At 29.7% G+C, this 57,671-nt stretch carries 53 protein-coding genes (2 of these 53 cut by a window edge); 28 read left to right on the forward strand and 25 right to left on the reverse strand.

From position 1 onward, the window contains the following. From Q0762_RS11310 to dnaG, 6 genes are all read left to right on the forward strand, one after another. Positions 1 to 986: the 3' portion of a lysophospholipid acyltransferase family protein gene (locus Q0762_RS11310; protein WP_298767002.1), read on the forward strand. 823 nt of this gene lie to the left of the window's left edge; 986 of the gene's 1,809 nt are visible here — the last part of the coding sequence; its start codon lies beyond the left edge, outside the window; its stop codon occupies positions 984 to 986. 127 nt (positions 987 to 1,113) lie between these two features. Next, positions 1,114 to 1,461 (forward strand): phage holin family protein, encoded by a 348-nt coding sequence (locus tag Q0762_RS11315; RefSeq protein ID WP_298767004.1) that lies wholly within the window; start codon positions 1,114 to 1,116, stop codon positions 1,459 to 1,461. Between the two features lie 153 nt (positions 1,462 to 1,614). Continuing rightward, positions 1,615 to 2,937 (forward strand): trigger factor, encoded by a 1,323-nt coding sequence (tig, locus tag Q0762_RS11320; RefSeq protein WP_298767007.1) that lies wholly within the window; start codon positions 1,615 to 1,617, stop codon positions 2,935 to 2,937. Between the two features lie 200 nt (positions 2,938 to 3,137). Next, positions 3,138 to 3,797, forward strand: coding sequence for an ATP-dependent Clp endopeptidase proteolytic subunit ClpP (gene clpP, locus Q0762_RS11325; protein WP_298767009.1), 660 nt, complete (start codon positions 3,138 to 3,140; stop codon positions 3,795 to 3,797). Between the two features lie 78 nt (positions 3,798 to 3,875). Further along, complete coding sequence (clpX, locus tag Q0762_RS11330; protein ID WP_298767011.1) at positions 3,876 to 5,111, forward strand: ATP-dependent Clp protease ATP-binding subunit ClpX; 1,236 nt, start codon at positions 3,876 to 3,878, stop codon at positions 5,109 to 5,111. Between the two features lie 252 nt (positions 5,112 to 5,363). Next, the gene (dnaG, locus tag Q0762_RS11335; RefSeq protein ID WP_298767012.1) at positions 5,364 to 7,379 is read left to right on the forward strand and encodes a DNA primase; all 2,016 of its coding nucleotides are present in this window, start codon (positions 5,364 to 5,366) and stop codon (positions 7,377 to 7,379) included. Positions 7,380 to 7,901: 522 nt separating this feature from the next. Here the strand turns inward: dnaG and nadE are convergent. Next, positions 7,902 to 8,690, reverse strand: a complete 789-nt coding sequence (gene nadE / locus Q0762_RS11340; protein ID WP_298767013.1) for an NAD(+) synthase — start codon at positions 8,688 to 8,690, stop codon at positions 7,902 to 7,904. Between the two features lie 58 nt (positions 8,691 to 8,748). Here nadE and gldB point away from each other — a divergent pair, with 58 nt between their 5' ends. Continuing rightward, entirely contained in the window at positions 8,749 to 9,708 is a 960-nt protein-coding gene (gene gldB, locus Q0762_RS11345; protein ID WP_298767014.1) for a gliding motility lipoprotein GldB, read from the forward strand. Between the two features lie 5 nt (positions 9,709 to 9,713). Continuing rightward, positions 9,714 to 10,049, forward strand: coding sequence for a gliding motility protein GldC (gene gldC, locus Q0762_RS11350; protein WP_298767015.1), 336 nt, complete (start codon positions 9,714 to 9,716; stop codon positions 10,047 to 10,049). A gap of 112 nt (positions 10,050 to 10,161) precedes the next feature. Here gldC and Q0762_RS11355 read toward each other — a convergent pair whose 3' ends face one another. The 5 genes from Q0762_RS11355 to rpsO form a co-directional block, all read right to left on the reverse strand. Further along, positions 10,162 to 11,640 carry an OmpA family protein gene (locus Q0762_RS11355; RefSeq protein WP_298767016.1) on the reverse strand — a complete coding sequence of 493 codons (1,479 nt, stop codon included), beginning with the start codon at positions 11,638 to 11,640 and terminating at the stop codon, positions 10,162 to 10,164. A 79-nt stretch (positions 11,641 to 11,719) separates the two neighbouring features. Continuing rightward, positions 11,720 to 12,844 (reverse strand): 2-amino-4-hydroxy-6-hydroxymethyldihydropteridine diphosphokinase, encoded by a 1,125-nt coding sequence (gene folK, locus Q0762_RS11360; protein ID WP_298767017.1) that lies wholly within the window; start codon positions 12,842 to 12,844, stop codon positions 11,720 to 11,722. Between the two features lie 91 nt (positions 12,845 to 12,935). Next, the gene (locus Q0762_RS11365) at positions 12,936 to 13,841 is read right to left on the reverse strand and encodes an IS982 family transposase (RefSeq protein ID WP_298767018.1); all 906 of its coding nucleotides are present in this window, start codon (positions 13,839 to 13,841) and stop codon (positions 12,936 to 12,938) included. 650 nt (positions 13,842 to 14,491) lie between these two features. Then, on the reverse strand, positions 14,492 to 16,735 hold the full coding sequence (locus tag Q0762_RS11370; protein WP_298767019.1) for a polyribonucleotide nucleotidyltransferase: 2,244 nt from the start codon (positions 16,733 to 16,735) through the stop codon (positions 14,492 to 14,494). 253 nt (positions 16,736 to 16,988) lie between these two features. Continuing rightward, a complete protein-coding gene (rpsO, locus tag Q0762_RS11375; RefSeq protein WP_298767020.1) occupies positions 16,989 to 17,258 on the reverse strand; it encodes a 30S ribosomal protein S15 in 270 nt (89 codons plus the stop codon). Positions 17,259 to 17,957: 699 nt separating this feature from the next. Here rpsO and Q0762_RS11380 point away from each other — a divergent pair. From Q0762_RS11380 to Q0762_RS11430, 11 genes are all read left to right on the forward strand, one after another. Further along, positions 17,958 to 18,782 carry a prephenate dehydratase gene (locus Q0762_RS11380; RefSeq protein ID WP_298767021.1) on the forward strand — a complete coding sequence of 275 codons (825 nt, stop codon included), beginning with the start codon at positions 17,958 to 17,960 and terminating at the stop codon, positions 18,780 to 18,782. Beyond that, the gene (locus Q0762_RS11385; protein WP_298767022.1) at positions 18,779 to 19,924 is read left to right on the forward strand and encodes an aminotransferase class I/II-fold pyridoxal phosphate-dependent enzyme; all 1,146 of its coding nucleotides are present in this window, start codon (positions 18,779 to 18,781) and stop codon (positions 19,922 to 19,924) included. The genes Q0762_RS11380 and Q0762_RS11385 overlap by 4 nt, the downstream gene beginning before the upstream one ends. Positions 19,925 to 19,964: 40 nt before the next feature. Continuing rightward, positions 19,965 to 20,816, forward strand: a complete 852-nt coding sequence (locus Q0762_RS11390) for a prephenate dehydrogenase (RefSeq protein ID WP_298767023.1) — start codon at positions 19,965 to 19,967, stop codon at positions 20,814 to 20,816. A gap of 22 nt (positions 20,817 to 20,838) precedes the next feature. Further along, positions 20,839 to 21,921, forward strand: coding sequence for a bifunctional 3-deoxy-7-phosphoheptulonate synthase/chorismate mutase type II (locus Q0762_RS11395; RefSeq protein ID WP_298767024.1), 1,083 nt, complete (start codon positions 20,839 to 20,841; stop codon positions 21,919 to 21,921). Positions 21,922 to 22,374: 453 nt separating this feature from the next. After that, on the forward strand, positions 22,375 to 23,337 hold the full coding sequence (gene rsgA, locus Q0762_RS11400; protein ID WP_298767025.1) for a ribosome small subunit-dependent GTPase A: 963 nt from the start codon (positions 22,375 to 22,377) through the stop codon (positions 23,335 to 23,337). 114 nt (positions 23,338 to 23,451) lie between these two features. Continuing rightward, positions 23,452 to 23,904 (forward strand): D-aminoacyl-tRNA deacylase, encoded by a 453-nt coding sequence (dtd, locus tag Q0762_RS11405; protein ID WP_298767026.1) that lies wholly within the window; start codon positions 23,452 to 23,454, stop codon positions 23,902 to 23,904. 4 nt (positions 23,905 to 23,908) lie between these two features. After that, the gene (locus tag Q0762_RS11410; RefSeq protein ID WP_298767027.1) at positions 23,909 to 24,553 is read left to right on the forward strand and encodes a TatD family hydrolase; all 645 of its coding nucleotides are present in this window, start codon (positions 23,909 to 23,911) and stop codon (positions 24,551 to 24,553) included. After that, positions 24,550 to 25,269: a tRNA threonylcarbamoyladenosine dehydratase gene (locus Q0762_RS11415; RefSeq protein WP_298767028.1), complete on the forward strand. Its 720-nt coding sequence runs from the start codon at positions 24,550 to 24,552 to the stop codon at positions 25,267 to 25,269. The genes Q0762_RS11410 and Q0762_RS11415 overlap by 4 nt, the downstream gene beginning before the upstream one ends. Before the next feature lie 63 nt (positions 25,270 to 25,332). Next, entirely contained in the window at positions 25,333 to 25,971 is a 639-nt protein-coding gene (locus Q0762_RS11420) for a YceI family protein (protein ID WP_298767029.1), read from the forward strand. A gap of 255 nt (positions 25,972 to 26,226) precedes the next feature. Further along, positions 26,227 to 28,161, forward strand: coding sequence for a DUF3857 domain-containing protein (locus Q0762_RS11425; RefSeq protein WP_298767030.1), 1,935 nt, complete (start codon positions 26,227 to 26,229; stop codon positions 28,159 to 28,161). Beyond that, positions 28,161 to 30,131 carry a DUF3857 domain-containing protein gene (locus tag Q0762_RS11430; RefSeq protein WP_298767031.1) on the forward strand — a complete coding sequence of 657 codons (1,971 nt, stop codon included), beginning with the start codon at positions 28,161 to 28,163 and terminating at the stop codon, positions 30,129 to 30,131. Before Q0762_RS11425 ends, Q0762_RS11430 begins: the two co-directional genes overlap by 1 nt. A gap of 96 nt (positions 30,132 to 30,227) precedes the next feature. Here the strand turns inward: Q0762_RS11430 and Q0762_RS11435 are convergent, their stop codons facing one another. Then, positions 30,228 to 31,250, reverse strand: a complete 1,023-nt coding sequence (locus Q0762_RS11435; RefSeq protein WP_298767032.1) for a metal-dependent hydrolase — start codon at positions 31,248 to 31,250, stop codon at positions 30,228 to 30,230. Positions 31,251 to 31,329: 79 nt separating this feature from the next. Between Q0762_RS11435 and nhaC the strand changes: the two genes are divergently transcribed. Continuing rightward, entirely contained in the window at positions 31,330 to 32,799 is a 1,470-nt protein-coding gene (gene nhaC / locus Q0762_RS11440) for a Na+/H+ antiporter NhaC (protein ID WP_298767033.1), read from the forward strand. A 108-nt stretch (positions 32,800 to 32,907) separates the two neighbouring features. Here the strand turns inward: nhaC and Q0762_RS11445 are convergent, their stop codons facing one another. Further along, the gene (locus Q0762_RS11445; protein ID WP_298767034.1) at positions 32,908 to 33,144 is read right to left on the reverse strand and encodes a hypothetical protein; all 237 of its coding nucleotides are present in this window, start codon (positions 33,142 to 33,144) and stop codon (positions 32,908 to 32,910) included. Positions 33,145 to 33,485: 341 nt separating this feature from the next. Beyond that, the gene (locus Q0762_RS11450) at positions 33,486 to 35,459 is read right to left on the reverse strand and encodes a putative porin (RefSeq protein WP_298767035.1); all 1,974 of its coding nucleotides are present in this window, start codon (positions 35,457 to 35,459) and stop codon (positions 33,486 to 33,488) included. Positions 35,460 to 35,594: 135 nt separating this feature from the next. On the opposite strand from Q0762_RS11450, the gene Q0762_RS11455 reads away from it, so the two are divergent. Beyond that, positions 35,595 to 36,194 carry a ribonuclease HII gene (locus tag Q0762_RS11455; RefSeq protein ID WP_298767036.1) on the forward strand — a complete coding sequence of 200 codons (600 nt, stop codon included), beginning with the start codon at positions 35,595 to 35,597 and terminating at the stop codon, positions 36,192 to 36,194. 250 nt (positions 36,195 to 36,444) lie between these two features. Continuing rightward, complete coding sequence (locus Q0762_RS11460; RefSeq protein WP_298767037.1) at positions 36,445 to 37,497, forward strand: nucleoid-associated protein; 1,053 nt, start codon at positions 36,445 to 36,447, stop codon at positions 37,495 to 37,497. A gap of 76 nt (positions 37,498 to 37,573) precedes the next feature. On the opposite strand, the gene lipB is transcribed toward Q0762_RS11460, so the two are convergent. Next, complete coding sequence (gene lipB / locus Q0762_RS11465) at positions 37,574 to 38,278, reverse strand: lipoyl(octanoyl) transferase LipB (protein WP_298767038.1); 705 nt, start codon at positions 38,276 to 38,278, stop codon at positions 37,574 to 37,576. 65 nt (positions 38,279 to 38,343) lie between these two features. On the opposite strand from lipB, the gene Q0762_RS11470 reads away from it, so the two are divergent. Continuing rightward, complete coding sequence (locus tag Q0762_RS11470) at positions 38,344 to 42,057, forward strand: reprolysin-like metallopeptidase (protein WP_298767039.1); 3,714 nt, start codon at positions 38,344 to 38,346, stop codon at positions 42,055 to 42,057. Then, positions 42,054 to 42,734 (forward strand): hypothetical protein, encoded by a 681-nt coding sequence (locus Q0762_RS11475; protein WP_298767040.1) that lies wholly within the window; start codon positions 42,054 to 42,056, stop codon positions 42,732 to 42,734. The genes Q0762_RS11470 and Q0762_RS11475 overlap by 4 nt, the downstream gene beginning before the upstream one ends. Before the next feature lie 3 nt (positions 42,735 to 42,737). Here the strand turns inward: Q0762_RS11475 and Q0762_RS11480 are convergent, their stop codons facing one another. After that, positions 42,738 to 42,977 (reverse strand): DUF1456 family protein, encoded by a 240-nt coding sequence (locus Q0762_RS11480; RefSeq protein ID WP_298767041.1) that lies wholly within the window; start codon positions 42,975 to 42,977, stop codon positions 42,738 to 42,740. A gap of 22 nt (positions 42,978 to 42,999) precedes the next feature. Beyond that, entirely contained in the window at positions 43,000 to 43,635 is a 636-nt protein-coding gene (locus Q0762_RS11485) for a VTT domain-containing protein (RefSeq protein WP_298767042.1), read from the reverse strand. A gap of 123 nt (positions 43,636 to 43,758) precedes the next feature. On the opposite strand from Q0762_RS11485, the gene aat reads away from it, so the two are divergent. Together aat and Q0762_RS11495 are read left to right on the forward strand one after the other, a co-directional pair. After that, positions 43,759 to 44,391 (forward strand): leucyl/phenylalanyl-tRNA--protein transferase, encoded by a 633-nt coding sequence (gene aat, locus Q0762_RS11490; protein ID WP_298767043.1) that lies wholly within the window; start codon positions 43,759 to 43,761, stop codon positions 44,389 to 44,391. 159 nt (positions 44,392 to 44,550) lie between these two features. Then, entirely contained in the window at positions 44,551 to 44,862 is a 312-nt protein-coding gene (locus Q0762_RS11495; RefSeq protein ID WP_366941005.1) for a DUF3050 domain-containing protein, read from the forward strand. Between the two features lie 78 nt (positions 44,863 to 44,940). Here Q0762_RS11495 and Q0762_RS11500 read toward each other — a convergent pair whose 3' ends face one another. From Q0762_RS11500 to Q0762_RS11515, 4 genes are all read right to left on the reverse strand, one after another. Next, complete coding sequence (locus tag Q0762_RS11500; RefSeq protein WP_298767044.1) at positions 44,941 to 45,666, reverse strand: head GIN domain-containing protein; 726 nt, start codon at positions 45,664 to 45,666, stop codon at positions 44,941 to 44,943. A 95-nt stretch (positions 45,667 to 45,761) separates the two neighbouring features. Continuing rightward, a complete protein-coding gene (locus Q0762_RS11505) occupies positions 45,762 to 47,447 on the reverse strand; it encodes a PspC domain-containing protein (RefSeq protein WP_298767045.1) in 1,686 nt (561 codons plus the stop codon). After that, positions 47,440 to 47,784: a PadR family transcriptional regulator gene (locus tag Q0762_RS11510; RefSeq protein WP_298767046.1), complete on the reverse strand. Its 345-nt coding sequence runs from the start codon at positions 47,782 to 47,784 to the stop codon at positions 47,440 to 47,442. The genes Q0762_RS11505 and Q0762_RS11510 overlap by 8 nt, the downstream gene beginning before the upstream one ends. Positions 47,785 to 47,887: 103 nt before the next feature. Then, positions 47,888 to 48,319, reverse strand: coding sequence for a DUF4870 domain-containing protein (locus Q0762_RS11515; protein WP_298767047.1), 432 nt, complete (start codon positions 48,317 to 48,319; stop codon positions 47,888 to 47,890). 153 nt (positions 48,320 to 48,472) lie between these two features. Here Q0762_RS11515 and Q0762_RS11520 point away from each other — a divergent pair, with 153 nt between their 5' ends. Then, on the forward strand, positions 48,473 to 48,928 hold the full coding sequence (locus Q0762_RS11520) for a DUF4442 domain-containing protein (protein WP_298767048.1): 456 nt from the start codon (positions 48,473 to 48,475) through the stop codon (positions 48,926 to 48,928). 40 nt (positions 48,929 to 48,968) lie between these two features. Then, entirely contained in the window at positions 48,969 to 49,379 is a 411-nt protein-coding gene (locus tag Q0762_RS11525; RefSeq protein WP_298767049.1) for a hypothetical protein, read from the forward strand. Here the strand turns inward: Q0762_RS11525 and Q0762_RS11530 are convergent. From Q0762_RS11530 to Q0762_RS11570, 9 genes are all read right to left on the reverse strand, one after another. After that, complete coding sequence (locus Q0762_RS11530) at positions 49,376 to 49,528, reverse strand: hypothetical protein (RefSeq protein ID WP_298767050.1); 153 nt, start codon at positions 49,526 to 49,528, stop codon at positions 49,376 to 49,378. The genes Q0762_RS11525 and Q0762_RS11530 overlap by 4 nt on opposite strands. An 84-nt stretch (positions 49,529 to 49,612) precedes the next feature. After that, a complete protein-coding gene (locus tag Q0762_RS11535) occupies positions 49,613 to 50,311 on the reverse strand; it encodes a DUF4369 domain-containing protein (RefSeq protein WP_298767051.1) in 699 nt (232 codons plus the stop codon). A 42-nt stretch (positions 50,312 to 50,353) separates the two neighbouring features. Beyond that, positions 50,354 to 51,658 carry a DUF819 family protein gene (locus Q0762_RS11540; RefSeq protein WP_298767052.1) on the reverse strand — a complete coding sequence of 435 codons (1,305 nt, stop codon included), beginning with the start codon at positions 51,656 to 51,658 and terminating at the stop codon, positions 50,354 to 50,356. 9 nt (positions 51,659 to 51,667) lie between these two features. Further along, a complete protein-coding gene (locus tag Q0762_RS11545; protein WP_298767053.1) occupies positions 51,668 to 52,336 on the reverse strand; it encodes a DUF2490 domain-containing protein in 669 nt (222 codons plus the stop codon). A 65-nt stretch (positions 52,337 to 52,401) separates the two neighbouring features. After that, positions 52,402 to 55,563, reverse strand: coding sequence for a hypothetical protein (locus Q0762_RS11550; RefSeq protein ID WP_298767054.1), 3,162 nt, complete (start codon positions 55,561 to 55,563; stop codon positions 52,402 to 52,404). A gap of 125 nt (positions 55,564 to 55,688) precedes the next feature. Beyond that, the gene (locus Q0762_RS11555) at positions 55,689 to 55,853 is read right to left on the reverse strand and encodes an Arc family DNA binding domain-containing protein (RefSeq protein WP_298767055.1); all 165 of its coding nucleotides are present in this window, start codon (positions 55,851 to 55,853) and stop codon (positions 55,689 to 55,691) included. Position 55,854: 1 nt separating this feature from the next. Continuing rightward, complete coding sequence (locus Q0762_RS11560; RefSeq protein WP_298767056.1) at positions 55,855 to 56,772, reverse strand: alpha/beta hydrolase; 918 nt, start codon at positions 56,770 to 56,772, stop codon at positions 55,855 to 55,857. After that, the gene (locus Q0762_RS11565) at positions 56,772 to 57,218 is read right to left on the reverse strand and encodes a DUF1648 domain-containing protein (RefSeq protein ID WP_298767057.1); all 447 of its coding nucleotides are present in this window, start codon (positions 57,216 to 57,218) and stop codon (positions 56,772 to 56,774) included. Before Q0762_RS11565 ends, Q0762_RS11560 begins: the two co-directional genes overlap by 1 nt. A gap of 2 nt (positions 57,219 to 57,220) precedes the next feature. Then, positions 57,221 to 57,671: the 3' portion of a hypothetical protein gene (locus Q0762_RS11570; RefSeq protein ID WP_298767058.1), read on the reverse strand. It continues 32 nt past the right edge of the window; 451 of the gene's 483 nt are visible here — the last part of the coding sequence; its start codon lies beyond the right edge, outside the window; it ends in the stop codon at positions 57,221 to 57,223.

The following is a 57,671-nucleotide window of genomic DNA, read 5'->3' on the forward strand; positions in this document are numbered from 1 at the left end:
CTCATAAATTAATTTCCACAGAAAAAATCAAAATTAAAAAGCCAATTAGAAAAATTGCACTTCAAAGAGATGCACATTTATTTGTAGAAGAGGTAAACAAATTAAGAGAAATAAAAGGAAAGTTATTAGAAAGTAAAAATTACGAAGTATTTTTTGCAAATGCAGATGATATACCAAATATTTTACATGAAATTGGGCGGCTTAGAGAAATTACATTTAGAGAAGTTGGAGAAGGTACAAATAAAGCAATAGATTTAGATGTTTATGATAACTATTACAGCCATTTATTCTTGTGGGATAAAGTAGCTAATTGCTTGGTAGGTGCTTATAGAATGGGACTTGGTAAAGAGATTTATAACAAATACGGAATTCATGGTTTCTACGTACAAACTTTGTTTAAAATAGAACCAGAGCTGCATCAAATGATGAGTAATACCATAGAAATGGGACGTGCTTTTGTGGTGGGTGAATATCAACAAAAACCAATGCCATTATTTTTACTATGGAAAGGTATTGTGCATGTAACGTTGCGTTATCCAGAATATAAATATTTAATGGGCGGTGTTTCTATAAGCAATCAATTTTCTGATTTTTCTAAGTCTTTAATGATAGAATTTATGAAATCTCATTATTACGATCCATACGTTGCACAATATATTTATCCGAAGAAAGAATATAAGGTAAAGTTAAAAGATGCAGATAAAGATTTTGTGTTTGATGCTACAAAAGCAGATTTACAAAAGTTTGATAAAATTATAGACGAAATAGAGCCAGGAGCATTAAGAATACCTGTTTTATTAAAGAAATATGTAAAACAAAATGCACGTTTAGTAGCGTTTAATGTAGATCCTAAATTTAACAATGCCGTAGATGGTTTAATGTATATTAAGGTTGCAGATATTCCAGAAAGTACGGTAAAACCGGTTATGGAAGAGTTTCAGGCAGAATTAGAACGTAAAGCTTCAGAATTACAAAACAAGAAATAAAATCGTAAAAGATAATTTTCAGCATATGATTTTTCGTTTTTAATTTAATTGTTTTTTATAATGATTATTATAAAACTGCCAAAAAAGCAGTTTTTAAAATTGGTATAGTTTTCGCTTTTAAATTGTTATGAAAACATTTTTAAAAATACTTTTAACCGCTTTAGCAGTAATTGTTTTAGCAAATTTATTACCAGGAGTAACCGTTTCTGGTTATGTATCAGCAATAATTGTAGCTATAGTTATAGCCGTATTAAATATGATAGTTAGGCCTTTACTAATCTTTTTTACACTGCCTGCAACTTTGGTAACTTTTGGCTTATTTATTTTTGTAATAAATGCTGTAATTATATTGTTGGCAGATAAATTGGTAGACGGTTTTGCAGTTTCAGGATTTTGGGCTGCATTATTTTTTAGCATTTTACTTTCTATCTTTAGGTCTGCATTATTTTCTTTATTAAAAGATAAAAAAAACTAAAACCAAGCCTTAAAATTAAATCAATCAAAATCAGGTGCCTAAGTTTGTTAGCTATTTAATAATTATACTGAAATAGAACCCTTTAAATACTTGCTAACTAAATTATTTTAACTAATTTTGCACTCGATTTTTTAAAGAATAATAGAACAAGAAATGAATATTACAAGAGAAAACATAGATGCGTTAAACGCAGTTGTAAAAGTAGATATTGTTGCAGAAGATTATCAACCAAAAGTTGATAAACTATTAACAGATTACCGTAAAAAAGCAGATGTTCCTGGTTTTAGAAAAGGGCATGTACCTATGGGAATGATTAAAAAGCAATATGGCCAATCTATTATGGTAGATGAGGTAAACAAGCTTTTACAAGATTCTTTAAATAAATACATTACAGAAGAAAAATTAGACATTTTAGGAAATCCTTTACCAAGAGTACAAGACGATTTTAATTGGGATGCAGCAGCGTTTTCTTTTGAGTTTGAATTAGGTTTAGCACCACAGTTTGATGTGGATTTATCTCCAAAGAAGAAAGTAACACAATATAATATTGTAGCTACAGAAGATTTGTTAGATGAAGAAGTAAAAAACATTCAAACACGTTATGGTAAAATGTCTTCTTTAGAAGAAGCTACAGAGCACTCTAATGTAACTGGTACTTTTGTAAACGAAGAAAAAGAAATTAATAAAAAAGCTACGTTTTTAGTAAACGACTTAAAAGGCAAAAAGAACGAGAAAAAAGTTATTGGCGCTAAAGTTGGCGATGTTATAGCATTAGAAACAAAAAAGTTATTTGAAGATAATAACAAATTGGTTCATATTTTAGGTATTTCTGAAGAAGTTGCTAAAGATTTAGACGTTACAGTAACTTTTACTGTAGAAGAAATTACAAAAACAGAACCAGCAGATTTAGATCAAGAATTGTTCGATAAATTATTTCCTGATGGAAGCGTAAAAACAGCATCAGAATTAAGAGCAAAGATTAAAGAAGATGCAGAAAAGCAATTTGAACAACAAGGAGACCAACAATTATTAAACGCAGTTACAGAAAACTTAGTAGAAAATACAAAGTTTGATTTACCAGCAGATTTCCTTAAAAAATGGTTAGCAACAGCAGGCGAAAAGCCTTTAACTGCAGAAGAAGCTGCTGCTGAATTTGAAAAGTCAGAAAAAGGCTTACGTTACCAATTAATTGAAGGAAAAATTATGAAGGATAACGATATTAAATTAGAGTATGCAGAGTTGGTAGACTACGCAAAAGGTTTTATTAGAACTCAAATGGCTCAATTTGGTAACATGAATCCAGAAGAAAAAGAGTTAGATGATATTGCTGGTAGAATTTTACAAAACCAAGAAGAAGCTCAAAAATTACAATCTCAACTAATTAGTCAAAAATTATTAGCTTTTTACAAAGAGAACATGAAATTTAAAACCAAAGAAGTTTCTTACCAAGAATTTGTAAAAGAAGTTTATAAATAATTGAGTAAAACTTAGTTGTTTATAAATGCTGAGATTCATTCAGTACCTATAAAGGGCAAGTTTAACATCTTCCAAAAGAGGAAATAACAGAAAACAAAAACCTGAATTGTAAAAATTCAGGTTTTTTTAGCAATATCACTTAAAACAGTCAAAAAAAATGTTCTTATATTTACAGAACAAATTTTAAAAGAAACACAGAAATGGATTACGGAAAAGAGTTTGAAAAATACGCAACAAAACATCACGGAATAAGCAGCACTAGTTATACAAAAATTACCAGTAGCTTAACGCCATATATTATGGAAGAGCGTCAAATGAACATCACACAAATGGATGTTTTTTCACGTTTAATGATGGATAGAATTATATTTTTAGGAACAGGTATAAATGACCAAGTTGCCAACATCATTCAAGCACAATTATTATTTTTAGAAAGTGTAGATGCTAATAAAGACATTTCAATTTACATTAATTCTCCAGGAGGTGGCGTTTATGCAGGTTTAGGTATTTATGATACAATGCAGTTTATAAAACCAGACGTAGCAACAATTTGTACAGGTATGGCAGCCTCAATGGGTGCAGTATTAATGTGTGCAGGTCAAAAAGGAAAACGTTCTGCTTTACCACATTCTAGAATTATGATTCACCAACCTTTAGGCGGCGCACAAGGGCAAGCATCAGATATAGAAATTACGGCAAGAGAAATCTTAAAGTTAAAAGACGAATTGTATGCAATTATTGCAAGTCACTCAGGACAAACAATAGAAAAAGTACACCAAGACTCTGATAGAGATTACTGGATGAAAGCCAATGAAGCAAAAGAATACGGCATGATTGACGAAATTTTAGCTAGAAAATAAATTAGTATTTAGTTTTTGGTTGATGGTTTTTGGTGCTTAACCAAGAACTACCAACTAATAACCAAAAACCAAATAAAAATGTCAAAAGAAGAAAATTTAGAGTGTTCGTTTTGCGGACGAAAAAAAGCAGAAACAGACCTGTTAATAGCAGGTATGGATGCTCATATTTGCGACAAGTGTATAGAGCAAGCTCATGGTATTGTAGAAGAAGAAATTACAGAAGCAAAAACCAGCAGCTTATCTAAAGACTTAACGCTTAAAAAGCCAAAAGAAATTAAAAATTTCTTAGACCAATATATTATTGGGCAAGATGAAACCAAGCGCTCTATGGCAGTTGCAGTATACAATCACTATAAAAGATTGTTGCAAACAAAAGATGATGATGAGGTTGAAATAGAAAAATCTAATATTGTTTTGGTTGGTGAAACAGGTACAGGAAAAACATTAGTTGCAAAAACAATTGCACGTATGTTAAACGTACCATTTTCTATTGTAGATGCTACAGTTTTAACCCAAGCAGGTTATGTAGGAGAAGATGTAGAAAGTATTTTAAGCAGGTTATTGCAAACTGCAGATTATGATGTAGAAAAAGCACAAAGAGGTATTGTTTTTATAGACGAAATAGATAAAATTGCCAGAAAAGGAGACAATCCATCCATTACCAGAGACGTTTCTGGAGAAGGAGTACAACAAGCCTTATTAAAATTATTAGAAGGCACAGTTGTAAATGTTGCACCAAAAGGAGGTAGAAAACACCCAGAACAAAAATTTGTAGAAGTAGATACTAAAGAAATTTTGTTTATTGCAGGTGGCGCATTTTCAGGAATCGAAAGAATTATTAGCAAGCGTTTAAATATGCAAGCAGTAGGTTTTGGCGCTTCTTTAGATGAAGATAAGGTAGACGAGGAAAACATGTTACAATATATCATTCCTTCAGACTTAAAATCTTTTGGTTTAATACCAGAAATTATAGGTCGTTTGCCAGTTTTAAGTTACATGAATCCCTTAGATGCAAAAACATTAAGAGCCATTTTAACAGAACCTAAAAATTCTATAATTAAGCAATATACCAAGCTTTTTAATATGGACGATGTCAATTTCATCATAGAAGAAGAAGCTTTAAATTATATTGTATCCAAAGCAGTAGAATACAAGTTAGGTGCCAGAGGTTTACGTTCTTTATGTGAAGCTATTTTTACAGATGCTATGTTCGATTTACCAAGTTCAGACGATAAAGAATTTACAGTAACCAAAGAATATGCAGAATCAAAATTAACAAAAAGTGCACTTAAAAAGTTAAGAGCAGCATCTTAAAATGTTTTGGGCGTTCCCTTTCAGGTCAGGCTTTCACACTCGCTTTTTTTGTGAAAAACAAAAAAGAGCTCAAACAATTGCTCAATCCTTAACGCGTATTGCAAACTAAAAAAGGAAGTTCGTAAAAAAATGGAATGTATTCAAACCTCACAGATTTTTAAAACTTGTGAGGTTTTTCATCATAAAAAACAAATAAAAAAATAAGCTTGTAATTATTATATTTGTTTCACTTTCAAACTAAAATCATTAAAAATGATATCTAGAAGTACCATAGACCGTGTTTTTGAAACTGCAAGAGTAGAAGAGGTTATTGGTGAATTTGTACAACTTAAAAAAGCAGGAAGTAACTTTAAAGGTTTAAGTCCGTTTGTAGACGAAAAATCACCATCTTTTATGGTATCTCCAGTAAAACAAATCTGGAAAGATTTTTCTACAGGAAAAGGTGGTAATGCCATTTCTTTTTTAATGGAACATGAACATTATTCGTATCCAGAAGCCATAAAATGGTTGGCAAAAAAGTACAATATAGAAATTGAAGAAACAGAACAATCATCTGAAGAAAAACAACAGATGAATGAAAGAGAAAGTATGTTTTTGGTATCTAAATTTGCCAAAGACTACTTTCATGAAACCATGCTAAATACCAATAAAGGTAAAGCAATAGGACTTTCTTATTTTAAAGAGCGTGGTTTTAGAGATGATACTATTAAAACCTTTGAGCTTGGTTATTGTTTAGATGAGTGGGATGGTTTTACTAAAGCAGCACTCTTAAAAGGCTACGATTTAAAATACATGGCTGCCACAGGTTTAACTATTGTAAAAGAAAACAGACAATTTGATAGATTTAAAGGGCGTGTAATGTTTCCTATACATTCTATGTCTGGTAGAATTTTAGGTTTTGGAGGTAGAATTTTAACAGCAGATAAAAAAGTAGCAAAATATTTAAATTCACCAGAAAGCGATATATATCATAAAAGTAAAATCTTATATGGTTTGTATCAAGCTAAAAAAGAAATAGCAAAACAAGACAATTGTTATTTGGTAGAAGGTTATACAGATGTTATTTCATTTCATCAATCTGGTGTAGAAAATGTTGTGGCCTCTTCTGGTACAGCATTAACTTCAGACCAAATAAGGTTGGTAAACAGACTTACCAAAAACATTACAGTTCTTTTTGATGGAGATGCAGCAGGAATTAGAGCTTCCATTCGTGGAATCGATTTAATTTTAGAGCAAGGCATGAATGTTAGAGTAGTGCAATTTCCTGATGGAGAAGATCCAGATAGTTTTGCAAAGGCACATTCTACAGAAGAATTAAAAAGTCATTTAAAAGACAATGCGCAAGATTTTATCAATTTTAAAGTTTCACTGTTATTAAAAGAGTCTAATAATGATCCTATAAAAAAGGCAGGAGTAATTAGAGATATTGTTACTAGCATTGCTAAAATTCCAGACGGTATAAAACGTGAGGTTTATATACAAGAGTGTTCTCGTATTTTAGAAATATCTGAGCGTGTTTTGTTTAGTGAGTTGGCTCAAATAATATCAAAAGGAGCGTTAGAAAAAAATAAAGCTAAGAAAAAACAAAATTTTTCTGCTCAACAAGACCCCAATGAGCCACCACCAGAATATTTTATGGCTCAAGAACAAGCGCAAATGGGTTTGGTAAAAGGTGGGCCAGTATCAACAGAAAAAATAGATCAACTTTCTATTCTAGAGAAAGAAATTATAAGGTTATTACTGCTTTTTGGTAATGAAGATGTAGAGTTTATAGAAGAAATAGAAAATATAGACGAAAATGATAGGATAATAGTAACCAACAGAAAATACAACAATAAAGTATCTGCAGAAATTTACGTGCATTTACAAGATGATGAAATTGAATTTACCAATCCTGTTTTTCAAGAAATTTATGTACAGATTATTCATCATTTAAACCAATATGAAACTATAAAAATAGACGATTTAATAAATTCTGAAAATAAAGAAATTGCTACACTTGTAACTTCTATTATCATGGAAAAAGAAAATCCTAAAATGCAGCTGAGTAAATGGGATAGTAAAAATATAGAAGTAAAAACAGATATAGAGGTTTTACAAAAAGCGGTAACAGATGTTGTTTTTAATTTACGAAGAGTGCTAATTGATAAATTAGTTACACAAGCTTTAGTACAAGGAAAGGAGTATACCACAGAAGAAAAGGAGGATATTATGAAATACAATTCTTTGAGAATTAAACTCTCAGAGAAATTAAAAAGAGTGGTATAATTTATAAATTCTTAATATTAAGTCTATAAAATTATGAATGTTAATTTTTATTACTTCTATTTATTATATTCATAAAAATTGGCTAATCTATACATATTCAGTGTGGTTAACTTTTTTTTTTATACATTTACATTAACAAAAGAAGTGTTTTAAAGTATTAAAAGTTAAATTTTGTTGATGTTTTTAAGTATGTAGTAGCGTTTAAATAACCCGTTTTTTGCCTTTAGTTAATAATAAAAGTAAAAACAGGTATTTTCCCCTGTATAGTTTTTAAGCCCAAAAATTGATTTTTTGTATATTGCACATGTTAAAAAGAAAAATAAAATCACTATGAAAAAATTACTACAAATTCTAAAAATTGTTCAGTTGTTTATTTTTTTACCTTTTGAGATCTCTAACGGATCAAAAAGAAGAGCTTATATGAGGATAAAAAAAATGATGCTTGCTGCCAATTTATTGTAAATCGAAAGAAATTTTTTAATCAAACAAAAATCCCATAAATTATTATTTATGGGATTTTTTTTATTTTAGATTTTCTGGTATTTCGCAAACAGGTATGGGTACCATTTTATGTTGATTAATTCGGTTTAATCTTTCATAAATTATAAAAACTTCTTTTTCTCTGCCTTTAAAATTCGTTTCGTTTTTACCAGCATCTTGCATTTTCATAGCCCATTCCAATTCGTCATAAGATGCACCAATTTGGTCTTCATCTGTTCTGCTATCACCAAAAAGTCCATCTGTAGGCGCTGCTGTTTGTATTGCTTTTGGCACCTTTAAAAAAGCTGCTAGTTCATAAACTTCAGATTTCATTAAATCTGCAATAGGGCTTAAATCTACACCACCATCACCATATTTGGTATAAAAACCAACACCAAAATCTTCTACTTTATTCCCTGTTCCTGCAACTAGAGCACTATTAATTCCAGCCAAATAGTATAAGGTGGTCATTCTAATTCTTGCTCTAGTATTTGCTAAAGATAAATCTACTTTTGCTTTATCTTCTATTTTAGGTATAGCCAATTTCAATTGTTCAAAAGTAGCTGTTAAATCTACGCGTGTTTCAGTAACATTAGTAAAGCGTGCTTTTAATTGTTTAATATGTTCTTCTGCTCTAGAAACTTGACTTTCTGCTTGGTGAATAGGCATTTCTACACATAGTGTTGGTAACCCTGTTTTAGCACACAAGGTAGAGGTTAGTGCAGAATCAATTCCGCCAGAAACACCTACAACAAAACCTGTTACTTTTGCGTTTTCTGCATATGTTTTTAGCCAATTTATAATATGTTTTGCAACTGCTTCAGTTTTCATGAAATAAACTATTTTAGTATTTTTAACGTTTTAATTCTATTACTAAGATACAAATTTTATGAGATTTTTTATAATGTTTTTAATGGTTTTCTTTTGTTTTTATTCTTGTAAAAAAGAAAAGAGTTTCACCGTAGATATTTCTGGTATTGATGGTTCTTTTAATTTAAGTAGGTTTGATGTTGATTTTTATAGAGCTAAACAAAAGGATTTGTTAAAATTAAAAGCAAAATATCCCTATTTTTTTCCTGAAAGTATGTTAGATAGTATTTCTATCGCTAAAATGAAAGATAAAGATGAACAAGAATTGTTTTTGGAAACTCAGAAGATTTACAAAGATTTTACGGATCAGAAAATTAAACTAAGTTCTTTGTTTAAACATATAAGATATTATAATCCAAAGTTTAAACCTCCAAGAGTAGTTACCATTTTAAGTAATGTAGATTATGAGAGTCGTGTTATTCATGCAGATAGCCTTTTGCTAATTTCTTTAGATGTTTTTTTAGGAAAAGAACATACTTTTTATAACGATTACCCTAAATATATTAAGCAAAACAACACAAAAGAACATTTAATTGTTGATGTTGCAAAAGTGTTTATTGAAGAGCAATTACAGCCAAAGGTTAACCGATCTTTTATCAGTAAAATGATTTACGAAGGAAAAAAAATGTACCTATTAGACCTTTATTTACCAGAAGTTAAAGATGTTATTAAATTTGGAACAACCGATGATAAATTTAATTGGGCATTATCTAATGAAGAGCAAATTTGGAGCTATTTTATTCAAAAAGAATTGTTGTTTAGTACAGATACTAAATTAAATAGTAGGTTTTTAGAAACAGCGCCTTTTTCTAAGTTTTATATGAAACAAGATGACTTGTCTCCTGGTAAAATTGGGGTTTGGGTTGGTTGGCAAATTGTGCGTTCTTTTATGAAACATAATGATGTATCTTTGCAAGAATTAATTAAAATAAACGAAACAGATTTGTTTTCTAAATCTAAGTATAAACCAAGAAAGTAAAGAAAATGGCAGTTAAGCACCAATCAGAAATAAAAATAAATATCGGGTTAGACGAAAATAAAATACCAGAAGAAATTTCTTGGGAGGCTAAAGATGGTGGTATCAATAATGAAGCTTCTAAAGCAGTAATGTTATCTGTTTGGGATCATAAAAAGAAAGATACCTTACGTATGGATTTATGGACTAAAGATATGCCAGTAGATGAAATGAAACAATTTTATCATCAAACATTAGTTTCTATGGCAGATAGTTTTCAACGTGCAACAGATGATCAAAAAATGAGTGCAACTATGCGCGATTTTTGTGATTATTTTGCAGAGAAGTTAGAGCTGAAGAAATAAAAAAGGAGTTGGTCTATTATATATTTCAAGTTTAAACTTTAAGTTTAACTTAAAAAAAAAGAACGTATGTAATAAAACATACGTTCTTTTTTATTTATTAAAATTCTTTATTTTATTCTAAAGAATTAGTTGGTTTAATTTCAACCCTTCTGTTTAATTGTCTACCACCAGCATTTTCATTTGAGAATTTTGGTCTAGATTCTCCAAAACCTTTCGCTTCTAATCTGCTTTGATCAATACCTTCTTTTATCATGTATTTTCTAACAGCATTAGCTCTTCTTTGAGATAAGTAAAGGTTATATCTATCACTGTTTCTATCATCTGTATGACCTTCTATCCTAAATCTAACCTCTGGTACTTTTTTCATTAAGGCAATAATTTTATCAATATTTGCAAAAGAAATATTTTGAATTTTATCACTGTTTGTTTCAAAATAGATACTTGCAGCTAACAATGAGATTTCATTACTTACAGTTTTACCTGTTGGAGCAGCTATTTTCTGTTCAGGACAACCTCTGTTTTCCAATATTCCTGGAGTTGCTGGACATAAATCTTGGTCATCCATAATTCCATCACCATCAGAATCAATATTAAGAGGACAACCTTCATTAGATTCTGGTCCAAAAACTAAAGGACATTTATCTAAATAATCTGGAATTCCATCTTTATCTGAGTCTACAGCTTTACCATTTCCATATACCATAACACCTGGAGGTGTATTAGGTTCTACATCTAGCTCATCCATAACACCGTCTTTATCGGTATCAACAATTTTAAATTTCCCCTGAGCATTTTCGCCTTCATTACCCCAAATGGTAAATACTTTCTTTTTACCTAATTTTACCACAACACCAATACTGGTTACAAAAAATGTTTCCCAATCTTGTTTGTTAGAAATTGCTGCATCTAAATGGTCTTCATAGTTAAAGTACATACCAGATCTTAATTCTAAATCTACTTTTTTACTAAGTCTTCTTTTAATACCTAATTGCGCAGACAAGTAGATAGAGCTCGCCTGGTTTTGACTATCTCTTGCTGGATTAAATCCAAAATCTACCAATTCTCTATCTGGACCGCCATTTAAATTTTTCTCAAAAAGTTGAGAATCGTATTGGTGATAACCAACACCAAAGTAACCAGCAGCGTGCCATTTGTAAGCGCTTGTTTGATATAGGTTTGTAAAACTAAATATAAGGTTTAATTCAGCACCATAAGCAGTACCTTCAAAAAATGTGTTGTCTCTAATTACTGTATTTGGTACATATAAAACTTCGTAAACGTCAGAAAAATATTGTGCACCACCAGAAATTTGTGAATATGTGGCTTTGAATTCTAAACCTAATAAAGGATTAAACATTTTGTCTACAAAAGCGAATGCTCCAAAATTGTAGAAATTTCCTAAATTCCCTGTTCCTATAGAGCGTAAATCTCCATGCATTATAAAGTTACTAACTCCTGCACCTACGGCCCAACTGTTACTGTTTTCAAGGTCTATTCTGTTACCGTAAGTAATCTCATCTGTAGTAAACTGGCTAAAGATTGACGTTGTAAACAAACAACATAAAATGGTTTTTAAAAAAAATCTTCTCATCGAATAGGTATATAGTTATTGTTTTTTTAATAAACTTATGGGGGAGAAAATTAATGTTAGCAAAAGTATAATTTTTTTTTTAATTATCTTTAATTTTTTCTAGTATAAACTGATAATCATTGTTATTAGCTACAAAATCAATTTCAGATACATTAATAATTAATACATTTAAACCTTTTTGAACATTTAAAAAATTTAGATATCCTTTTTGTATTTTATCTAAATATTTAGCCTTTATATTTTGTTCATATGGTCTTGCTCTTTTTTTAATATTTTCAAGTAATCTTTCTGTATCTTGGTAAAGGTAAATATATAAGTCTGGTTTAATAATTTCTTTATAAACCAAGTTAAACATTTTTCTATATAATATAAATTCTTCTTTAGATAATGTTACTTGTGCAAATATTAACGATTTAAAAATATAATAATCTGAGATTATGAAGTTCTTAAATAAGTTGAATTGTGCAAAATCCTCGTTGAGTTGTTGATATCTATCGATTAAAAAATTCATTTCTAAAGGAAAAGCAAAACGTTTTTTATCTTTATAAAACTTTGGTAAAAATGGGTTATCTGCAAAACGTTCTAATATTATTTTTGCATTATGGTCTTCACTTATTTTTTGAGTGAGCGAAGTTTTACCTGCTCCAATGTTGCCTTCTATAGCTATATAATTATATTTTTCTTCTAATGGTATTGGACGAATTAAAGTAGTATTAATTTTAGAAATTGTTGAAGTATCGGTACAATTTTGCAGGCATTCAACTATTTGTGCTTTTGCTACAGGATGTAATACATTTTTAGCAATTTCTGCTAAAGGAACTAGTACAAAATTACGATCCAACATTTTAGCGTGTGGAATAATTAAGTCTTTTGAAATGATAATCTGATTTTCAAAAAGTAAGATATCAATATCAATTAATCTGTTGGCATAGTTTTCTGAATGATTTCTTTTTCTTCCTAATTCTTTTTCTATTGATAAAAGAATTTTTAAAAGGTTTTCTGGAGTTTTATTGGTTTTTACTTCGATACAAATATTGTAAAAATCATTGCCAGCAAAACCCCAAGATGGTGTTTTATAAATGGAAGAAATTTTATGAATGCTACCAACTTTTTTGTCAATAGCATCAATTGCATTTTGCAGATTTTCTGATTTATTGCCTTTATTTGAACCTAAAGATAAATATGTTGTTTTTTTAATTTTCAATAGAAATTTTTATACCTACAAAGAAACAAAAAAATACAATTTTATGAATGGTGAAGGGATGCATTTTTTATGTAATTAACGTGAGTTCGACTTAACTTACACCCATATTAGGTAAAAACCTTTGAATTTTAATGCCTGGTTTCTTGTCAAGAAAAGAATAAGCAGTTAATCCAGCTATTAAATTTCCTAAAAAGTTATCAAAAGAGCGATGTCTGGAATGTTCTATTTGGCAAGTATTTTTTAATACATCGTTGACAGATTCTATGATTGCTCTTTTCCTCAAATAAACTTTATCCATAAAATCGAGTGCTTTTTTCTTCATATTTTTTCTTAATTTAGTTACTAGATGAATACCGTCAACAAACAATTTATCAAATAAATCTTTACCTAAACATCCTTTATCACCATAGATTTTTCCAAATATTTTATCGTGAAAATTTTTATTTTTAAGTGGGTATCTATCATCTACATTTGCTTTAGTAATCAGAAAATCAACAATTTGACCTTTATCATTACTAACTAAATGTAATTTAAAGCCATAGAACCAGCCTAATGTTCCATAGCTTTTCTCAGCAATTCCTTGAAACACTTTGTTTTGTTTTTCTCTTTTATAATGACAGACTTTAAGAGCTGTAGAATCAATAAAAGAAATACCAGAACATTTGCCTAAACCAAAAAGCTTTAAATAGACAGCTAATGGTTGTATTACTGATTTTTGTAATTCAACAAAACGATTATATGAAACCAAATCTGGGAAGAAATCATTCATATGTTTAGATACATAATAGAGATAAAAATGCTTTAGATTCCGATGTGATTTTAGATGAAAAATAACCATAATAGTCATTACTTCACTTTTACTCATTTTGAATTTTCTATTGCGTTTTTTAGGTAGTGAAATATCTGAAATACTGTTTTTTGTTAAAACAGCATCAAATTCTTTCATAAAATCGTCTAGATTACAAAAAATTTCAATAATTTTAAAATCGGAAATCATAAGCAGAATAATTTTAGTTGATTGAATATCAGAACCTTAATTTACTAAATTTTCTGCTTTTTTCTTATATAAATAACAACTTTCTTAAGTCGAACTCGCGTTAATTACGTATTTATTGCTGCTGTTATAGTTTTTATTTGTTTTTATTAAATCTTATAAAGTTACCTGTATATCATCAGCTGTAGTTTTATAAATATATTAATGTTCTTTGGTATTATAAAGTGTTTTGTAGTGGTGCTATTTTTATTTTTAAAAAGAAGACAAAAAGAAAGTACGTTTTATTGCAATCTTTATTATTTGTGTTTCATTGAGTTTGTTGTAACTCTGTAGTTATTTATTTGGTTGAAACAAAAAGATACTATTTGGTAGATCTAGTAGAAAATAAATAGCAGAGCGATTTATAGTATGGATTTTTTCAATTTAAAACAACAATTTATATTTTAAGAATAGAAAGTACAGCAAAAAAGGTTATTATTATAGTAGTTGTAAAAATTTAATTCTTAGTATGCAGATTTTCTGTAAAATAGAAATCAAGCGAAGTCTATGTGCTAAATGTTATGTATTCCTATTTTAAAACGAAATATTTAGGCATAAAAAAAATCGCCAAAATTAATTGGCGATTTTTATGATTGATAAAGATTTAGAAAAATTTAATCTTCTTTCTTTTCTTGTCTTGGTTTTCTGTCATCACGTCTGTTATCACGTCCACGATTATCTCTACCTCTGTTATTGTCTCTGCCACGATTGTTGTCTCTTGGTGGTCTAGCAACATAACCTTCTGGTTTTGGTAAAATAGCTTTTCTAGATACTTTTTCTTTACGAGTTCTTGGATCTAAACCAAAATATTTAACATCTAAAACATCACCCATATTAACTACATCAGAAACGTTGTCTGTGCGTTCCCAAGCTAATTCAGATACGTGTAATAAAACTTCATTTCCTGGAGCTTCTACATACTCTACAACAGCACCAAAATCTAACATTTTAATAACTTTTACTTCGTAAACGCTACCAACTTCTGGCTTAAACAACATCGATTCAATTTTAGCAATTACTGCTTCAATTCCCTCTGGTTTTGTACCTAAAATTTCAATAATTCCTTCTTCTGTTACTGGGTCTTCTGTAATTACAATAGTAGTTTCTGTCTCTTTTTGTAATTCTTGAATATTTTTACCACCTGGACCAATAAAAGCACCAATTAAATCGTTTGGTATTCTTCGATTAATCATTTTAGGAGCATGTGCTTTTACCTCTTCATTAGGATTGGCAATAGTATCTGTTAGCTTTTCTAATATATGTAAACGACCATTTCTTGCTTGTTTTAGTGCATTCACTAAAATCTCGTAAGACAATCCTTTTACTTTAATATCCATTTGGCAAGCGGTAATACCTTCTGCTGTTCCAGTTACTTTAAAGTCCATATCACCTAAGTGATCTTCATCACCTAAAATATCAGATAAAACGGCATAACGATCTCCATCAGAAATTAATCCCATTGCAATACCAGAAACTGGTCTTGTCATTTGTACACCAGCATCCATCATTGCCATTGTACCTGCACAAACTGTAGCCATAGAAGAAGAACCGTTAGATTCTAATACTTCAGAAACTACTCTTACTGTGTAAGGACAATCATCTGGTACCATTCCTTTTAATGCTCTTTGAGCTAAGTTACCATGACCAACTTCTCTTCTAGAGGTTCCTCTTAAAGGTCTTGCTTCACCTGTACAAAAAGGAGGGAAGTTATAGTGTAAATAAAAACTTTCTTCACCTTCATAAGATGGCATGTCTATTTTATTAGCTTCTCTAGAAGTTCCTAAAGTTACAGTAGCTAAAGCTTGTGTTTCTCCACGTGTAAAAATAGATGAACCGTGAGTAGAAGGTAAGTAATCTACTTCACACCAAATTGGTCTAATTTCATCTGTTTTTCTACCATCTAAACGTAAACCTTCTGCTAAAGTTAATTCTCTAACTGCATTTTTTTGAGATTTGTTAAAGTATTTACCAACTAAATCTCCATAATCTGCTAATTCTTCTTCTGTAAAAGTAGCTTTTAATGCTTCTTTTACTTCTGCAAAAGCAGTAGTACGTTCTACTTTAGAAGTTCCTTTTTTGGCAATTGCATAACATTTGTCATAAGAAAAATCGTTAATTTTTGCTTCTAAATCTGCATCTTCTCTTTCTCCTTCGTATTCTCTAGTTTCTTTTTTACCAAAAGCTTCTGCTAAACGAACTTGTGCAGCACATTGAATTTTAATAGATTCATGTGCAAACTTAATTGCATCTGCCATTTCTTCTTCAGAAATTTCATCCATTTCACCTTCAACCATCATTACAGAATCTGCAGAAGCACCAATCATCATATCAATGTCAGACTCTGCTAATTGTGCTCTACTTGGGTTAATTACAAATTCGCCATTTACTCTAGCAACTCTAGCTTCTGAAATTGGGCATTCAAAAGGAAAATCTGATAATTGAATAGCTGCTGACGCTGCTAAACCTGCCAACGCATCTGGCATTACATCTTCGTCATGAGACATTAGTTGTATCATAACTTGTACCTCACTATGGTAATCTTTTGGAAATAATGGACGTAAAACACGGTCTACTAAACGCATTGTTAATACTTCTCCATCACTTGGTCTTGCTTCTCTTTTAAAGAATCCTCCAGGATAACGTCCTGCAGCAGCAAATTTTTCTCTATAATCTACAGTCAATGGTAAAAAGTCTACGGTACCTGCTTTGTAGCTAGAAACTACTGTACATAATAACATTGCTTTACCCATTTGAACAACAACAGAACCGTGCGCTTGTTTTGCCAATTTACCGGTTTCTAATGAGATGGTTCTTCCATCTCCAAGGTCTATAACCTCTCTAAATACTTTTGGAATCATAAGTTTTTAATACTAATTTTTTAATCTGTTTGTTGTTGCGTTGTTTTGGTTTGTTGTTGTGTGTTTTTCCAATGGAAACACAAGAATTTTGTTAAGATTCTTGCTTTTTTATATAAAATCTGTTTGTTAAGCAGTCTCTATTTTTTTTAAAGTTCCGTTTTCACGGAAAAGACAATTGTCTAATTCTAAGTAAAATTCAAAACTATTGTCAATAAAAAAGAGGCACGTTTATAGTACCTCTTTTTTGTAAGAATTATTTTCTAATTCCTAATTCTTTGATTATTGCACGGTATCTTAAAATGTCTTTCTTTTTAAGATAATCTAATAAACTTCTACGTTTACCTACCATCATTACTAAAGAACGCTCTGTGTTAAAATCTTTACGATTTTGCTTTAAGTGCTCTGTTAAATGGTTAATTCTGTGCGTAAATAACGCAATTTGCCCTTCAGAAGAACCCGTATCGTTTTTTCCTTTACCGTGTTTTTCAAAAATGCTTTCTTTTACTTCTTTACTTAAGTACATGCCAATATTATTTAAATGATTTTTATGTATGCTTCAATAGTATTTCTATTGAGCGTGCAAATATAGAATTATTTTTTTGAAAATCACTGTAATATTAATTTTCAAAATCACTTATTTTGAATACATTTTAACATTTGTCTAAAATACACCAACTACAAACCAAAAGCTTGCTAAAGAATTAGTTAGTTTTAACGGTTATGCTTTTTTTATTGCTGTAGTTACTTGTAATTAAGTTTTCTAAAGATTCTATGTAATACGTCTAAATTTGTCAAGAGCCCTTTTTTTCTATTTAATCTAATGTTTTAAATAAAGTAACTCATTTAGAACAATAAGGTTAAGAGAATAAAGCAGCATTATAAAGCAACATTACAAGAAAAACAGACTTTTTACATTCCGCGTATTTAACTAACTTTTAAAGTAAAGTGGTCTTTTATGCACGAACGCATAATAATTAATAATTTTTTACATCGATTAGTGAAATATTCTTAAATCTTTTTTATTTTTATTGATAATATTTGTTTATCCGAATTTAATCTTTAATTTTGCCACGCAAATAATTGAAATACAAATGTTAAATAAATTCTATACTCGTTTCTTTTTTTACTTTTACTTTTTTAGTAAAAGGTGAGGCTTGTATATAATAAATAACTATAAAATATAAAGTCTCGATAATTTTCGAGGCTTTTTTTTTGAATTAAAATGAAAAAAATAATCGCCATACAAGGAGCACAAGGCTCTAACCATCATAAAGTTGCCATAGACTTTTATGGAGAAGATATACAATTAATAGAATGTATGTCTTTTGATGCTTTGGTGGCTAGTTTGTTAGACAAAAGTGCAGATTTAGGTGTTATGGCTTTAGAAAATACCATTGCAGGTTCTATTATACCAAATTATGCATTAATTGATGCCAATAATTTGCATATGACTAATGAGGAGTATTTAAATATTCATCATCATTTAATGGCTTTAAAAGGGCAAACTATTGCAGATATTAAAGAAGTTTGGTCACATCCAATGGCCTTATTACAATGTAAGGAGTTTTTTAAAAAATACCCACACATTAAGTTAGTGGAAGATGTAGATACTGCAGAAGTTGCCAAAAGAATTGCAAAAGAAAACTTAAAAGGAATTGCTGCAATTGCACCAAAAATAGCCGCAGAAATTTTTGGTTTAGATATTTTAGAAGATGAAATTCAGACCATAAAAGAAAATTCTACAAGATTTGTAATTGTACAAACAACAAAACCAGCAGTAAATGAAACTGTGAACAAGGCTTCTTTAAAATTTCAATTAGATCATAAAAGAGGAAGTTTAGCAGCTATTTTAAATGTGTTGAGTGATTGTAAAATGAATTTAACCAAAATACAATCTTTACCAGTAATAGAAACACCTTGGAAATATTCTTTTTTTGTTGATGTTACTTTTGAAGATTACAAAGAATATAAAAAAGCAATAGCCATTATAGAAATAATGGCAGCAAAATTTAAGATTTTAGGAACTTATAAAAACGGAAGAAAGTGATTAAACCTGCCAAAAGATTAGACACAGTAAAAGAATACTACTTTTCTAAAAAATTAAGAGAAGTTAGGGGTTTAATAGCAGCAGGTAAGCCAATTATTAATATGGGTATTGGTTCGCCAGATTTACAACCTCCTGCAAACGTTATAACTGCAATTTCTAGTAGTTTAGCAGATGCAACTGCGCACAAATACCAATCTTACCAAGGTTTGCCAGAATTAAGAGCTGCCATTGCAACTTTTTACAAAAATAAATTTTCTGTAGATGCAAATCCAGAGAATGAAGTTTTACCATTAATGGGAAGTAAAGAAGGTATTATGCATATTTCTATGGCTTTTTTAAACGAAGGCGATAAAGCATTAATACCAAACCCAGGTTACCCAACTTATACATCTGTAACCAAATTAGTAGGCGCAACACCGTTGTTTTACAATTTAAGTGAAGCTACAAATTGGCAACCTAATTTTGAAGAACTAGAAAATCAAGATTTAACAGATGTTAAAATTATGTGGGTAAATTATCCGCACATGCCAACAGGTACAAATGCAACTTTAGCAACCTTAGAAAAGTTAGTTGCTTTTGGTAAAAAACACAATATTTTAATTATAAATGATAATCCGTATAGTTTTATTTTAAACGATAAACCTACTAGTATTTTACAAGTAGCAGGCGCAAAAGATATAGCTTTAGAGTTAAATTCTTTAAGTAAAACCTTTAATATGGCAGGTTGGCGTGTAGGAATGTTATTAGGTAATGCAACTTTTATAAATGAAGTTTTAAAAGTAAAATCTAATATGGATTCTGGTATGTTTTACGGCATACAAAAAGGAGCTATTAAAGCTTTACAATTGTCTAACGATTGGTTTTTATCGCAGAATAAAGTTTACGAAGAACGCAGAAAATTAATTTGGCAGTTGGCAGATAAATTAAACGCAGTTTATGATAAAAATGCAACCGGTTTATTTGTTTGGGCAAAAATTCCTGAAGGAAAAAAATCTGAAGAAGTTACAGATGCAGTTTTATATAACAAAGATATTTTTATAACTCCAGGAACCATTTTTGGTTCACAAGGAGAAGGTTACATTCGTTTTTCGTTGTGTGTAACATCAGAAATCATAAAAGAAGCAATTAGTAGATTCGAATAACAATGGGTTTTAACCCATTGAAAAAAGAAAAAAAGAAAAAATGAAAAATATATTTTGCATAGGAATCGGTTTAATAGGAGGTAGCTTTGCTATTGATATTAAAAATCAAAATCCAGAAGCAATAATTCACGGAATTAGCAGAAAAGACGAAACCTTAAACAAAGCTTTAGAATTACAACTAATTGATAAAAAAGCAACTTTAGACGATCTAGAAAATGCAGACTTGGTAATTATATCAATTCCTGTAGATGCAACCGTAAAATTATTACCAACAGTTTTAGATAAAATATCAGATAATACTTTGGTTATAGATGCAGGATCAACAAAAGAAGCAATTTGTAAAGTTGTTGAACATCATAAAAGAAGACGTAATTTTTTAGCATGCCACCCAATTGCAGGTACAGAAAATTCTGGACCAACAGCTGCAATTTCTGGCTTATATAAAGGAAAAACCAATATTATTTGCGAAGTAGAAAAAACAACATTTAAGCTTCAAGAACAAGCTTTGGCACTTTTTAATGCCATTGGAATGCGTATTCGTTATATGGATGCAAAATCGCATGACAAACATATTGCGTATGTTTCGCACCTTTCCCACATTAGTTCATTTATGTTAGGAAAAACAGTCTTAGAAAAAGAAAAAAACGAAAAAGATATTTTCGACATGGCAGGTTCTGGTTTTGCATCAACAGTGCGTTTGGCAAAAAGTAGTCCTGCAATGTGGACACCAATTTTTAAACAAAACAAAGACAACGTAATAGAAACGTTAGAAGAATACATTAACAATTTACAACAATTTAAAGCGTTGATGCAAAAAGATAATTTCTCTGAAATTTTTAACGAAATGGAGAATACAAATTATATAAAGCAAATTTTAAACGGCATAAAATAAAACGCCACAACAAGTAGAAAGAATGAAAAATACAAAAGAATTAAGAACATGGTTGGATGATATGAAACTAGATCATCCACTAGTAATAGCAGGGCCTTGTAGTGCAGAAACCGAAGAACAGGTTTTAAAAATTGCACACGAATTAAAAGATTCTGATGTAAATTACTATAGAGCAGGTATTTGGAAACCAAGAACAAGACCAGGAAATTTTGAAGGTGTTGGTGCCTTAGGTTTAGGTTGGTTAAAAAAGGTAAAAGAACAAACTGGCATGAAAACCTGTACAGAAGTTGCCAATGCAGCACACTGTAAATTAGCGCTAGAAAATGATGTAGATTTATTGTGGATTGGTGCACGTTCTACAGTATCGCCATTTATTATGCAAGAAATTGCAGACGCTTTACAAGGTACAGACAAAATTGTATTGGTAAAAAACCCAGTAAATCCAGATTTGGCTTTATGGTTAGGTGGTATCGAAAGATTGTATACAGCAGGAATCAAAAATTTAGGAGCAATTCATAGAGGATTTTCAACTTACGAGAAATCAAAGTACAGAAACAATCCAGAATGGCAATTGGCAATAGAATTTCAAAATAAATTCCCAGATTTACCATTAATTAACGATCCATCGCACATTACAGGAAATCGCGATATGATTTTTGATGTTTCGCAAACCGCTTTAGATTTAAACTTTGATGGTTTAATGATAGAAACACATTTCGACCCAGAAAACGCTTGGTCAGACGCTGCACAACAAGTAACGCCAGACACGTTAAAGCAAATTATGGAAGATCTAAAAATTAAAAAGCCAACAGAAACCTCTGCAGAGTATAGAGAATCTTTAGAAAACCTAAGAGCACAAATTAACGTTGTAGACGATCAATTAATAGACCTTTTAGGAAAACGTATGCAAGTTGCCGATAAAATTGGCGCGTTGAAAAAAGAAAAAAACGTAGCCGTTTTACAATCTAAACGTTGGAACGAGATTTTAGGAAACATGGTTTTAGAAGGAAACGGAAAAGGATTAAGCGAAGAGTTTATTCTTAAAATGTTTAAAGCCATTCACCAAGAATCTATAAACCACCAAGAAAAAATTATTAACGGATAATTTATACTGAACTCGTTTCAGAATCTATTAATAGTAATTTAAAATTACCACAAATTCAGAAATTATATTTCTGGTTTGTGGTTTTTTTTGGGCGTTACCACAAGGGTCAGGCTTTCGCTACTCACTTTTTTTGCAGAAAAAGCAAAAAAGAGTTCAAACAAACCGCTCAATCCTTAACGCATATTGCAAACTCCAAAAACAAGTTATAAAAATAAACTTTTAGATGTATTACTAGATCTCACAGATTTTTAAAAACTGTGAGGTCTTTTTTATAAGTTCAATTCAGAAAACTTGTAAAATAATTTCATTTCTAGTAAAATTTCTTTTTCAGAAATCTTGTAGCAAGAAGTTTCATGAGTTTTAACAAGTTTTCGATACAATCTTCTCAAAAAAATCAAAAATCACTCCAACTATCATCCACAGAATTACAGAAAATTCTGCATCTTTGTAGTAATGACAGGAATTGTATACAAATCTACAGGAAGTTGGTACTTCGTAAAAGCTACAGATGGTAATTTCCATAAATGTAGAATTAAAGGAAAATTTAGAATAAAAGGCATAAAAAGTACAAATCCTATTGCTGTTGGCGATAAAGTAGTTTTCGATTTAGAAAAAAAAGGAGACGAAGAAACAGGTGTAATAAAAACTATTTTAGATAGAGAAAATTTTATTGTCAGAAAGTCTGTAAACCTATCAAAACAAACCCACATTATTGCTGCCAATGTAGATTTGGTTTTTTTATTAATCACTATTAATAATCCGCCAACATTTACAACATTTATAGACCGTTTTTTAGTATCTACAAGAGCTTATAGAATAGACACTGTTTTAGTATTTAATAAAATAGATGCTTATGCAATAGAAGAACGTGCAGAAATTTTATATTTAAAAGATATTTATGAAGCCATTGGTTACAAGTGTGTAGAGGTTTCTGCAACACAAAATAAAAATGTAAACGAGATAAAAGAAATAATGACAGGCAAAACAGCCATGTTTGTTGGGCATTCTGGCGTTGGAAAATCTACTCTAGTTAATGCAATAGAACCTTCCTTAAACTTAAAAACCAAAGAAATTTCAGATCAACATAACCAAGGAAAACATACTACAACATTTGCAGAAATGTTCGATTTAAGTTTTAATGCCAAAATTATAGACACACCAGGTATTAAAGGCTTTGGTGTGGTAGATATGGATAAATACGAATTAGGAGATTACTTTCCAGAATTTTTCGCTTTAAAACAAAACTGTAAATTTAACAATTGCTTGCATTTAAAAGAACCAAAATGCGCAGTTAAAACAGCTTTAGAAGAAGAAAAAGTTGCTTGGTCTCGCTACAAAAGTTATTTGCAAATTCTTGAAGTAGAAGAAGAATCAGAACATTTTAGAACAGATATTTGGGATGAAGATTCCGTTTAATTCCCCAAAAGGAAAAACTGTTATTTTGTAAATTTATTATTTATAAAAAGCATCAGTTTCCTTCCCTTTGAGAATTACTAAGAATGGGAAAAAGATGAAATATAGGAAATACTTATGAAAGTTGTAATCCAAAGAGTTTCTAAAGCAAGTGTAAAAATCAATCATAAAAAAGTTGCAGCTATAAAAACAGGGTTCTTAATTTTGTTAGGTATCGTTGCAGAAGACAAGCAAGAAGATATTGATTATTTAGTAAGAAAAATTGCCAACTTGCGTATTTTTAATGATATAAATAGCGTAATGAATTCCTCACTTTTAGAAGTTAAAGGAGATGTAATTGTGGTAAGTCAGTTTACATTACACGCTTTAACAAAAAAAGGAAATAGACCAAGTTATATAAAAGCCGCAAAACCAGAAATTGCCATTCCTTTATATGAGAATTTTGTAAAAACTTTAGAAAAAACACTTGGTAAAAACGTGCAAACGGGTAAATTTGGAGCAGATATGCAAGTAAAATTAATAAATAATGGTCCTGTAACCATCATTATCGATTCTAAAAATAAAGCATAATATTTTGGATTTTATCAACATCCATACCCACAAAAAACCTTTGGTTAAAAACGTGTTTTCTATTGAAAATATGTATCCAAATTCTGCAGATTTTTCGATGCCTTTTTCAATAGGTATTCATCCTTGGTTTATCAATAAAAAAAATATAGATAAAGAACTTTTAATCATTGAAAAGCAATTGCCACATAAAAATTGTTACGCAGTAGGAGAATGTGGTTTAGATAAAATTACAGAAACCAATTTTGAACTTCAAAAAACAGTTTTTATAAAACAGGTTTTACTTTCAGAAAAATATAAAAAACCGTTAATAATTCATTGTGTAAAATCTTATCAAGAAATTATGCAATTAAAAAAGACGCTAAAACCCAGTCAAATTTGGATTTTACATGGTTTTCATAAGAATTTACAAGTTGCCCAAAGTTTATTAAAAAATGATGTTATTTTGTCTTTTGGTGCAGCAATTATCAATAATAAAAAATTGCAAGAAGTTATTACAGAAATTCCTATCAATAATATATTGTTAGAAACAGATAATGCTAAAATTGAAATTAAAAAAATCTATCAAAAAGTAGCAAATTTAAAAAACATAGAGGTTTTAGAACTTCAACAAAAAATAAAAGAGAATTTCACAAAGATTTTTAAAATATGAGTTGGTTAGAGCGTACTGAGTTATTAGTACAAAAAGAAGGTTTAGAAAAGTTGCAAAATGCAAATATTTTAATTGTAGGTTTAGGTGGTGTAGGTTCTTATGCCGCAGAATTTATAGCTAGAGCAGGAGTTGGTAAAATAACAATTGTAGATGGCGATGTTTTTGATGAAACCAATAAAAATAGACAATTACCCGCATTAGACACTACTATTGGTAAATACAAAACAGAAGTTTTGGCAGAAAGAATTAAAGCCATTAACGCAGATATAGATTTAACGGTTTTAACTGAATTTTTATCGCCAGAAAGAGCATATGAAATTGTTTCTAAAGAGTTTGACTATGTTTTAGATTGCATAGATTCTATTACACCAAAAATTAATTTAATTGTGGCCGCTAGAAGAAAAAAAGTAAAAATAATTTCTTCTATGGGAGCAGGAGGTAAGTTAGATGCTACAAAAATTAAAGTAAAAGATATTTCTAAAACTAAAAACTGCACCATGGCAAGAGTTTTAAGAAAGCGATTAAAAGAAAGAAAGGTAGACAAAGGCGTAAAAGCAGTATATTCAGAAGAAGTGCAAATTGCTACGAGTGTAAAAGTTACAGACGGTACAAATTTTAAAAAATCTTATTATGGTACTATAAGTTATATGCCAGCAGCTTTTGGTTTGCAAGCGGCGGCGCATGTTGTTAATTTTATCATAAAAACCAATAAATAGTTTCCAAGGAAAATAAATCGCAATATATTTGCCATGGAAAATAAATAACAAATTAAAATAAAAATGAAAAAAATAATAGTAGCATTAGTAGCAGTAGCGTCAGTATTTACTGCGTGTAAAGAAAAAAAAGAAAGTGTAACCACTAAAGCCGCAGAAAAAGTAGCTGTTAAAGTATCTGAATTGAATAATGTAGATACTGCAACATCTGTTTTAACCTGGAAAGGAACAAAGCCAACAGGCGCTCATAATGGAAATGTTATGATTAAAGATGGAGATTTATTGGTTGAAAATGGTAAAGTAACAGGAGGAGAATTTATTATAGACATGAATTCTATTAAAGTTTTAGACATTCCTGCAGATAATGAAGGAAATGGAAAACTATTAGGACACTTAACAAGTGCAGATTTCTTTGATGTAGCTACTTACCCAACTTCTAAATTTGTAATTACTAATGTAGAAGATAAAGGAGATAAAATACATGTTACAGGAAACTTAACAGTTAAAGATGTAACTAAAAGTATTACAATACCTGCCACTGTAAATACTGTTAATGGCGTTACTGTTTTTAAAAGTGAAACTTTTATGGTAAACAGGGCAGAATTTAATGTAAAGTACGGTTCTAAATCTTTCTTTGACAATCTTAAAGATAAATTTATAGATGATAATATGGAATTATCATTTACTGTAAAAACAAAAGCATAATCAATTTAAATCTAATAATATGAATATTCAAAAAGGACAAAGACCATGTGGTTGTGGTTTAACTGCAGACAAAGATGGTTATTGCGATGGCTCTCACGCCAACAAATAAGTGAAACAAACCTCTATTAGAAAAAACTCAAAATTTATATTTTGAGTTTTTTTTTGGTTAAAAGCCATATGTTATAACATAAATTTTAGATGTTTTTTTTACGTTAAAGTTTATATATGAACATAGTTTTTTATATTTTCGTTCATATGAAAAAAAGTTTATCCCTCACTCTCCCTTTCTTTTTTTTGTTGTTTTTTGTTTCAAAACAACAAAGTCAAAACTTAAATTATAATGTTTTTAATATTCCACAGGAATTAAAAGAAGATACAAATGCTGTTGTTAGAGACAATTCTATAGAAATAACTATAGAAGATTTAGATAAAATGGTAGTTCGTAAAAGGAAGGTAATTACTGTTTTAAATAAATTAGGTAATGTAGATGCTAAAATTGGAGAAAGTTATGATAATGATACGAAAATAACTGAGTTATCTGCTTATATCTATGATAGTTTTGGTAAAGAAATTAAAAAATATAAAGAGAGAGACTTTTTAGATGTTAGCGCTGTAGATGGTGGTACATTGTATTCAGATGCTAGAGTAAAATATGTAGAATATACACCAATTTCTTATCCATATACGTTGGTGTTTACTTCAGAATACAAAACCTCTACAACTGGTTTTATTCCTTGGTGGTACCCTGTAAATGGGTATTATATTTCAGTAGAAAAAAGTAGTTATACATTGCATAATCCTAAAGCCATTCCTTGGCGCATAAAAAATACAAACTTTAAAGGTTTTAACATTCAAAAAGAAGAAACAGCTACTAAAATTAGCTATCAGTTAGAAAAACAAAAGGCGTATGTTTATGAGAGAAACACAATTGCTTATAGAGATTTATTGCCAAAAGCAATTGTAGCTTTAGATAATTTTCAATTAAAAGGGGTTACAGGCAATTATACAAATTGGAAAGACTTTGGGCTGTGGATGTACAATAAACTTTTAATGGGCAGAGATCAGTTAGATGAAGCCACAATTGCAAAGGTAAAAGCATTGGTAAAAGACGAAAGTGATCCTATTAAAAGAGCTAAAATTGTATATGAATATATGCAAAATAAAACGCGTTATATTGGCGTGCAAGTTGGCATTGGTGGTTGGGAACCCATAGCAGCAAATAAAGTAGATGCTGTTGGTTATGGAGATTGTAAAGGTTTAACTAATTATACAAAGGCATTATTAAATGCTGTAAATGTTACTTCATATTATACGGTTGTTTATGCAAATGAAAAAAGAGATATTGATAAGGATTTTTCCTCTATTCAAGGAAATCATATCATTTTAAATTTACCTAATAAAAACGGAGACGACATTTGGTTAGAATGTACTAGTCAAACAACTCCTTTTGGTTTTTTAGGAAGTTTTACGCATGATAGAAACGTTTTGGTTATTACTCCAGAAGGAGGAATTATTAAAAAAACACCTGCTTATAAAGATGAAATCAATTTACAGAACTCAACAGCTAAAATTCAGCTTTTAGAAAACGGAGATGTAAAGGCTTCTTTAAAAAGAATTTCTAAAGGTTTGCAATATGATGATAAGTTTTATTTAGAGAATAAAACCAAAAAAGAACTCATAAAGAATTACAAATCTAACGTTTGGGATTATAATAATAATTTAGAAATTACTGATGTAAATTTACAAAACGATAAAGAAAATGTAGTTTTTACAGAAGAATTAGAAGTGGCTGTTAAAAATTATGCAACGGTTAACAAAGATGAATTTCTTTTTAGAGTGAATGTTTTTAATAAAGAAAATTACATACCTAAAAGATATAGAAATAGAAAATTACCCTTACACATTAAAAAAGGGTATAAAGATGTAGATGAATTTGAAATAAAGTTACCAAAAGGATATGTTTTAGATGTTTTACCACCACAAAAAGAGTTAAAAACTAAATTTGGTAGTTATAAAGTTAACTTTATAAAGATTGATGATAATACTTTTACATACAAAAAAAATATACTGATTAAAGAAGGTGTTTACCCTAAAGAAGACTACAATACTTACAGAAGTTTTAGAAGAGGTATAGCAAAGTTAGATAATTTAAGAATTGCAATAAACAAACCCCAAATAAATAATAAATAATGAAAAAACTAATTATACTTGTACTTCTTGTTAGCTCATTTAAGGCTTTAGCACAACAGAACTATAAATTTGGTAAAGTATCTAAAGCAGAACTAAAAGAAGAAATTTATCCATTAGATTCTATTGCAGATGCAGCTTATCTATATAAAAATAGAAATACGTATTATCAATTAACTGATGATGGTTGGCAAATTATTACAGAATACCATGAAAGGATTAAAATTTATAATAAAGATGCGTTTCATTTAGCAACTAAAATAGTTTCCTGTTACGATCCAGAATCTGGTTCAGGAGGATCGTCTGATAGTGTTAAAAACATAAAAGGCTACACATTTAACTTAGAAAATGGCAAAATTGTAAAAGAAAAATTATCTAGTAATAGTATTTTTAAAGAAAGAAAAAATAAATATAGAGTAGTAAAAAAAATAGCAATGCCTTCTGTAAAAGAAGGATCAGTAATAGATTTAAAATATAAAATAATTTCAGCCAGACCTGGTTACGTTGCAGATGTACAATTTCAATATGGCATACCTGTTAAAAAATTTGAAACAAGTATAGCTATTCCAGAATTTTTTATTTTCAAACAGAAAAACACGGGGTATTATGCTGTAAAAATGCAAATGTCTTTTAAGAATCAAACGTTAAATGGAGATCAAACATTCAGCAATAATGTTTATAAATTTAATGATGAAAACATTCCTGCATTAAGAAATAACGAGCCTTATATTGGTAGTATTAGAACCTATAGAGGTGGTATGTCTTTTGAGCTAACACAAACAAATATTATTAGTTTGGGAGGCACTCTAAAATCATTTTCTAACTCTTGGGGAGATGTAACCCAACAAATTTATAACGCTTCTAGTTTTGGGGGCGAATTAAAAAAACAAAATTACTATAAAGAAGATATTAATAAATTACTGGTTAACGTAAAATCAAATTCAGAAAAGGTTGCAGTAATATTAGCTTATGTAAAAAACAAAGTAAAGTGGAATGGTTTTTACGGTTTCTCTACAGAAAAAGGCGTAAAAAAAGCCTATAAAGAACAAACAGGTAATGTTGCAGATATTAACTTAATGCTTACTTCTATGCTAAATTATGCTGGTTTAATAGCAAGTCCTGTTTTAGTAAGTTCTAAAGGAAATGGAATACCTATTTTTCCTACTATAGATGGTTTTGATTATGTAATTGCAATGGTAGAATTTCCAGATAATAGCTATGTTTTGTTAGATGCAACAGAGCCTTTTAGTACACCAAATAATTTGCCTAGAAGAGTCTTAAATTGGAATGGAAGAAAAATTTCTAAAAAAGGAGGATCTTCTTGGGTAAGTTTAACCTCTAAAAAACATGCCACAGAAGATAATATGGTCATGGTTAAGATAAATAACGATTTAATGGTAGAAGGTTTGTTTAGAACTAAATATGCCAATTATAATGCGTTGGCCTTTAGAAAAAAAACAAATTATGCTAAAGAAGAATCTTTAATTAAAAAGTTTGAAGAGGATATTAATATAGAAATAGATAATTTTAGCATTGCTAATCAAAAGAAATTAAACAAACCCATTACAAGAAGCATTAAATTTTTAAGTGAAGATTTGGTAGAAAGTATTAACGGAAAATTATATGTGGAACCATTATTGTTTTTGTCACATCACGAAAATCCTTTTAAATTAAAGGAACGTAAGTTTCCCATAGATTTTACCACACCTTGGAGAGATAAACATTTGGTTTCTATAGAAGTGCCAGAAGGTTATAAAGTAGAATCTTTACCTGAAAGTTTGGCTATTGGTTTGCCAGATAATTTGGGCGTATTTAAGTTTTTGGTAAAACAACAAGGAAATCAAATAAAAACAACTTGTATTATAGAATTTAATGAAGCCCTAATAAATTCTAGATATTACCCTGCATTAAAAGACTTTTATGCGCAAAGAATAAAAAAAGAATCTGAAAAAATAGTGCTTGTAAAAATTTAAATCACTTATAAAATCCCAAAGAAATATCTTTTTTGGGATTTTTTTTTCTAAAAATATTACAACTGAAATTAAATTATTTTTTACAAATACAAAGGTTTAAATACCTTGTATACGTTCTAAAAATAATTTAAAATCTTCTTTTTCAGGTAAATTTCCATTGAATGGTAAAATATCCCAGCTATTGTTTTTATGATACAATGTAAAATTAAAAACAGAGGTTTTTACATCATCAGGATTTAAAGGCGGATATCTTAGATCTACATATTTGTAGGTTCCTATTTTTTCTTTTTTATAGAGGTTAAAATAACCATTGCTAAACCAAATTAAAGTTTTTATATTAAAATCATCAATATTTAAAAGATGGTGGTTTTTTTCTACGGTAATTATTTTTTTTGAAAACTTATTTTTATCCAACAAAGAGTAAAATGCAAAGTGGTACTTATTTTTACTTTCTGCAACTGCATACCAAAGTAAATTGTTTAAAATGGTAGGTTGTGCTGTAAAACGTTGGTAATTAATGTTAGCGTTACTAAAAGACTTCTTAAAGATTGCGTTAACATAAAATTTATTAGCAATTGTAAAAACAAGGTAAGCACTACTCAAATAAATACCGGCTTTTAACCACCATTTTCTTCTATAACTATTTCTTTTGTAAAACATTAAAATAATAATGCAACATAAAAAAGGAAGCGTATATAATGGGTCTACAACAGAAATAGTATTAAAAGCTACTCTGTAATTAGAAAAAGGCGCAAAAAGTTGCGTGCCATATGGTGTAAAACAGTCTAAAATTGGGTGTGTAAATATCGATAGAAAAAAAAGCCAAATCCAATTTTGTAAAGTGGTAGTTTCTTTTCTATTACCTGTATTATATGCCTGGTAACTAATCCATCCAAATAAAAAAGCACCAAAGACAGCAAAAAATATAGAATGCATAAAACCTCTATGAAAAGCCATAGCTTGTATTTGGTTATTATAAAGAAGTTTGCCGATAAATACGTCTAAATCTGGTATTGTACCACCTATTGCACCAAAGAGCAAAGCCTTATTACCAATTTTTTTACCAAGCACAATTTCACCGCAAGCGGCACCTAAAACAATCTGAGTTAAAGAATCCATAATTGCAAATGTAAGTTAACAGAATTGATTTGCATAAAATTGCTTAAAATCGTAACATTACGCAATAAAAATATAGCAAATGCCAAACGATAATAATCTTTCTAATCTTAATATTGAAAATCAAAAAATAGTAGAAAATTCTGAATTGAATTTATTAGAGTCTTTAATTCCTGTAATTATTTTAATGGGTTTGTTAGCATTTAATATATTTTTTGTTGAAGATCAAGAATGGTTTGGAGCTTACACAAATCAGTATATTTTATTAATGGGAGGCGCTGTGGCAGCAATTGTTGGTTTTTATAATAAAGTTTCTTTTTCTAGAATGATAAAAGAAGTTTGGGAAAACTGGAAAAGTGTTTTTGTACCCATTATGATTTTATTTTTGGTAGGCGCACTTGCAGGTACTTGGTTGGTTTCAGGTATAATTCCTGCCATGGTTTATTATGGTTTACAAGTTTTAAGTCCAGCTATATTTTTACCAGCATCTGTTATAATTGCAGCTATTATTTCTATAGCAACAGGTAGTTCTTGGACCACTTCTGCAACTGTAGGTATTGCCTTGGTGGGTATAGGAAGTGCCTTAGGAATTCCTCCAGGAATGATTGCTGGAGCTGTAATTTCTGGTGCTTATTTTGGCGATAAAATGTCTCCATTATCAGATACTACAAATTTAGCACCAGCAATGGCAGGTACAGATTTATTTACGCACATAAAATACATGAGCATTACAACAGTGCCAACAATTGTGGTAACATTAATAGTTTTTGCAATAATTAGTGGCAATATAGAAACCACAGGTGGCGCAGATATTAGTAATTTGTTAGGTACTATTAAAAATACTTTTCATATTTCTCCATTATTGTTTTTAGTACCAGGTATTGTTATTGCCATGATTTTAATGAAAACAAAACCGTTAATTGCGCTTGGTACAGGTGTAGTTTTAGCAGCAGTTTTTGCAATTATTTTTCAAAGTGATGTATTATCTGGCTTGTCAGATTCTAACTTTAACGCAGTAATAAATGCGATTCTTACAGACACTAATATTGAAACAGATAATGAAAAACTATCTGAATTATTTTCTTCTGGTGGCATGAATGGTATGATTTGGACCATACTTTTAATTATTTGTGCTATGGTTTTTGGGGGAATAATGGATGCCATTGGCGCTTTAGCAAAAATTACAAAAAGCTTATTAGCTGTTGCAAGTTCTGTATTTGGTTTGTTTGCAAGCACAGTAATTAGCTGTTTGGGTTTAAATGCAATAGCATCAGACCAATATTTGGCAATTGTAATTCCTGGTAAAATGTTTAAAAAAGCTTTTGAAGATAAAGGTTTGGCACCAGAAAACTTAAGTAGAACTTTAGAAGATTCTGGTACAGTAACCTCTGTTCTAATTCCTTGGAATACTTGTGGTGCATACCAATCTAGCGTTTTAGGAGTTTCTGTGGCAGATTATTTTGTGTATGCTATGTTTAATTATTTAAGTCCGTTTACTACCTTATTATTTGCCGCTTTAAATATTAAAATTAAGCAGTTGGTTAAAAAATAAAACAATTTAAAGTAGTATTTTTAAATCTTTACTTATTAATTACAATACCTGTATTAAAATCTAAAGTTTTAGAGAGTAATCAGATCAAAATTTAGCATTTTAAAGATTCTATTTATCTTTTTTAAGATTTAATAATCCTGAAATTAAAAGTAAAACCCAAGGAGTTCCATGCAAGATCATATCAAACCAATCTTTAGCTTGCATTGCATTATTTCCAGAAAAAGCATTTCCACCTAAAAGCCATTGTATTTTACCCCAAATATGTGGCGGATTAAAAGGCGCTAAACCTAAAGTTAAACTAGCCAATAAAAATAAGATCCAATTTTTTTTAAGCAGATTTTTCATCTTTTTTAAGTTGTATTGATTTGTATATAGTGAAGATAAAAATAAAACAAGTTTGAATTAAGACAGCTACTATAATTCTAAATATTGTGTGTAATCCATATTCATCATGATTCCCAAACCAGGTTTTTCCATAAATTATTATCAAAAAATAAGCAATGGCAATTAGTATATTGATAAAAATAAAATTTTCAAAATATTTCCATATCGATAAAAGGTAAAAACTCATCAACCAAACAAAAATAAACAGAAGTATTACAATTACAGTTAAATACATAATTCAAAAAAGCAATTAAAAGTATTTTTTTTTGAAAAGTATTTCAGGTGAAATTTAGCGCATACAATTAAATAAACCAATTCCAAACCAAACCAAAACGAATTGTAAAATCTCTATACGGATAATTTGGTGCAGAAAAATAATTTCTTCCTGTAAGAGAAGAAGTAGCATTATCTATTTTTAAAAATAAACGAGTTCTTCGCACTTGTGCATTAAAAAAAACATCAAAAGTAGGAAACCCTATTTCTTCATCATTTTGTATTCTAAATTCTGCCAATAAAGGGTTGTAAGCATTTGCATTATAAGCTGTAAAGTATTTAAAAGTAACGCCTATGTTTACTAGCATTGGCTTGCCTTTAAACCAATAATCTGCATAGTAAAGTGTATTTCTGGTTACAAATTCTGGCACTCTAAATACAGCACTACCACTGCTAACATTTTGGTACATTAATGTATTGTCTAGCGCAAATTTACCAACTTTAAATTCTTTATTAGCTTTTACTTTTAAATACACAATTTGGTCTTCAAATTGATCTGGTTGGCTGTTTTCATTAAAATAAGTATAATTATCTATATTGGTTAAATTTAAAGAAGCGTTTAACCATTTAGATTGTAAATCAAAACCCAAATCTCTAGTGTTTACATTGCTAAAATTTTCATTTTGCCAATTGTAATCATCATATATGCTTTGGTGCAAAATTGTATTAAAATTTGGCGATTTAGAGTTTAATAGCAAGGTTCCTTTTAAAGAAAAAACACTGTCTTTTTCTAAAATAGCTTCTGCTTTTATGTAATTGCCAGAAAGTCTACCATTACCAGGTGTAATACCTGCATCTGCATTTAATTTAAAGTTTTTTATTTTGGCATTCCAATCTGCACCAAAAGAAATGGCGTTTCCATTAATTTTTAATTTATTTATTTGGCTATTGCTGTTTAAAATAGTGTCATAACCATGCGTGTAACTTGTAAGATTTGCTTTAGCTTTAAATTTACCCAATACATATTTAGAGTTAAACTCTAAATTTACTTCGTTGTTTGTAGTTTTAGTTTCAACTTTGGTACTTGCTGGGTTAGAAGAACTGGCATCACCAAAAATATTAGTAGTTATGCTGGTTTGGGTAAAATCGTAATTTTTAGTTTCTGTAGTATAAATATGCCCAACTTTTAGATTGCTAAAATCTTTATTATTAACAGTATCTTTAGATGCAATTAGTTTAAAACTATGCTCTAAATAAAAACGACTCGAATCAAATATACTTTCTGCATCGTTTAAATTTACATCTAAACGTGCTCTGTTTTCAAATTCTTCTTCATCTGCTATAAAGTTTTGTAAAGATACTTCTGGTAAACCTCCGTTTTCTTGATGAAAAAAGTCTTGTGTTGTCAAATGCCCTCTAACTTGGTATTGGTTGTTTTTAGTTCTGTAATGAAAACTACTTCTAAAATTACCATTACTAACCAATGCTCTTCTATAAGCACCTAAAGAACGTAAGCCTTTATAAGCTATAGATACATTTAATCTTCTAGAAAAATTAGCAGAAAAAAAAGCGTCTAAAACCTGCCCTTGTTGAAGCCCAGTTCTGTATAAAATTTCAGAAGTTGGTGTGGGTACTTCAAAATACTTAATATCATCAATTTCAAAGTAACTGGCCTGTTTTGCAGTAAAGCCAATATCTGGTAACCTTTGCACATTATTAAAACTATAGCCTAAATTATTTAATTGCTGCCCTTGGTTATGAAACTCAAGAAATTCAAACAAATCTTTACGTAAATAATTAAATTTATATTCTTTTTGTATAGATAAAGTAGTGTCTACATAAGTAGTGTCTCTCTTATGAGAAAATATTTTATAATCTGTATATTTTGTTTTACCAGAGAGTGTTACATTAATTTCGCTAGAATTTTGGTCTCTAGAAATTATAGTGCCATCTTCACTAATAGCAGTGTTTTCTATTCTTTTATTTCCTGAATTTATTTGCGCAAAAAGAGCTTGCACCATAAAGATTTGCAGAAATAAAAAGAAAATTAATTTGTTATTCATGTTTAAAAAATACCACCACAAATGTAAAATAATAAAACGAAAATATAAGCGATTAAGTATAAGGATAACTGTTAATTTCATAGAATTCTTTAGAAACTAGAAATTGCATCTTAAAAATTTTCTTTTCTTTGCGTTATGTTACAAACTAATTATAGCAAATTTTTGTTAGAAGCAGGCACAGATGAAGCGGGTAGAGGCTGTTTATCTGGCCCTGTTGTGGCAGCAGCTGTAATTTTACCAAAAGATTTTTCGCATCCTTTTTTAAACGATTCTAAACAAATTTCAGAAAAAAAAAGAGCCTTATTAAAACCAATTATAGAGCAACAAGCAGTAGCTTTTGGGGTTTCTTTTGTATGGCAAAAAGAAGTAGATCAAATTAACGTTTTGCAAGCCTCAATTACAGGCATGCACCGTGCTATAGCTGCTTTAAAAGTTACACCAGAATTTATAATTGTAGACGGTAATAAATTTAAGAATTACAAAGAAATTCCGCATAAAACCATAATAAAAGGAGACGCTAAATACACAAGTATTGCAGCCGCCTCTGTTTTGGCAAAAACCTATAGAGATGCCTATATGGCAAAAATTCACAAAGAATTTCCTATGTATAATTGGGCAAAAAATAAAGGTTACCCAACCAAAGAACATAGAAACGCTATTAGGCAATTTGGTGCAACAGATTATCACAGAAAAACCTTTAAATTATTACCCGAGCAAACAAAATTAAATTTGTAGTTTCATTTTTAAAATTATTAGAAGCCAATCGCGCTTTCCATTATATCTTTTTATTTAGGCTTTATCTATTTAACCACTATTTTTGTAAAAGAAATTGTAGTTTAAAAAGCAATATTCAATCTAGGCAAGCATAAAAAGGATGCCATTTCAATCCCGGCTAAACTTGTTTGCCAATTTTTAGAAAACTAAAGTATTTATTTCTGCTTAATTTAAAAACTTCAACTATTTTTACAAACCAAAATTTAGAATAATGATTAAAAAGACAAGAGCAGAAATTACAAAATGTATCTTACATAAAGTTGCTAATAAATTTAACAGTGGTACCAATGTTTTTTCAGAAGATTTAATTCGTTTCGATCAAGAAAGTTACGATTTAATGAAGTCTTTTTTACTAAAACCCTTTGGTTCTTTAACCCAAAGCTATCGTTTTTCGCATCATGCAGATGTACGTTTAAATGAAATGAACAATTACGCCACAGAAATTTTTAAAGATGAAACTACTTTTGTAGAATTTTCTAAAAACATGGTAAATCATTTGTACGAACAATCTAACTCTGCACAAATAAAAACAGGCGATGTTTTAGTGGTTTTTATAGAAGGAATAGAATATAAAGACGTGCTAACAGAAGCCGTTGGTTTCTTTAAAATAGAAAATAAAGTAGATTTTTTTCAAACGTATTTAGACGATAATGAAAGTTGGGATGTTGTGGTACAAAAAGGTATTTCAACCAAAAAAATAGACAAAGGCTGTTTAATTTTAAATACATCAGATACAGAAGGTACTGTAGTTTTTTCTGTAGACAACAATAATTACGATGCCCAATATTGGATTAACAATTTTCTTTCTGTAAAACTAGCAGACGATTACAATTCGCACACACAAAGTTATTTAGAATTGTGTAAAGAATTTTCTGAAGAAGTAATTAAACCAGAAATGGGTATGCAAGAGCAAGGTAATTTTTTAGCAAACACAGTAGATTATTTTAAAGAACACGAGGCCGTAGATTATCACGATTTTAAAGATGAGGTTTTTACAGAAGAAAAACACAAAGAATTGTTTGACGATTATAAAAAGCACTTCGAAAACCTTAACGATGTCTTAATTAGAAATAATTTTGATGTTTCTGGCGTAGTTTTAAAGAAAGAAAAAAGCAAGCTAAAAACAGAAATTAAGTTAGACACAAACATTAATATAAAATTAGATGTAGATGCACCAGAAGCCGCTTCAGAATATTTAGAAAGAGGTTATGATGAAGAAAAAAAGATGAAATATTATAAAGTGTATTTTAACGAAGAAAAATAGTTGCCTGTCATTATAAAGTTAGTGAAATAATCTTTTTAAGTTAAAGTGTAGATTGCTTAGCAAAAGCTGTCAATGGCTATTCTTTAAGAAATTCCTCAACTTCAAAAAGCGTTTTAAAATGCTTTAAAATTTTACTTTTAATTTCTTCTAAATCTAATTTTTTACCCAATTCAGCTTCCATAGAAGCCACAGCTTTTCCTCTAATACCACAAGGAATAATATGATCAAAATAACCCAAATTGGTATTTACGTTTAAGGCAAAACCATGCATGGTAACCCAACGCGAAGAGCGTATGCCCATAGCACAAATTTTTCTAGCAAAAGGCGTACCAACGTCTAGCCAAACTCCAGTTTCGCCGTCGCTTCTTTCGCCTTTTAAACCATATTCTGCAATAGTTAAAATTATAGCTTCTTCTAATAATCTTAAATACTTATGTATGTCTGTAAAAAAGTTTTCTAAATCTAAAATTGGGTAACCTACAATTTGTCCAGGACCATGGTAGGTAATATCGCCACCTCTATTAATTTTATAGAAAGTAGCACCTTTTTCTTCTAGTTGCTTTTCATTTAAAAGTAAATTAGACAAATCGCCACTTTTACCTAAAGTATAAACATGCGGATGTTCTACAAACAAGAAATGGTTTTCTGTGGCTTGGGTTTCATTATTCCTTCGATTACTAATTTTTACATCAACAATTTTTTGAAGTAAATTGCTTTGGTAATCCCAAGTTTCTTTATAATCTTTAACCTTTAGGTCTTTTACAAGTATGTTTCTATTCATAATTTCGACTACAAAGATAAATAATTACTTATATTTGGTATATTTTCATTTCTAAATTGTTATTTATGAATTTTAAACAATTTTTACAGTTTCTTTTTGTTTGCATAATTTTTAGTTTTCAATCAACGAAAGCACAAGAAATATGGCAGAAAAAAGATATAGAAACCTATTATTTACAAAAGAAAGCACTAAAAACTTTTAAAAATTTTCCGGATAAATATTCGATTTATAATATAAATGCAATTGGTATAAAAAATCAATTAAAAGGAAAATCTAAAAAAATACAATTACCAAACGCAAATGGTGTTTTAAAAACTTTTGTGATTAGAGAAACTTCTAATTTTTCGAATAAATTAGCAAGTAAATTTCCAGAAATTAAATCATATACAGCAACAGGTATAGACAATCCAACAGATTTCGCAAAAATTAGTTTGGGTACAGACGGTTTTCATGCCGTTGTTTTTTCAGCAAATGGTAAAACTATTTATATAGATCCTTACAGTAAAGATAATACAGATGTTATTGTATATAAAACATCTGATTTAAAAAATGAGGACAAAGCTTTTAAATGCGAAGTAGAAGAATTCACCAATAAAAAAGCAGCACCAAGTTTTAGTTCTAAAATTGTAAATGATGGCAATTTAAGAACCTTTCGTTTGGCTATAACCTGTAGTGGAGAGTATGCAGCATTTCATTTGAATAATCAAGGAATATCTGAATCTGCAACGGAAATTGAAAAAAAAGCAGCTGTATTATCTGCAATGAATACCTCTATGAATAGAGTAAACGGTATTTTTGAAAAGGATTTGGGGGTAACTATGCAATTTGTAGATGATAATGATAAAATTGTATTTTTAGATGCAGAAACTGATAATATTACAGATGGAGATCCTAATGAAATGATTGATGAAGTACAAACTATAATTGATACAGCAATTGGTGCAGCTAATTATGATATTGGCCATGTTTTTAGTATTGGTGGAGATGGTTTGGCAGGATTAGGTGTAGTTTGTGTTAATGGGCAAAAAGCTAAAGGAGTAACTGGTAGAGAAGCTCCTATTGGAGATCCTTATGATATTGATTTTGTAGTACATGAATTTGGTCATCAATTTGGTGCAACACATACACAAAATAACGATTGTCAAAGAACAGGTTCTTCTGCAGTAGAAACTGGTAGTGGTTCTACTATAATGGGTTATGGTGGTATTTGTAGCCCAAACGTTCAAGGGCAAAGTGACGATTATTTTCACGCAGTAAGTATTACACAAATGCAGAATATTATTCAATCTTCTGGTACTTGTGCAACGTTAACACCATTAGGAAATAGTGCTCCAGTTGCAAATGCAGGTTTAGATTATAGTATACCAAAAGCCACACCTTTTGTATTAACTGCGAGTGCAACAGATGCAGACGGCTTAAACACATTAACGTATAATTGGGAACAAGTAGATAATGAAGTGGGTGCTATGCCGCCACAGCCGGTAAATACAGTTGGCCCAATGTTTCGTTCTTTACCATCTAAAACAGAACCTCAAAGATATTTTCCTTCTCTTTCAAGTGTTATTACAGGAGTACCAAATACTTGGGAAGTTTTACCTGCTGTAGAGAGAGTCTTAAATTTTTCTCTTCTGGTAAGAGATAATAATACATCTGGTGGCGCAACTTCTAGAGATAATATGCTAATTTCTGTAACAGATGCAGCTCCTTTTGAAGTTACTTCACAAACAACAGCAGAAACTTGGGATGCAGGAAGTACAGAAACAATAACTTGGAATAAAGGAACTACTGATGTAGCACCAATTAATTGTAAAACAGTAAATATTAAATTATCTGTTGATGGTGGTTTAACATTTCCTATTTTATTAAAAGAAAACACGCCTAATGATGGTTCAGAAATAGTAGGCGTACCAAATAATATTACTACAACAGCTAGAATTTTAGTAGAAGCAGCAGATAATGTATTTTATAATGTAAATAGCAGTAATTTAACAATTAGGTCTACAGCACCTAGTTTTATTTTAACCAATTCATCGGGAGATTTAGCAGCTTGTAATTCTGGTAATCAGTCTGTTTCATATAATTTAAATGTAGATTTTATTAATGGGTTTACAGAAACAGTAACATTTACTGCCACAGGTAATCCTGTTGGATCAAATGTAAGTTTTAGCCCTAATACCATTTCTAGTGATGGCAATGTTACCATGGTATTAAGTAATCTAGATGGTATTGCACCAGAAGATTTTACAATAAATATTTTAGGGAATGCTTCATCTTTAAGTCAAAATATACCAGTAAATTTTACAGTTACAGCGTCTAATTTAAACCCGGTTACTTTAGTTTCTCCTATTAATGAGCAACAAAATGTAACTTTAACCGAACAATTAACTTGGCAAGAAGATGTAAGTGCTACAAGCTACCTTGTACAAGTAGCATTAGATAATTCTTTTGCTAATATTATTTTAGAGCAAGAATTAGAAGACACAAGTATAACACTATCCAATGCAAATGGAGAAACCGCTTATTTTTGGCGTGTAAAATCTAAAAATAGTTGTACAGAAAGTGCTTTTTCTAATGTGTTTAATTTTGTTACAGAATCACCTTCGTATTGTACATCTACCTTTACAGATGAAGCTGGTGGAACAGAGCATATTCTTAATGTTACATTTAATTCTATCAATAATAATACGGGTAATAATACAAACGGCGGCTATGAAAATTTCACAAATATTAATACAAATGTTTTTAGAAACACTTCTTATACTATAAATGTAACATTTGATACTGGTGGGTTTCAAGATCATTGCTATGTTTTTATAGATTGGAATAGAGATTTTATTTTTGATACGGAAACAGAAAGGTATGATTTGGGTACAAAAACGGAAGATGTGGCTACAGCTTCTTTAAGTATTACTGTTCCTGAAGATGCAAAATTTGGCAAAACTACCATGCGTGTAATTATAGAATACGATGATCCTGATGATGGTTTTGGAGATGGTCCTTGTGATGAAGATCATTTTACAGAATGGGGAGAAACAGAAGATTATTCTGTAACTGTTACAGAACCTGGTTTAAATCCAAACAATGTTTCTGTTAGAACTACTTCAGAGAGTTGTGTAGATCAAAATGATGGTATTATTGAAGTTTCTGTGAATCAACCAGCGTTTAATTATAGCATAACTGTATCAGGCAGTACAACAAATTTAACGCGTACTTTAAATAATTTAACAAGTACTTTATTTTCAGATTTAGAGCCAGGTTTTTATGAAATATGCGTAACAACAGAAGATTTTAATTTTACGCAATGTTTTGAAGTTGAAATAACAGCATCTAACCCTATTTCTTTAAAAACTACTAGTAATTTAAGTGCAAAGAAATATCAGTTTAATATAGAAAACGGAACGGCACCTTACCATGTTTATTTAAATAATAAACTGCTTTTAACTACGAGCAGTACAACTTTTGAAATTACACCAGAAGAAGGAGGTAAATTAGAAATTAAATCTGCAAAAGATTGCGAAGGGTCTTTTAAAACTTCTATTCAAAGTATTGTTTTGTTACAAAATCCGGTAGTTAATACAATAGATTTATTATTGCCTTTAGAGTTTAAAAGAGATGCAATAGAAGTGGCTATTTTTAATATTAATGGTCAGTTAGTGTATAAAAGATCAGTAAATACATTCAATAATATAGCAACTATACCATTTCAAAATTTTACAAAAGGCATTTATATTTTAAAATTACCTACGCAAATTAAACCCATAAAAATTATAAAACAATGAGAAAAATAATATTTTTACTTTTTGTATTTTGTTTTGCTATTACAGCTGTTAAATGCTCTAAAGAGGAACCCGAAAATAATGCGCCTTCTAGTTTTAATTTGGTATTTCCTTCCAATGATTTACTTTGTATAGATAATACAATTACCTTTAATTGGAATAATGCTGTAGATCCAGAGCAAGATGAGGTAGCATACAATATAATTATCGCTAGAGACAGACAATTAACAGATGTTGTTGAAAATACCACAGTAGCAACTACCCAAATAACATTTAATTTGGAAAAAGCAACGGCTTATTATTGGCAAGTAAACGCTATTGATGTTGCGAATAATCAAGGTACAAAATCTGCTATTTTTGCATTTTACACACAAGGAGATTTAGTTTCTAATTATGCCCCTTTTATGGCAGAACAACTTACACCAGCAAATAATGAAACTGTTAATGCTGGTAGTGTAAATTTAATATGGAATGCTTCTGATATTAATACAGAAGATACTTTAACTTATGAGGTGTATTTTGGAGAAGGCAATGCAATAAGTCTTATAGAAGATTCTCTTACAACTAAAAACTTTACGGTAAATGTAGAAAGCGGAAAATCGTATTCTTGGAAAGTTAATGTTAAAGATAACTTAGGCGCAAAAGCAATAGGACAAACCTCTGAATTTACGGTGAATTAAAATTTATTTTTTCTTTTCAGGCATTGGTCCGCGTAAATAAATAACCAATCCGTTTAAGAAATTACGCAAAAATTGATCTCCACATTCAACATATTTAGGATGGTCTTCTTTTCTGAAAATTGCACCTAGTTCGCCTTTTGTAACTTTAAAATCTACCAAAGCGCAAATTTCTATAATATCAGTATCGCGTAATTTATGTGCTACACGTAATTTTTTAAAAATATCGTTATTTGTTAAACCCATGTTGCAAAGGTAAGTTAATTTATTAATCTACAACTTGAAAAATAGCCCAAGCGTAAACTGCAAATCTTAAAAAACGAAACAAACCAAAAAGGATTACATTCTTAAAAGGGTATTTAATCATACCAGCAGCTACACAAGTAATAGAAAAAGGTACGGGCAATAATGCACCAACAATTATTAAAAAACCACCCCATTTAGAAGTGTTTTTTAAGTGCTTTTCCATTTTAATTTCTAAATAATCTTTAACAGCTTTAATTTTTAAGGCAGTTTTACCAATAAAGTAAGATATTAAGCCACCAGAATAAGAAAGTGTTGCTAAAATAGCAAGATTTAAAACAGGTTCTGTAGTTTTTTTTGTCCAAGCAATAAAAATTTCTGGAGGCACTAAACCTAATAGTGTTTCTGATGTAAAGAAAAAAGAAAAAATACCCAGTTTAGAAAACGTTTCTGTGATGCGCTCTAAACCTTCATTTATATTGTAAACATAGTTGTTTATTAAAAACAAACCAACTACTAAAGTAACAACAGGTATAAAAGCTTTCTTAAGACTTTCCCAAATAAACATGTAAAAACCAGTTCTAGAGTAGTAACTGTGCATTAATTTTGCACGCTCTTTTTTGGTTTTAATTCGCTTTATTCTTGGCTTTTTAATTTTCATATAAACTTCCTTGTCTAAAAAGTTTTGCAAAAATAACAACTTTAAACTAATAAAAATCAATTTAAAAATACATTAACATTTTTTATTGATAGTTTGTAATTTAGCAAAAAAAAAATAGAGAGTTTGATTTGGCTTACAGATAAAATTACGTTTCCAGATTATAAGTTTACTTCTAAAGAAGGCATTATTGCTTTGGGAGGAGATTTGTCTGTACAACGTTTAATTTTTGCATATAAAAAAGGAATTTTCCCATGGTTTTCTGAAGGAGAACCAATTGTTTGGTATTGTCCTTTTGATAGAATGGTATTATTTCCTAATGAAATTAAGGTTTCTAAATCGATGCGTAAAATTATTAAGAAAAATCAATTTACAATTACAGAAAACAAAGCCTTTACAGAGGTAATATACAATTGTAAAACAATACATAGAAACGATGGTTTGGGAACTTGGATAACTAATGATATGGAAGAAGCTTATATTAAACTGCATAAGGCAGGAGTAGCAAAATCTGTAGAAGTTTGGTTAGATAATAACTTAGTAGGTGGTTTGTATGGCCTAGAAATTAATGGTATGTTTTGTGGAGAAAGTATGTTTAGTAAAGTTTCTAATGCATCAAAACTTGCATTTATTTATTTGGCACAAAGCAAAAAATATAGATTAATAGACTGCCAAGTTTACAATACGCATTTAGCTAGTTTAGGAGCCAAAGAAATTTCTAGAGATTTATTTTTACAGATTTTAAAAAATAATAAATAGTGGTTTTTGTTAAAACTACGTATTAGATGAGTTACATTTTTAAATAAAATCCATTGTTTACCACCAAAATTATGCGCTTTTTTTATTGAATTTAACCTGTGCTTTATTTTTCTACTCACTAATAATTTTATCTATTTTAGTATTTATTTTAATTAGAATATTCTATTTACTTTTGGTAGAGAAGATGTTATACCAGATATGTTTATAGAAATTCTTAAAAACTCAGATTCAGAAAACCAACGTTATAAAAAAATTAATTATTACTTAGAAAGACATATAGAATTAGATGGTGATGAACATGGACCATTATCTTTAGAAATGGTAGTTGAATTGTGTAAAGATGATAATGAAAAATGGAATGAAACTTTAGCTGTAGCAAAACAATCTTTAGAAAAAAGAATTCAACTTTGGAATGCTATTTCAGATTTAATAGAAGAAGAAAAGCAGCAATACAAAACTGTACTTACTTAAACTTTTAGGTTTAATATCAATTAAAAATCTGCTATCTTAAGTCTTTTCAAACTATAAAATAGCAGATTTTTTTTGTTTTTAACTGCCAGAAACACTTCCTCCAGAAGAGGTTTTTTTACTAACATTTTTAGGATCTCCTTTAAAATCTATGCCTGCACCACTAGATGCTTTGCCTGCAATTTTATTTGTTGCATGTACATTTATACTTGCTCCGCTGCTTGCTTTTGCAATAACATTGTTGCTCTTTAAATTGTATGCGCGTATGGCACTGCCACTAGAAGCTTTAGAAGCATGGTTTTTTGAGTTACCAGAAATTTTAATGTTAGCACCACTAGAAGTTTTGGTAGCAATACTTTCAGAATCTACTTCCACATTTATTTGAGCACCACTAGAGGCTGTAAAAGAAATTTCTCTAGAATTTAAAATATTTTCACTAGTTACAGAACTTCCACTAGAAGCTATTATGTTTGTAAAGTTTGCAGCAGTGACAAAAACCTTCTTTGCTTTTGCTTTATAAATTGGGTTTTTAGGGTATATTTTTAAAATACCGTTTTCTACTTCTGTAATTATATTATCATGTAAATTTTCATCTGCTTCTACCGTAATAGAATTTCTTTTATCTTCACTAAGAAATAAGGCTAAACCAGCACTTACTTTTACCTCAGAAAATGCTGCATCTGGTATGCGTTCTTCAACTTTAACATTTCTATTACCTTCTATTCTATTTAGCATATCTACACTGCAAGAACTTAAAAGTAAAGTTGTTAATAATAATGTAAATACTTGGTTGATTGATTTTTTCATAATATTGATTTTTAATTATATGGTAAATATCATTTAATAGACGCTTATTCTTTAAAAAGAGTTGCCCAGTTGTTGTTTTTTAATACCGACTTGTATTAAATGCTCTTTTTTATACGTTGTTTTGCTTTTGGTTCATCAATTTTATTACTACAATCTGTACATTTTAATTTCTGATTGGTCATAATAAAATAATGTGGTGCCATATCTCTCTTATACATTTTTGATGAATTTTTAACATCATTTAAAAAGTATTTTACTGATTCATCTAGGTAAATATTGGTGGTTTCTGGCAAGTAAATTGTAATTGTTACTTCTTCATCTTTATAAATATTACCAATATCTGATAAGAAAAAGGCATCTAAAATAAGTTCATTGTCATTTAATTTGTAGTTGTAAATTATCTTTTCTGCAGAATTATTGGCATCAATTCTGCTGCGTCCATTAGATTTTTTTTGAATTACAGCATACGCTTTGTCTTTAGTGCTTTTTTTAATATTTAAATTCACATCGTTACTATACGCTACAGTTTCTCCATTCGCTTCAATACGTTCTTTACCATATCTTCTTCTTACATTTTCTTGATAAAAAAGTAAATCATCATTTACAATTTTTACCGTTAAAGTGTCTTTGGGACTAACATATAAATCTGTTTTGTGAATAAATTTCCCTTTTTTTGCATGTTTTGTGCCAAATTCTATACCGGTAAAAATCATTATAATTAGAGCTACCAACCAAATACCTAATAGACTTAAAGATGTTGTTTTTGTGAGCTGTTTTACATTGCTAGATAAAATTCTTAACCCCAAAACAAATAAAATAACAAAAGGTATACCTATTAAGATAAAGAGCGATAAGGTTAATAACCATTTAGGCAAACTTGCACCAAAGAAAAAATCGGGATAGTTTATAAATTCTCCATTAATATTTAAAATCTCAAAACTTCCTACAGAAAACCCTCCAATAATTAGAGATAAAATAACAGCTGCAGCTACAAACACTAAAATAATTCCTATGAATTTACCAATTATTTTAAAAAACATTAAAAATATTTTACCTATGGTATCTAAAAAATCTTGCAGTCCATTATTTTTTTTTCTCTTTACTGGAAAATTAGAAGACATTTTTTCTGAAAATTCATTGGCTCCATTTTTAATTTTCTCAGAAGCATTGTTTGCAAAATCTTTAACATTTTCAGAAACATTTGTAAATTCTTCTCTTATTTTTTTTTCGATATTATCAATATTTACGGGCTCGCCTTCCATTTGCAATTTTTCTGCGGTAGTTTTAGCTTCAGGTAGTAAAATCCAAAAAATCAGATACACAATAATACCTACACCTGCACCAAAAAATAAGGCCAACATTGCTAAACGAATCCAAATGACATCAATATTAAAATAATGCGCAATTCCAGAGGCAACACCACCTAAAAATTTATCATCTCCATCTCTAAATAATTTTTTGCCAGATTTCTTATTTGTCTCATAAGAATAGCTTGCTTCAGAATAGCCTTCTTCTGCTTCTGCGTAATCTTCTGGCTGCCCCATAATGCCAATAATATCCTCTATGTCGCTTTCATTAACTACTTGTCTTGCGTCTGTAATTTTTTCAGATAAAAGTTCGCTTATTCTAGCCTCTATATCTGCAATAATTTCGTTTTTTCCTTGTGAATCATTACTTAAAGATCTAGAAATAGATTCTAAATACCTTTTTAATTTTTGATATGCAGCTTCGTCTATATGAAAGAAAAATCCGCCTAAATTTATGTTTATTGTCTTATTCATTAGTAGTTTTTTTTGTGCTAATTACTTGGTTTACTGCGTTTAATAAATTACTCCATGTTTTGTCTAATTCTTTTAGGAAAAGAGCTCCGTTTTCTGTTAAAACGTAATATTTTCTTGGTGGTCCAGAGGTAGATTCTTCCCATCTATAGGTTAATAAACCAGCGTTTTTTAAACGGGTTAACAATGGGTAAATGGTACCTTCTACCACAATCATTTCTGCACTTTTTAAAGTAGAAAGTATTTCAGATGTATAGGCATCTCCTTTCTTAAGAATGGATAAAATGCAATACTCTAAAACACCTTTTCTCATTTGTGCTTTTGTGTTTTCTATTTTCATTTATTTTTTTTTATAATTCTTACCATCTTATTTAAAGTGAAGAAATATTTGTTTTTAATTATTTTTTTTGAATTCATTTTATAAGTTTTTTAGGAACAATTTTTTATTTCAGAAATTTAATCGTGAAAGGATATTTATAAGGCAAACCATCTCTTGCTTTTGTAGAAGCAATAATTACCAATATAACTCCTGCCAAATAAATTATACCTGTTAAAGAACCCAAACCTAAAAAGCTAAATATATAATCTGTGTTTAGTTTATAATTGAAATTAAAATTATTAAAACTTATAAATTCTCTATAAGAAGAACCAAAGGCAAAAGGAATAAAACATAGCGTTATAATTACAGTATATAATGTATAACTTAAATTAAAGTTTACGGCTTCTTTACCTTGTTCATCTAAAAAACTACTGCTTTTTTTTAATGTTTGCCATGCAATAAGTGGTGTTATTATATGACCAAGAGGAAATATAAATCCAGCAAAGGCAGAAATATGAATTAAAAAAGCGTTTGTACTTTGGTTGTTTTTTGACATAATATTTAAACTATATAATACTTTCTTATGCAAATATATATCTTTAAAAAGGTATTATGCAATACATAGTACTGTAATTAACATTTTGTTAACATTTAAAGACTTTCTTTTTTTATTTAAAAAAGTGGTAAATTACCAACAAACAAAAGAAAAATGAAGATTACACCACGTAAGATAAATTGGTTTATGTTGTTTAAGTTGCCACTTGGCTATTTAAGTGGAATGCGCGTTAAAGAGGTTTCTAAAACGAAAGCCGTTGTTGTTATTCGCCATAAATGGATCAATCAAAACCCGTTTAAAAGTATGTTTTGGGCTGCACAAGGTATGGCTGCAGAAATGTGTACTGCTGTTTTGGTAATGAAAGCCATAGAAGTAAGTAATTTAAAAGTATCTATGTTGGTTACCCATCAGGAAGCTAGTTTTTTTAAAAAAGCTACAGGTAAAATAATATTTAGTTGTTTGGGCGACTTAGAAATTAATAAAGCTATTAAAAAATCGAATCAAACAAAAGAAGGACAAGTTGTTAAGCTTACTTCAGAAGGGAAAAATGAAGAAGGAGTTATAGTTTCTAGATTTATTTTTGAGTGGAGTTTAAGAGTAAAAGCATAGTTTGGCATTAATATTGAGTTTTTAAGAAAAACTAAAAATTATGTATCTAAAAAAACTAGTTATTTTATGCTTTGTTTTGCTGTTATTTTCTAATTGTGCAATGCTATTAAATGTGCAACCACAATTAAATTATATTGGTAATTACTATGCGCCAACAGAAAATGTAGTTTTACTTTTTGATGAAAAAGAAATTAATTTTAATTACTCGGTAATGGGCCTTTTAAGTTTTGTAGATCATGAAAGAGGCGTTTTTTTTAGTGATGGAAATATAGATTATAATCAATTAATTATAGAAAAAGCAAAAAAGGTTGGTGCAGATGCAGTTTTAATAACAAACTTTTCTAATAGCCAAAGAGATGAAATTACAGAAGATATTAATGATAAACAATTAACGGTTGAAACCAAGAATGTGATAAATGTAAAAGCTAAATTTTTAAAATTTAAAAATTAGTTTTTTTGTTTAGGCATATAAATTTTCGGTCTTTCTTCGGTATAATCGCAATCTTGAAAAATACCACAAGATACATTAGTTCTTGCTAAAGATTTTGTAACTTCAAATTGTTTAGATAATGCTTCTATTTCTGGAGATAAATATTTCATAATCAAATGGTTTTTACAAAAGTAATCATTTAAATACTTAAAGAAATCATAAAAAATCTCTGTAAAAACTACATATAGCGTCCGTTATTTTTCTTTAGATTTAATTTGTTCAATAAATTTATCTAGACGTTTTCCATAATCAGATTTTTTTACTTTTGGTGATAAAGAATTGTTTATGGTGTCTAATAATTTAATATTGGCATTGTAAAGCTCTGTTAAAGCTAAATATGGAGCTACATCAGAGTTTGCATTAGCAAGCGCAAAATTTGTAGTAAATAGATATCTTCTTCTAATCATTTTATTGTAGTCTTGTCGTAGTTTTTCTTGCAAGTCTACATTTTGTGATTTTTTAGCTTCAAAATCTTGTTTAATAAATTCTAAATTTTGGTTGTTAAAGCCACTATTTATTTTCAAATAATTATTAAATATAATTTGATTTTCAGAACCCGTAATTTCTGGAGCAACTCCAAAAAATTCAATATTATCATTTATTGTAATGGTACCTTTGTTACCAAAAAATAAAATTCTTTTGTTTGTTGTGTTTCCATCGAACGTTAAATAATACACCACAGGAGATGTTACATTATCTGTTAACTTAAAATCGCCAGAACCAAAAACTTTTACAGAATCTATAGAAACTAAAACGGTGTCTTTCATTTTTTGCAGGTATAAAGTTCCTTTTTTAAGTCCTTTAATATTTCCTTGCACAATCATGTTTCCTTCTTTTTTAGAAGAACAAGCGACAGCCACCAATAATAAACAAATTGCGATAATTTTTTTCATGATTTTTTGCGTTTTAGAGTATGCAAATATGCTGTTTTTTATTTAGAAAGTTGAAGATAATTCCATTAAAATAGTACATGCAATTGCAGCAATTGTACCTATTGCATAACCAAAAACAGCTAATAAAACCCCAACAGTTGCTAAAGAAGGATGAAAGGCTTGCGCTACAATAGGAGCAGAGGCTGCACCACCAACATTTGCTTGACTTCCAACCGCTAAAAAGAAGTACGGTGCTTTAATTAATTTGGCAACTATAATTAAAAGTCCTGCATGAATACTCATCCAAACAAAACCAATTGCAATTAAACCTAAATTTTCTAGAATTAAAGCAAGGTTCATTTTCATACCAATAGTAGCTACCAAAATGTAGATAAAAATACTACCCAACTTACTTGCGCCAGCACCTTCATAATTTTTTGCTTTTGTAAAAGATAATAAAATGGCCACAATGGTAGAAATGCTAATTAACCAGAAAAAACCAGAACCTAAAAAAGAGAAAATATTTCTAATTGTTTGAGAGGTAATATTCGCCACAAATTCACTAAAAAATGCGCTTAAATATCCAGCTGCAAAATGTCCAAAACCAACGGCACCAAATGCCAATGCTAACATAATCATATAATCTGTTAAGGTTGGATTCTTTTTTACGCTTTGCGAAAATTTAGAAACTTTTGTTTTCAACTCTTCAATAGCAGAAGTGTCTGCTTTTAACCATTTATCTATTTTTTCTTTTTTACCAATTCCAATTAAGATAATTGCCATCCAAACATTAGCAATAACAATATCTACAAAAACCATTGCACCATATTTAGAAGGATTGTATTTGTAAATTTCTAGCATGGCAGTTTGGTTTGCTCCACCACCAATCCAACTTCCTGCAAGTGTAGAAAGTCCTCTCCAAACAGCATCAAAATCTGCACCACCAACTGTTTCAGGTGAAAATATGGCAATTAGCAAAATAGCCAAAGGACCACCAATTACAATACCAATTGTTCCCGTAAAAAACATTATTAAAGCTTTTGAGCCTAGATTAAAAATTGCTTTTAAATCGATACTTAGAGTCATTAAAACTAAAGCGGCAGGCAATAAAAAACGGCTGGCTATATAATACAATTGCGATTTTTCTTTAACAATTTGGCCCGTAGTATTTATAGTTTCCCAATCTGGAGAGATAATACCAGCAGTTGTAAAAATAGCAGGAATTAAATACGCCATAAAAAGTCCTGGAACTATTTTATAGAATTTGTACCAAAAACCAGTTGTTTTACTTTCTGTGTAAAAAACAAAACCTAAAGACAGCATTAAAATTCCAAAAACAATGGCATCGTTTGTAAAAAGTGGTTCCATATAATTATTTTATTTTTTGATATGATTGGTATTTACAATTACCCCAATTTGTAATCTGTGAGATTGAGTTTTGCTAAATTGTGTGTACATATAGCCCAATTTTAATTTAACTTGATTACTAATTTGCTGCAAAAAACCAAAACCAGTTCTATTTTCTCCAAAAGATTTGGTTGCAAACTTTATAAATACTTCATTAAAAGCATAAGTTGTAAATGTATTAGAAATAGGATAGTTTACAAATAAGCCATACCTAATTCTATGCGTTGTGCTGTTTTCAAAGTTTTTTCTTCTAAAGCGTTGTGCTAATCTTATTCTATGTTTTACATTAAATTTACCCCATTTATCTTTCAAATTTAAATCTTGGTAAAAACGATATTCATATAAATCAGGTAAATTTTCTTTGTAAGATTCATCTTTTATAGAATATACAGCACCCAAAGTAAAATTTAATTGTTTGGTTATTTTGTAATTTACACCCAATCTATAAATTTCTTGCTGGTATTCTTCTATCAATTCAAAATATCTAAAATGAATGGCGGTTTTTAGTGTAAATTTTTCAGTTAATTTATGCGAACCATTATACATATACCAGGATCCTAGTAAATTCTCTGGATTTTTTTGGGCATAGTTAATAGCAGTAATTAACATAAACGTAATAAAAAATACTTTTTTAATCATAACTGTAAACATATAAAAATCTCTCGCTATGTGCGAGAGATTTTCGTTTTTAAAGCGTTCGAAGCTTAATTTACCGAGAATATTTTAGTTTCTTTAAATTTAGAAATGTTAATATTTTCTACGGATGTTTTATAATTTACCCAATCTGAATTAAAAAATGCATTGGTTTCAGCTAGTACTTTTTTAAATTCATCTTTAAATTGATTCATTAAAATAGTTTCTGTATTTGTTTGCACACCAAAACGAGAACGAATGTATCTACTTGCTTGACTAAAACGTTGGCTTACTGTAATTTCTGGATTTCTAGTAATGCCTTGTCTTTTATCTATAGTTCCTAAATATTTTGCAATTAGTTTTTCTATCTTCTTATCTATTTCTGAAGAAGCTTTTATTTCTGATTTGTATTTTGATTTATCTTCTTTAGTTAAAGCAGATTTTACAGCACTTACAGTATTTTTGCTTTCTACCAATTGTTTTACCACGTTTGCAATTTTTTCTTGGTATTGTTCCAACTCCTTACTTGCATTGTATTTCTGATTTATGGCTTCATTAGAAATTTGTAATCTAGGGTCAGAAGCCACTTTTATAGATGATTCTGAAACTACATTTCCAAAAGTCATTTTTAATTGATAAGTACCAGGTTTTACGCTTACTCCACTAGGTTCTCTAGAGATTTTTTTTATGGTTCTAGAGGCTCTGGCTACTCCTTTTTCTCTTAAATACCAAGTGGTTTTATGAACGCCACTTTCTTTGGGTGCTTTAAATTTTAAGGTTCTAATTTTTCTAGCACCGTCAAAAATTTCTAGTTGAATAGAGTCGTATTTTATATTTTTCTTTTCTTCTTTTTGCAAGGGACTTAAGTCCTTTGTTATGAAATAAGAAATTATTGCGCCACCTTTTTTGTTCTCTCCTTGGTACATAGCATCTGCACCAAACCTACTACCTGTTGGTTGTTGGTACGCAGCTTGATAGGCTGTTGGTGGTTGAAAAAGGTGTAATTTTTTACGTGTAATATTACTTTTTGCCATGGCTCTTAAAGGTCTAATATCATCTAAAACCCATGCAGCACGACCAAAAGTACCAATTACCAAATCGTTTTCTCTTTCTTGAATTACCAAATCTTTTACAGGAACAGTGGGAAAACCATTTGTCCATTTTGTCCAGTTTTTACCAGCGTTTATAGAAACATATAAACCATCATCTGTACCTAAAAATAGTAAGTTTTTATTTTTTGGATCTTCAATAATACTTAAGGTGTAAGATTGTACATCATTTTCATCTACAATTCTTTCCCAAGATTTACCATAGTTTTTGGTTCTGTATGCGTAAGGTGTGTAATTAAACCTTCTATAATCATTGGCAACTAAAAGTGCTTCACCTTTATTTTTGTTTGATGCTTTAATTTGCGTTATCCAAGAATTTGCTGGTAAACCTTTTAAGTTTTTAGCAACATTTGTCCATTTGTTTCCGCCATCTTTTGTAATATGTACTTGTCCATCATCTGTAGCTGCCCATAAAACATCTTTTTCTATAGGTGTTGGTTCTATAACTAAAATGGTACAATGATTTTCTGCACCAGTAGCATCCATAGTTAAACCACCACTTTCTGCTTGCTTTAATTTATCTGGATTGTTGGTAGTTAAATCAGGAGAAATTACTTTCCAAGTTAAACCTTTATCTGTAGATTTATGTACAAATTGACTACCAAAATATAAAGTGCTGTTATCAAAAGGATCTATATTAATTGCTGCGTTCCAATTAAAACGCAATTTTACATTTGCATCTTTGTGTGTTGGTTTTACAGAGTAATTATTACCCGTTTTATAATCATAACGCACAACAGCACCTTGCTGACTCATAGACCAACCATATCTAGAATTATCTTTATCTGGTACTACATCAAAACCATCTCCAAAAGAAATTTCTTGCCAGTAAGAATTTCTAATTCCTTGAGCTTTCCAAACATAAGCAGGTCCTCTCCAAGAACCATTATCTTGCATTCCACCATAAACATTATAAGGGAATTCATTATCTACATTAATATGATAAAATTGTGCAACAGGAATATTACCAATAAAACGCCAAGATTTACCACCATCTTTGGTAATATTTAATCCACCATCATTACCATCTATCATGAATTTACCGTTTTTTGGGTGAATCCACCAGGCATGATGATCTGGGTGAACCCCATTATCTACACCATAAGCAGGCATTAATTGTTTAAAATTTTTACCACCATCTTGTGAAACATTTACATACGTAAAAACAGTATACAATCTATTTTCATTTAATGGATCTACATAAATTTCAGAATAGTAAAAAGGACGATTTCCAATACCTGGTTTGTCGTTTATTTTTTTCCATTTAAAACCACCATCTTCACTTTTATACAAAGCATTTTTTTTGGCTTCAACCAAAGCATAAATTACGTTAGGGTCACTAGGTGCAATGGCTACACCAATTCTACCCAATTCCCCTTTAGGGAAACCTTCTTTTTCGGTAATTTTTTTCCAGTTTTCTCCACCATCGTGCGTAATGTATAAACCACTACCTTTTCCACCAGATTTAAAAAACCAAGGATCGCGTTTGTGTTCCCACATGGCAGCAATTATTTTGTTTGGATTTTTAGGATCCATAACCAAATCTGCAGCACCAGATTTTATATTTGTAATTAAAATCTGTTTCCAAGTTTTACCACCATCTGTAGTTTTGTAAACACCACGTTCTTTGTGCGTTCCCCAAGGTGAGCCAATTGCGCCAACGTAAACAATATTTGGATTTGTTGGATCTATAATTACTCTATGAATGTGTCTTGTTTTTTCTAAACCCATAGCTTGCCAAGTTTTACCAGCATCTAAAGATTTGTAAATTCCAAAACCACCATTTAAACTATTTCTTGGATTTCCTTCTCCGGTTCCTGCCCAAATTACACTTGGGTTAGATTGTTGAATGGCAACTGCACCAATGGAAGCTGTTAATTCTTTCTCGAAAATAGGCTGCCAAGTTGTACCGCCAGATGTAGATTTCCAGATACCACCAGAGGCTGTACCTACATACATTATGTTTGGGTTACTTTCTACAACATCTATTGCAGTTATACGACCAGACATACCTCCAGGACCAATATTTCTAGGTTTCATGTTTTTAACCAAATCCATAGAAAATTTTTGCGAAAAGAGTAGAGTAGTTGCTAGTAAAAATACAAGAGTAAAGTGTTTTTTCATTGTAAAATTGCGTTAGTTTATTTAAAAGCTAACAAGATACAAAATAGAAAACGCTCAATGAAAATTGAACGTTTTTTTAACAAAATTGTTTTACCAGGGTTTAAACCCTTTGTTTACTTCCCTTGTTACTCTTGCTTCTTTTTAGGTTCTCTTTTTGCTTCTTTTAAAGCGTTGTTTAGCATCCATTCAATTTGTCCGTTTGTAGAGCGAAATTCATCTGCAGCCCATTTTTCTATGGCTTTTAGCATCTCTTCATTAACTCGCAACGCGAAAGCTTTCTTTTTTGCCATGTTATTTTTTTACAAATTGATTTATAACTTCAATTAGTTTTTTTGAAATGTGGAATTTATCACTATAATAAGAAGTTAAATTGTCTTCATCTTTTGTGATTTCTTTTAAGACATGATTCATGTTTTCTATAATTTCTAATGTTGCTTTTTTATTAGAATTATATAACAATTTTGCGTCTTCGATTTTTACTTGTAAATCTTTATTTCCTTGTACAATTAAAATTGGAACGTTTATTTTTTTTATTTCTTCTGCTGGGTCTAATTGCATCCAAGAGTATAAAAAAGCCTGATTTTGTTTCGCGAAAATATTTCTTAAAAAAGGATTTACAACCGTTATTTTTTTATGAGCTTTTAAAGAATCGAACTGTTCTTGCGCAACTTCTCCTAAAGTTGGGTTGTTTTTGCCAATTTGTTTTACAATTACTTTATCTACAGGTTCGCCAGCACCAGCAATAGAAATGTATTTATCTACATTTTTTAAAGCTAACATGGCTATTAAAGACCCTTGACTATGACCCACTAAAATAATTTTGGAAAACCTGTTTTTTCTTTTAAAATGTTCTACAACTTTTACTACATCTAACCCAAAATCTGTTATTTTGGTTCCTTTTAAAAAAGGAGCATTTTTTTTATTTGCAGTTCTTTTATCAAAACTAAAAAAAGCAATATTTTCTTTATTAACAGCGTCTCTAAACTGTTTTATGTAATTTGCTTTTACAGGTGTACCTGATTGATTTCCATTTCTATCTACATTTCCAGAACCATGCACCCAAATTAATAAAGGTGTTTTTTCTTTATGATAGCTTAGTGTTCCTGGTAATTCTATATTGCCGTTTTTTAGAATAATTTCTTCGGAATTAATTTGCGAAAAAACAGAAAAACTAAAGAAAGCTAGGAGAATATAAAGTCTGTTTTTCATTATGTTTTTAAGTTTTTATAAATTAAAGTAAAAAATGCTACGATAAACAATATTGTTAATCCTATAAAAAAAAATAAAAACCAACCAGAATTAAAACTATTGTTTAGAGATTTCTCTACAATTAAAATGTTTAATAATAAGAGTACAACTGCAACATAAGGCATGGTAAAAAGCGCTACAGTTTTTTCTGCTGCTTTACTTTTTAAACTGCTTTTATTAGGTGTTTTTTGTTTGGATAACCAATAAATAGCATATTGTAAAAGCGTAAATATGCCAAGTAAAAACCAAATAGTGTACTTATCATTATATGTTGTTACTTTGCCATTAAAATTAAAATGACCTACAATTTTTTTTGGTAAAGCAGCATAACTAAAAATAACATATATCCATGAAACAACTGTAATAACTGCACTAAATATTAGTATTTTTCTATTCGCTTTACTCATTATTAATTTTTAAAATAAGTTTTTAAAACATGGGTTGCTTGCTCTTTTTTTTGAGTACCAATTAATAGTTTTTTTCCGTTTTTTAATTCTAATTGAATACCAATATCACCAGAAACATTAATGCATGTTCCTTTAGATTTGTTCCAAAAAGCGCCACCTTTTAAACCCCAACCACCATATTCTCCAATAGGATCGTAAATTCTTATACGGGCAGTTTCTATTTCGTTCCATTTAATGGTTTTATATTTCAAATGAAATGGGAAAAATTGGTAGTGAATTCCAATTTCGTCTATTCTAGTTTTTAGTTTAAAAAGAAAAATTAAACCAAAGGAAAACAAAATACCAAAGCTTGTTAGCGAGAAAGTTAAAGTAGACATTGCTTTATATTCCCTTATAATTAAATATAATGGAGTCACTAAACTAAAACCCATGATTACAAGTAACCAAGTTTGT

The sequence above is a fragment of the uncultured Polaribacter sp. genome (assembly GCF_947495205.1).
Lineage (GTDB): Bacteria > Bacteroidota > Bacteroidia > Flavobacteriales > Flavobacteriaceae > Polaribacter.

Coding starts and splice junctions, on each gene's coding strand:
- Q0762_RS11315 (WP_298767004.1), top strand. CDS start 1,114: ATGAAAACATTTTTAAAAATACTTTTAACCGCTTTAGCAGTAATTGTT.
- tig (WP_298767007.1), top strand. CDS start 1,615: ATGAATATTACAAGAGAAAACATAGATGCGTTAAACGCAGTTGTAAAA.
- clpP (WP_298767009.1), top strand. CDS start 3,138: ATGGATTACGGAAAAGAGTTTGAAAAATACGCAACAAAACATCACGGA.
- clpX (WP_298767011.1), top strand. CDS start 3,876: ATGTCAAAAGAAGAAAATTTAGAGTGTTCGTTTTGCGGACGAAAAAAA.
- dnaG (WP_298767012.1), top strand. CDS start 5,364: ATGATATCTAGAAGTACCATAGACCGTGTTTTTGAAACTGCAAGAGTA.
- nadE (WP_298767013.1), bottom strand. CDS start 8,690: ATGAAAACTGAAGCAGTTGCAAAACATATTATAAATTGGCTAAAAACA.
- gldB (WP_298767014.1), top strand. CDS start 8,749: ATGAGATTTTTTATAATGTTTTTAATGGTTTTCTTTTGTTTTTATTCT.
- gldC (WP_298767015.1), top strand. CDS start 9,714: ATGGCAGTTAAGCACCAATCAGAAATAAAAATAAATATCGGGTTAGAC.
- Q0762_RS11355 (WP_298767016.1), bottom strand. CDS start 11,640: ATGAGAAGATTTTTTTTAAAAACCATTTTATGTTGTTTGTTTACAACG.
- Q0762_RS11365 (WP_298767018.1), bottom strand. CDS start 13,841: ATGATTTCCGATTTTAAAATTATTGAAATTTTTTGTAATCTAGACGAT.
- Q0762_RS11370 (WP_298767019.1), bottom strand. CDS start 16,735: ATGATTCCAAAAGTATTTAGAGAGGTTATAGACCTTGGAGATGGAAGA.
- rpsO (WP_298767020.1), bottom strand. CDS start 17,258: ATGTACTTAAGTAAAGAAGTAAAAGAAAGCATTTTTGAAAAACACGGT.
- Q0762_RS11380 (WP_298767021.1), top strand. CDS start 17,958: ATGAAAAAAATAATCGCCATACAAGGAGCACAAGGCTCTAACCATCAT.
- Q0762_RS11390 (WP_298767023.1), top strand. CDS start 19,965: ATGAAAAATATATTTTGCATAGGAATCGGTTTAATAGGAGGTAGCTTT.
- Q0762_RS11395 (WP_298767024.1), top strand. CDS start 20,839: ATGAAAAATACAAAAGAATTAAGAACATGGTTGGATGATATGAAACTA.
- rsgA (WP_298767025.1), top strand. CDS start 22,375: ATGACAGGAATTGTATACAAATCTACAGGAAGTTGGTACTTCGTAAAA.
- dtd (WP_298767026.1), top strand. CDS start 23,452: ATGAAAGTTGTAATCCAAAGAGTTTCTAAAGCAAGTGTAAAAATCAAT.
- Q0762_RS11415 (WP_298767028.1), top strand. CDS start 24,550: ATGAGTTGGTTAGAGCGTACTGAGTTATTAGTACAAAAAGAAGGTTTA.
- Q0762_RS11420 (WP_298767029.1), top strand. CDS start 25,333: ATGAAAAAAATAATAGTAGCATTAGTAGCAGTAGCGTCAGTATTTACT.
- Q0762_RS11425 (WP_298767030.1), top strand. CDS start 26,227: ATGAAAAAAAGTTTATCCCTCACTCTCCCTTTCTTTTTTTTGTTGTTT.
- Q0762_RS11430 (WP_298767031.1), top strand. CDS start 28,161: ATGAAAAAACTAATTATACTTGTACTTCTTGTTAGCTCATTTAAGGCT.
- Q0762_RS11435 (WP_298767032.1), bottom strand. CDS start 31,250: ATGGATTCTTTAACTCAGATTGTTTTAGGTGCCGCTTGCGGTGAAATT.
- nhaC (WP_298767033.1), top strand. CDS start 31,330: ATGCCAAACGATAATAATCTTTCTAATCTTAATATTGAAAATCAAAAA.
- Q0762_RS11445 (WP_298767034.1), bottom strand. CDS start 33,144: ATGAAAAATCTGCTTAAAAAAAATTGGATCTTATTTTTATTGGCTAGT.
- Q0762_RS11450 (WP_298767035.1), bottom strand. CDS start 35,459: ATGAATAACAAATTAATTTTCTTTTTATTTCTGCAAATCTTTATGGTG.
- Q0762_RS11455 (WP_298767036.1), top strand. CDS start 35,595: ATGTTACAAACTAATTATAGCAAATTTTTGTTAGAAGCAGGCACAGAT.
- Q0762_RS11460 (WP_298767037.1), top strand. CDS start 36,445: ATGATTAAAAAGACAAGAGCAGAAATTACAAAATGTATCTTACATAAA.
- lipB (WP_298767038.1), bottom strand. CDS start 38,278: ATGAATAGAAACATACTTGTAAAAGACCTAAAGGTTAAAGATTATAAA.
- Q0762_RS11470 (WP_298767039.1), top strand. CDS start 38,344: ATGAATTTTAAACAATTTTTACAGTTTCTTTTTGTTTGCATAATTTTT.
- Q0762_RS11475 (WP_298767040.1), top strand. CDS start 42,054: ATGAGAAAAATAATATTTTTACTTTTTGTATTTTGTTTTGCTATTACA.
- Q0762_RS11480 (WP_298767041.1), bottom strand. CDS start 42,977: ATGGGTTTAACAAATAACGATATTTTTAAAAAATTACGTGTAGCACAT.
- Q0762_RS11485 (WP_298767042.1), bottom strand. CDS start 43,635: ATGAAAATTAAAAAGCCAAGAATAAAGCGAATTAAAACCAAAAAAGAG.
- Q0762_RS11500 (WP_298767044.1), bottom strand. CDS start 45,666: ATGAAAAAATCAATCAACCAAGTATTTACATTATTATTAACAACTTTA.
- Q0762_RS11505 (WP_298767045.1), bottom strand. CDS start 47,447: ATGAATAAGACAATAAACATAAATTTAGGCGGATTTTTCTTTCATATA.
- Q0762_RS11510 (WP_298767046.1), bottom strand. CDS start 47,784: ATGAAAATAGAAAACACAAAAGCACAAATGAGAAAAGGTGTTTTAGAG.
- Q0762_RS11515 (WP_298767047.1), bottom strand. CDS start 48,319: ATGTCAAAAAACAACCAAAGTACAAACGCTTTTTTAATTCATATTTCT.
- Q0762_RS11520 (WP_298767048.1), top strand. CDS start 48,473: ATGAAGATTACACCACGTAAGATAAATTGGTTTATGTTGTTTAAGTTG.
- Q0762_RS11525 (WP_298767049.1), top strand. CDS start 48,969: ATGTATCTAAAAAAACTAGTTATTTTATGCTTTGTTTTGCTGTTATTT.
- Q0762_RS11530 (WP_298767050.1), bottom strand. CDS start 49,528: ATGAAATATTTATCTCCAGAAATAGAAGCATTATCTAAACAATTTGAA.
- Q0762_RS11535 (WP_298767051.1), bottom strand. CDS start 50,311: ATGAAAAAAATTATCGCAATTTGTTTATTATTGGTGGCTGTCGCTTGT.
- Q0762_RS11540 (WP_298767052.1), bottom strand. CDS start 51,658: ATGGAACCACTTTTTACAAACGATGCCATTGTTTTTGGAATTTTAATG.
- Q0762_RS11545 (WP_298767053.1), bottom strand. CDS start 52,336: ATGATTAAAAAAGTATTTTTTATTACGTTTATGTTAATTACTGCTATT.
- Q0762_RS11550 (WP_298767054.1), bottom strand. CDS start 55,563: ATGAAAAAACACTTTACTCTTGTATTTTTACTAGCAACTACTCTACTC.
- Q0762_RS11555 (WP_298767055.1), bottom strand. CDS start 55,853: ATGGCAAAAAAGAAAGCTTTCGCGTTGCGAGTTAATGAAGAGATGCTA.
- Q0762_RS11560 (WP_298767056.1), bottom strand. CDS start 56,772: ATGAAAAACAGACTTTATATTCTCCTAGCTTTCTTTAGTTTTTCTGTT.
- Q0762_RS11565 (WP_298767057.1), bottom strand. CDS start 57,218: ATGAGTAAAGCGAATAGAAAAATACTAATATTTAGTGCAGTTATTACA.